We start from the raw sequence: 57,671 nt of genomic DNA, 5'->3' as shown, positions 1-57,671 counted from the left end.
GTTTTATCAATCTGTCGCTAGAGGTTTTACCCCTGCCGCAGACCTATTACCTCATTTAGAAATGGTAAGCGAATCCGGCCGCCAAATCTTTTTACAAATGTCAGAAAGAACGAAAAGCCATATTCTCGCTGCACCAGAAGAAGCTTTTACATTACGAAAAGAAAGCGAAGACCCTGCTGATTGGAATTATGTTTCATCTTGCTGGGAATTTGATGCTACCCCAGAACAATTTCAAGTATGGGTGAAAAAATTTCATGAATTGATGGCTGAATTAAATGAAATTGCCAAAGACGCGGATAAAGATCCAAATAGTAAATCTTATTATATTTCTACTACTGCACTTCAAATCGCTGAGAGAACAATGCAGCAATTTATTAAAAAAGAAGAAAAATCGTAATACGATTTTTTTTACATAAAGTGAAACTTTAATCAGTGGGGGTTTTCTTTATCCCCCACTGATTATTAGTTGAACCAATCGGACTTTTATGGGCAGCCCGACCCCCACCTAACTTCTTTGCTTTCGCTGCATTTTGAGGTGGGAGTCTTACTGCCCATTAAAGTCGGATAAACGGTCAAATTTATTTTACCGAATAAATTTCTTATAAAGGAGTAGATTAAATGGACATATTGAAAAACCGGAATTTCCTCTTATTATTTTTAGGAAGAATTTTTACAAACATAGGAGATAGTTTGTATTATGTAGCGGCGATGTGGCTCGTATACAAATTAAGTGGTAATCCTTTTTATTCTGGATTAGCTGGTTTTCTTACGTTATTACCTTCTGCACTTCAATTTCTTACCGGTCCATTCGTTGATAGATGGTCCATTAAAAACACCCTCGTCATCACACAAGTTTTGCAATGCATTCTTATATTAATCATTCCTATTACACACTACTTCGATCTATTAACAGTCCAACTACTACTCATCATCATGCCCATCGTAGCCTTTATCGAACAATTCGCCTATCCCGCACAATCGAAAGCTTTACCACTTCTACTGCATAAAACACAATTATTAAAAGGAAATTCACTCTTCTCATTTGCATATCAAGGCATTGATTTAATTTGCACGACGCTTTCTGGCATATTAGTAGCACTATTTGGCGCGATCACTTTATATGTAATCGACTCTTTCACATTCGCGATTACTGCCCTTTTGTTCTTTTCATTAAAAATGCCAAAGCAAACCGAAACGGGCACCTCACTTTCAACGAAACAATATTTCTCTGATTTAAAAGAAGGGTTTTCAATCGTCTTCCGTTCATTAATGGGCGTTTTCTTAATTGGTTCCGTTGTTGCCAATTTTTCAATCGGTATGACGATGGCAATACTCCCTTCTTTCGCTGATTCTTTAGGCGGCGTGAAATCATATGGTTTCTTCTTAGCAGCTATATCCGCCGGCAGTTTAATTGGAGCACTATTCAGTTCATGGGTTGGCAAACGTAACGTTGGCCGCGTCTCCATTATTAGCTTTGCAACTGGCGCTATCTGTTGGTTTCTCTCTACAATTGTACCGTTTCAATGGCTATCTATTTTCTTATTCGGCCTAGCTTGGATTCCGATTGGAGCCACGAACATATTATTTGCGACAATTAGTCAAATTGTAATTCCAAATCAATATATTGGACGCATCAACTCTGTCATGCGAAGTATGGGCACAATTGCGATGCCGTTCGGTTCTTTAATTGGCGGATACACCGCAAATGTATTGAGTAGCCAACTCATTTTCGCGCTCGCTAGCATCGGGATTTTCTTCATTTCTCTCGTATGGTTACTTCATCCGAAATTACGGGCTTTGCCGAAAGCTGATGAAATTACAGCGGATACTTTTGGGGTGCAGTTTAAGGAAAAGCGCGGGAAAGGTGCGGCTTTATAATAGGAATGGGAGTACGTGAAATTTATATCGGCGATTTTTCAAATATATCAGCGATTTTTCGATTTTATACAAAAAGAAGAGGCCGTTTCCAAACAGCCTCTTCCATCTATTTAGGAAGTTCCACCCGAACGGTCGTCCCTTCCCCTTTCGTGCTATAAACTGAAACGTTTCCGTTATGCAGTTCCACAATCTTTTGCACGATCGATAATCCTAAACCGCTACCTTCTACATTTCTTGCCCTTGCTGTATCCACCTTGTAAAAGCGATCAAAAATACGATCCATTTCTTCTTGTTCCATACCGATTCCGTTATCGGATATAGAAATAATAACACTAGACTCTAACTCTTCGACAAAAAACTCAATGGTCCCACCATCGTTTGAAAACTTAATGCTATTCGTGAAAATGTTACTCCATACTTGATGAAGAAGGTTTTCATCACCTTTTATGACGATATCCGGCACATCAAATTCAACGGCGATATCTTTTTCACGCCATTTCCATTCGAGCATAAAAATGACGTCTTTAATTTGCTTCTGCAAATTGAATTCTTTTATTTGTAACACTTTCTCTTCTTTATCTAATGAAGCGAGCGTAAGTAACTGTTTACATAAACTAGACATTCGCTTACTTTCACCTTCAATAATTTGTAAGTAATGATTTCTTTCTTCCATGCTCATCTTTTCTGTTTGCAACGTTTTCGAAAAACCTTGTATAGAAGAAAGCGGCGACTGGAATTCATGTGAAACGTTCGAAACAAATTCTTGTCTCATTTCATCTAATTCTTTTATACTTTTCGTCATCTTTTGGAAGCTTGTAGATAACGTTCCTATTTCATCTTTTCGTTTTACGTCTAATTCAATTTTATATTCCCCACTCGCAATTTTTTGCGTAGCCTTCGTAAATTTACGAATCGGACGAACGATGTAACCTGCTGCAATCGCTATAAAGATAATACTTAATAGTACGATAAACCCAAGTAATACCGCTAAGAAAATTCGCATCTCGCCAAATTGGTTCTGAATGTCAGGACGAATAAATAAAGCGTACTGTTTATCACCGTGTTTTACCGGGACACCAACACTATTTATTAATTCATTATCGAAAAAACCAGTAATAAATAGGCGAGTCGGATATGTAGAAACACCATTAAACGTTTCACCTTGCAATACTTTATGAACGGTATCATCACTAATAGACGTCTTACGAAACGCATTGCCGATACGCTTTCCATTCTTTTGATCATCGACAATATAAATTTCATACCCTAACTTCGCAATAGATTGTAAGTACGCCTCTTGATTTTCTTCGCTTTGCTTTTCATATAATGACTTAACTTCTTCCGCATACTTTAAAATCTTTTCGCTGTTATATGGCTTTAACTTCACTTGATAATATACGTTTGTTAATAAAAAGCCGATAATACTACTAAGTAGCATAATACCGACTGTCATAAATACAAATCTAGAATATAGTGATTTCATCTTATTTCAGCTCCAACTTATAACCGAGTCCGCGCACTGTCGTAATTTGAAAATCATCCGTTCGTTTTGAGAAACGATCTCTTAGTCGCTTCACATGAACATCAACTGTCCGTTCATCCCCTTCAAAATCCATTCCCCATACTAGTTCAATTAACTCTTCTCTTGAAAATGTTCTCCCAGGATAACTAGCTAGTTGTGATAATAATTCAAATTCCTTTAACGGAAGTAAAATCGTCTGGCCGTTACACTTCACTTCAACACCTTTACGATCAATTGTCGTTCCATGGAGTGTAATTATGTCAGCGCTCAGCATTTGATAACGGCGTAATAAAGCTTTCATACGGAAAATGACTTCAGCTGGTTCAAATGGTTTTACGATATAATCGTCCGTACCAGAAATGAATCCTTTCTCTTTATCGACTAACTGATCCTTTGCTGTTAATAAAATAACAGGAATATCATGATACTTCCGAATTTCTTCACATAACGTATAGCCATCAACGAACGGCATCATAATGTCCACGATCGCAAGATGAATATTTTCCTTCTCTAGTACTTCTTGCGCTACCTTTCCGTCTTCCGCTTCAAAAACTGTAAACCCCTCTTTTTGTAAATGGTAATGCAATAACTCTCTAATATGCTTATCATCATCAGCTAATAAAATATGTATCATCTTCATTAAACCCTCTCTCGTTCATCCTTCTACATCACTACATTAAGAAACAATTGGTTTTTTTGCAAGAAAAAGAAAAGGATTCCTTAGAAGATACGTTTCTTATCATTGTGGTCAGCTGTTTTATTTTTCTTATAATTTGATGAAGTACTCTGGTGTACGAATAAGTGATCTATTACTTTTTTAGTAAGTGGCATAAATAAATTCAGTATTAGCCCACCTAAACAAACAGTTAATATAGTTCCAACACCAATTGGTCCATGTAAAATCGTTGCCATTATTAAGAATATAAGGTAAATAAATGTTCGTGATATAAAGATATTCGTTCTCGTTAATTCTTGTATGATTAATGTTAATCGGTCAATTGGAATGGGAGCAAAATTTGTTTGTAAATATATTGCAGTTCCTAATCCTGTAATAACTAATCCGATTCCAAAATAAATCATTTTACTGTACCATATTTCAGGTGTAATTAAATTGCGTAATAAAAATAGCCACACATCAATACCAATGCCCGTTATGAATGCTGTTAACAACCCTAGTACCTCTGGTCTTTGTCTTTTTAATATCGAATTACAACATATTAATAATAAAGCTATTATTATTTCCCAGCTTCCCACAGTAAGCCCCACATTTAAAGAAAGTCCTACTAAAAGTGCATCAAAAGGTGAAGTACCAAGATCTGATTGTATTGTGAAAGAAATACCAAGGGTTAATATTAAAATTCCTAATACATAAAAAACATACTTCATTTTAATCAGCCTCTTTATCGTCATTTTTGTTGCATTTACAATAAAAATATTTTATATTAAATGTAACTTCAAATTGTTGCATTTGCAATAAAAAAGAAAGATGAGGAGTTCATTATGAAAGAAATTCTTCGTGAAATTGGCATGATTGCAAGGGCATTAGATTCTATTAGTAATATAGAATTTAAAGAATATGAGCTTACAAAAGGTCAGTATTTGTACCTTGTGCGAATATGTGAAAACCCAGGAATCATTCAAGAAAAGCTATCTGAGATGATAAAAGTAGATCGTACAACCGCAGCCCGTGCCATCAAAAAGCTTGAAATCAATGGATTTATCGAAAAGAAAGAAGATGAATCTAACAAAAAAATCAAAAAACTTTTTCCAACAGAAAAAGGAAAAAACGTCTATCCTTTTATTAAAAGAGAAAATGATTATTCCAATACTGTTGCATTAGAAGGATTTTCGGAAACAGAAGCGGAAACTATTTCTAACCTTCTTCAAAGAGTAAGAAAAAATATAGAAAAAGATTGGGAATTTGTAAAAAAGGGAAATAAGAGAAATTATTGATTATATAAAGGAGCTAACTATTCAAATGACTACACATATAGAAAAGTGCACCCTTAAAGATATACACAAACTTCAAGAAATTAGTTATGAAACATTTAATGAGACTTTTAAACATCAGAATTCACCCGAAAATATGCATCATTATTTGGAAAAGGCATTTAACTTAAAGCAATTAGAAAAAGAATTATCCAATATCTCTTCTCAATTCTTTTTTGTCTACTTCAACGATGCAATTGCTGGGTATCTGAAGATCAATACTGATGATGCTCAGTCTGAAGAAATGGGCGATGAATCACTTGAAGTCGAGAGAATTTATATAAAGAGCTCCTTTCAAAAACATGGTCTTGGCAAATATCTACTAAATAACGCTATGGAAATTGCAATAGCAAATAATAAAAAGAATATTTGGCTAGGCGTATGGGAGAAAAATGAAAATGCTATTGCTTTTTATAAGAAGTTAGGTTTTGTACAAGCTGGCTCTCACTCCTTTTATATGGGAGATGACGAACAAGTTGACCTTATAATGATTAAAACACTCATATAACTTTTTTGAGAGGTGGGCTACTATGTATATTCCAAAATATTTTAAAGTCACAAATGTTGATGAAATTTGGGAGTTTGTTCAAAAAAACTCTTTTGGAACAATCGTCACAACCAAAAAAGAGAAACCAATCGCAACTCATTTACCTTTTGGGTTAACTAAACAAGGTGATGATTATTTTATTACTGGACATATGGCTTATGGGAACCCCCAGTGGAGAACATTTGAAACTTGTGAGGATGTTCTTGTAATGTTTCAGGGACCACACTCTTACATCTCTTCTTCTTGGTATGAAAATGAAGAAGTTCCAACATGGAATTATCAAGCTGTCCATATATATGGTAAAGCAAGTATTTTAGATAAAGAGGAATTAATAGATGAATTAACAACAATGCTGAAAAAATATGAAGAGCATCGTGAAAATCCAGTATTATGGGATAAACTTTCCCCCACTCTCTTAGAAAATGAACTGAAAGGTATAATTGGATTTAAAATTAAGGTGGGAGACATCCAGGCTGCATATAAATTAAGCCAAAATCGAAATGAGACGGATTATATTAACATTATTGAGAAATTGTACGATGAAGAAAATCCAGATGCAAAACAAATGGCGGAACTCATGGGGAGTAGATTAAAAAATCACATATAATCCATTGTTATTCAACTCTCACATTTCAAAATTAAAGAACAGACTGGAACGTTCTATCGGCAGTTTTCTTTAAAATGTAAAAGTTCGAACTGAAAGTGAATGGTGTTTAATAAAAAAGAATCTATTTTGAAAACAGATGATTCAAAATAGATTCTCACGTTTTAGTATTAAGATTATTTTAATGAAAAGTAATTTTTAAGCCTTCGAAATATCAACGAATCCTTCTCCAAATACGTCACGAACATCATGTATAGCAATGAACGCAGCCGGATCTGTAGTTTGAACAATTCGCTTTAGCTTCACTACTTCTTGCTTATTAATAACAACATAAAGAATGTCCTTCGGCGTTTTCGTGTAATAGCCATGACCTGAATACACGGTAACCCCTCTGCCCATTAAAGAAGTTACCTTCCCGGCAATTTCATCCGGTTTATCTGAAATAATCGTAATGGCCTTTTTTGGATTTAACCCTTCAATTACAAATTCCATTACTTTCGTTCCTACATATAACATAATAATTGTCAGCATCAGTTTTTCTGCACCAATGATGAAATAAGATGAAAACGCAACGATTAAATCGAAGAACAGTAGACCATAGCTAATGCTCCATCCTAAATATTTATGCGTCATCCGTGCTAAGATGGTAGTACCTGCTGTCGTTCCACCAACGCGAATGATGAGACCAATCCCGCACCCGATAAATATTCCACCGAAAATGGCATTTACGAGCATTTCATCTGAAGCAATCGTCCATCCTTCTGTTAAATGAAGGAATAGCGAGTTCGTAACTACAGCAATAATCGTATAAATTGTTGTAATCTTATTTAAAAATTTATAACCAACTATTAACAAAATCGCATTTAAAATTAAATTGACTAAACCTGGTGACCACTCAAATAAGTAGTACGTAATAATTGTGATACCTGTTACCCCACCCTCACCGAATTCGTTCGGAATAACAAATAAATTAACACCTAAAGCAAAAAGGAATGCACCAATAATAATAAAAATAATGTCTGTCGTTCTTTTTTTCATATAGTACCTCACTTCTTATGCAAATATTTCTTCAGATATAAACTCTCACCATTATATCGTGGAATATTCAAATCGAACAGTAGTTTATTTTTATTTTCATATAGGATGATACATCAACTTTATCCTATATCTACATGTAATTTAAAAAGGGTAACAACTGTATTTATTATGTACTACAAGTAAAGTTTTGATTTCGTATGCTATTTACGCTGAAAAGTGAATAGGAACACTCATTCGCACATACTTCGAGTACAAAGCTATAGAATAAACTTCGCATCAAATATTTGATCACAGAGATTTATATGTCATTTTATACTTCTGTACGTTGTTGATCATTTCGCTTTATTTCTTCCGCGTAATGAAAAAAACTCCATTAAATTTGCATACTTAGTATGCGAATTCAGGAGTTTTTTCATATACCACCATTCGGATTCACTTCAAATGCATACAACTCATTTTTTTACCCTACTCATTCAAAATTAGCACGAGGTTCCTCTAACCGCTTCTTACCTCTCCAGTTAAATAAGCTTTCCGTCTTCGTTTGTTGCCCTGGTTTTACGAACAACATTGCCCCCATTGCAGTAGCGGCCAAAACGGCAGCTACGATAAACATTGAAGGGTAACCATAACTTACAACTAAGTATCCAGTTAAAGTCGGGGCTAAAATTGTCGCAATATTAGCGATGAAATGCATAATTCCACTATATGTTCCTGAGTAAGCAGGAGCTGTATCGACAATAATTGCCCAAAATAAGGAACTCGGTAAAAAAGCAAACGCATTTCCAAGCGACATAAGCGCTAATACAGCTACGTAATTGTTCATCGCTGGAATGAAGCTAAAACAAATTGCTGTCAGTAATAAAGCAATAATCGGTAACCCGGTACGAGCTAAACGAAGGTTTCCTGTTTTACGTAAAATACGATCAGAAAGCTTCGCCCCTAGCGGCAATGTGATACAAGCTCCAAGCCAAGGAATCATCCCAAGATACCAAAGGGAAGATAATTGAAAATGGAATACATCTTGCAAGTATTTTGGTGTCCAAGTTAATATTAAAAAATTGATATATTGGAAGCAAAAATATGCTATCGTAACCATAACGAATGTCGGAACTTTAAAAAAGGAGTACCATGGCTCTTTTGGAATTTCTTTCTCTACTTTTATTGATTGAAGCACACCTTCCGTACTTCGTATTTCAGCTAATTCTTCTTTTGTCACTCGTGGATGATCCTCAGGCATATTCGTAAAAGTAAAATACCAAATAATCGCCCATACAATCCCTATTGTACCGAGGATAAAAAACATGATTTTCCAACTAGTGAAAGATAGCAACAGAACCGCTACAGGTGCTGTTAATACTGCCCCTAACGGAACGCCAACAAAACCAAGGGACGTTAGAAAGGCTCTTTCTTTTGGAGCTGCCCAGTTTGCTGCTGTCTTATTCGAAACCGCAAAAGATGGCCCTTCTGTTAATCCAAATAAAACGCGGAAAATAGCAAATCCTATTAAAGCAGACCCTCCAAAAACAGCAATCCCTATTTCTCCAGCAAAAGCGGTCGCAATTTCAAAAATAGACCAAGCTGTTGCCGCTACGATCCATACAAATTTCGGTCCTTTTTTATCTGAAAAAATACCTCCTAATAAAGAACCAATCATGTAACCGTAACCAAAATAGCCTAATATAGCGCCCCACTCCTTCGGGTCAAAGCCATATTCTTTTATAATAAAAGACTGCGCATAAGCGATGGCCCCTCGATCAATATAATTCACCATCGTAATAAACGTGAGCATTGTAAAGACATAATAACGAAATTTATTCTTCATCAAAATTCCCACTCCCCTCGCATTCTTTTGTTTGTCTCTCTAATCCTTTAATAGAATGACATGGACTTTTCCAGGGCCATGAACTCCAAAGGCTAATTCCATCTCAATATCACCTGTCCGGCTAGGCCCAGTAATAAAATTAATACAGGCAGGTAATCCGTTCGAAACTTGTTCATGAATTCTAGTTACTCCTTCTGTTAACCGTCTATAAATTGTATGTTCTGAGAGAATCGCTACATAAACTGCTGGCAAAACGCTAACTAAACGTCCGCGTCCACCACCATTCCATAAAACAACGGTTCCAGTCTCAGCGAGTCCCATTTCGGCATATGTAATTCCCATATCCACTTGAGCTGCATAATCCCGTAGTTCTCTTTCCTCTTCTTTACTTTGCCAAATTCGATGAGAAACGAAATTTCCTGTTAAATGCTTTCCTATTTCAAGTTGATGTAATCTATCATCATCCCAATACACCGCAGATTGAACATTAAATTTATATACAACGTACTGAAGTGCACTCTCTATTTCTGAACGGTATATATGACTTACTTCTGTATGTAACCTATGCAAGTTTGCAATAAACTGCTCTATTAAACTTTTGTGATCCATTTCTTTAGGAAAGCGGCTGAGTGGATTGTTTTTCCACCTGGGAGGAGTGACTCCCGAGCGACGTTCTCGGTTTAGTTTCCGTGCGATATTGTTTAAAAAAGATTGTTGTACATCCGTATTCATATTATGAATCCCTCTTTTCTTTTTTCCACCAATCACGGAACGATTGTTTCGCAGGTTTTGGAAAATCTCTACTTTCTGTCCACCCTTTTAATGGGCCAGGACCATTCGCAATATATCCATCTTTTGCAAAGATCGATAAACCTGTATGTGCCATTTTAATAGTTTTCTCATAAACGAACGGATGGCTCGCCATAAACGTGAAACCTTTAAAAGCCAGTTGTTCAAATTTCGTTATAAACCCTTGTTCCACAATATCTTTACGATGCTTAATAAGAAGGTCATGTAATGGAATTTTCACAGGGCAAACATCTGTACACGCTCCGCACAAACTTGATGCAAAAGGTAATTCTTTTAATTCTTCATATCCTTCTAATAAAGGTGCAAGTACTGCCCCAATTGGCCCGCTATAAACACTTCCATAAGCATGCCCCCCAATATTACGATACACAGGACAAACATTTACACAAGCTCCGCATCTTATACACTTTAATACTTCTTCATAAGCAGTTCCTAACATATCAGAACGACCATTATCTAAAATAATTAAATGAAATTCTTCAGGTCCATCCATATCTTCATGTAAACGCGCCCCGTTAATTCCAGTTACATAAGATGTAATCTTTTGGCCTGTAGCACTTCTTGTTAACATTGAAACGACTACATCAAGATCTTTCCATGTCGGAACAAGGCGTTCCATCCCCATAATCGCAATATGAACTTTTGGCAATGTCGTAGTAAGACGAGCATTTCCTTCATTACTTATAAGAACAACGGATCCAGATTCCGCTACCGCAAAGTTACAACCAGAAATACCAATATCAGCTTCTAAAAACTCTTTCCGCAATCGCTCCCTAGCAAATTGTAGTAATTGATTCGTATCAACTGGTATCTCTCTTCCTGCTTCCTTAGAAAAAAGCTGCGCTACTTGTTCCTTCGTTTTATGAATGGCCGGGGCGATTAAATGGGATGGAGTTTCTCCAGCTAGTTGAATAATATACTCCCCAAGATCGGACTCTACTACTTTCACCCCTATCTCTTCTAAGCTTTTATTAAGGTGTATTTCTTCTGAAACCATGGACTTTGACTTAATCACTGATTTCGCTCCTTTTTTTCTTGCGATTTCAGAAACATACGATACGGCATCCTCTGCTTTGAAAGCAAAATGAACATGCCCTCCATTTTTTCGAACATTAGTAGCTAATTGTTCCAAATAACTATCTAAATTTTCAATTGTATGCATCCGAATTTCAGATGCTGCCTCGCGCCATTCTTCTATATTCCCTAATTCCTGTGTAGCTTGTTCCCGTCCCATCCGAAGCCTATCTTGTGTGAACGGAACTGCGCTTCTCATCTGCGGATCGTGCAACGCTTTATCTACTCTTTTCAAAAAAACTTGTTTCCCCGCCACACTCATTTATTCAGCCCCTTCGCCAGTACTTCTGCTACATGTAACACTTGAATGTTTTTATTTTTTCTGCGCAATCTTCCCCCAATATTCATAAGACATCCCATATCTGCTCCAATTAAGAGACTTGCTTCTGTCGCCTCAATATGTTTTATTTTTTCATCAACCATCGTTTCAGAAATCGAACTCATTTTCACTGCAAAAGTACCACCAAACCCGCAGCAATCTTGACAATATGGTAATTCTATTACGTCTAGACCTTCTACTTGCGATAATAACTTCAGTGGTTCCTCTTTAATCCCGAGCGCCCGACTCATATGACAAGATTGATGGAAAACAGCTTTCTCATTCAACTTAGATTTCCAATCATTTTTCCCAAGTACATTCACTAAAAAGTCCGTCAACTCATACGTTCTGTCCGCTAAATAAACCGCTTTTTCATACCATTCACTATCACCTTTAAACATCTCTTTATAATAATGATGAACCATGCTAGCGCAAGAGCCTGAAGGCGTCACAATATATTCACTACGTTCAAATGCTTTGATCATTTGCTTTGCTGCTAGTTTTGCATCTTCTTGATATCCACTATTGTAAGCTGGTTGTCCGCAACAAGTCTGTCCTTCAGGAAAATCTAGCTCCACTCCACATTGCTTCATAATTTCTACGACACTTTTACCTACTTCAGGAAAAAACACATCTGATAAACAAGTAATAAATAACGAGACTTTCATCAAAATCCCCCCCTCAAAACGATTCGATCTATTTTCAAGTTATTACTTTTCTGAATATTATTTTAAATTTTTAGAATTTTCTATTTTTAAAACTTTTTGTTTATGATATCATGTGGGAGATTATATGAAAACTATCTATAAGGTTGTTTTCCCATACAAAAATGGTATAGAAAGGGACTTTGACATGGATATAAGAAAACTTCGTTACTTTATTGTAATCGCTGAAGAAAAACAGCTTACCCGTGCTGCCCACCGACTTCATATGGCACAGCCACCTCTAAGTAGGCAACTATCGCTTCTAGAACAAGAATTATCAGTAAACTTATTTGAAAGAAACGGCCGAAATATGCATTTGACTGAAGAAGGAAAAATTTTATATACGAAAGCAAAAAACATTATTGATCAATTAGAAGAAACTATTACGGAAATTAAAGATACCGGTGAAGGACTAAGGGGGAATCTATCTATTGGAGCATTTCATTCTTGCATTCCGTTTCTCTCTGAAAAAATCCGCTATTTTCAAGATAACTATCCAAATGTGAACTTAAAAATATGGGAAGGTGGCCCTTTTTACTTAATAGAGCAATTAGAAAATCGGTATATCGAACTTGCTATCTTGCGTACACCTTTTAATAAAGATGTTTTTTCTAGCATTTGTTTATCAAAAGAACCTTTCGTATTAGTCATGCCTGCTAAATGGGAACTATATCACTCACAGCTTCCAATTCCTCTAACCGAATTAAGTCATATTCCCCTTTTACTTTTACATAAAGATAAAGAAAACAGCTATCATCAGCTCGTCATCGATGAATGCAAGCACCTCGGTATTCAATTAAACATCGCATGTGAATGTCCTGACTCCGCATTTATTCTTATGCTTATTATGAGTTGGAGCGTCTATCTTGCCCAAAAGTGCTGTATCTCATATTCCGCAAGAATTAATAAAAATAGTTGATTTAATAGATTTTCCTTATGAGTCTGAATCATCAATTATATGGCTGAAAGATCGAAAGCTTTCTAAAAGAGCTCAACGATTTATAGAATGTACATGAATTCATTTTAGAGGTGTAGCGATAAATTTATTCACTTCTCCATCGCTATTATCTCGTTTACAAAAACATCTTTCCTATTATTATCAGTGAGCATGTTATATTAGCCTCTTATGTGAATACGAAAAGGACTCATTGATTCTACTAAACAGAAAAAAACAAAGATGCGAAGTCTATTCTATGACTTCGCATCTTTGTTGATTTAAAATGAATGAAAATCCTCCGTAAGGTCTTTACTATGAACAGCAAACTTTACTGCTTTGTATCTCATTTTGAAAATAGAATAATCCAAATAAATTTACTTATCTTTCTCCATATATTCTTTAATCTTTCGTTCTTCCCACTCTTTTCCGAATATGCCAACTGGAAAAGTTGTCAAAGCGTGTATAACAATTCCGATTCCCCAACCTGCAAGTGGATATAAAAACCATAATTTACTTGAATCAGAACTTATATTTATGAAAAAAAGCATTAAGTTCACTAGTATATAGACCGTTAAATGAATGTAAAACGCTTTTAAATTCTCCACTCTTTTTTTAGCTCGTAAATAATTCTCATTTCGCTCCATATGTAAACACCTCTTTCATTATTGTATTTTTTAAATTCGCTCCGATTTAAACATCATATTCTAGTTAGGAATCCCTTATTCTCAAAAAATACAAAACAAAAAAGTACCTAGCAAATAGTCATGTGTATGACCATTTGCTAGGTACTGCATAATCCATTTATTATTTACAGGCGTCTAATTAAGACCAAATCCAAACATCATCATTATTTTCAACGTTGCTCTTTACCTCATGAACTTTTTCGATATGATCAACTGTGTTCCAATTAATAGAACTTCCGCCCCAGCCTACATACCTCATATCAATTTTCACTTTCTCACCCGTATTAAATACTTGTCCCTTTGTTAAGAAAACATCAATAATAACTTTCTTCCCGTTTAACGATGGATACTCAACTACAACATATTTAGCAGCACCGTCTCCCTCCTCTTCCATCGTTCCTACTTTTGATACTTCTCCAATTACATAATCAGGTGAGCCATCTTCTTTCATGTGCATACCTAACTTGTTTGTTGTATTTTCAATTGCAGTTGCAACCATATATTCTGTAAAATTACGCATCATAGATCCAGTAGCTTTTACTTCATCTCCTACTTTCACATTTGAAAATGAATCTATATATACACTAACAGGTTCTTCGTATTGCTTAGATTTAACAACAATTACACCGTTATCTACTTCTACTACTCGTCCTTCTAATGTTGAGAAATTAGATTCTATAGAAGCTGCACTCGCTTTTGTTACTTCTAGTCCTGGTACATTCGTTCCTGATAATGCTGCGATTCCTAAAGCACCTGCTAAAATTATTTTTTTCATACCCATTACGAAACATCTCCATTCATGATGATTTTATTTTTGATTGGATACGACCAACCTGTAACTATTATAGTTACAGGTTATAGAAAATAGCAACCCCCTTTCTTATGCAATGATGCATACTATAATTTTCAAATGCAATTCAACACTAAGACTGAATTCTTGAATCCCAGCAGGTAAACGGATTGATGATGAAGAAACTAATGACATGCATCATATTTTTCAATGCTACGGTTTGTATAATCGTATTTCATTACATTATGTAGGGGCGGAATTCATATGTTAATAAAACCAAAGAGATTACAGCCAGGTGATATTGTAGCAACAGTAAGTCCTTCATGGGGAGGCGCAGGTGATTCTGAAATAAGATGGCGATATGAGCAAGGAGTAAAGAGATTAGAAGAAGTTTTCGGTCTTACGGTTGTTCCAATGCCGAATAGTTTAAAAGGTAGCGAATTCATTTATAACAACCCACAGGCTCGTGCGGAAGATTTAATGACAGCATTTCAAGATACGCGCGTGAAAGCAATTATTGCGAATATTGGCGGTCAAGATAGCATTCGCCTACTTCCCTATATAGATTTTAATGCAATACGTGAAAATCCGAAAATTTTTATGGGATACTCTGACGTTACCATTTCACATTTATTTTGTCATAAAGCAGGTCTTTCCTCTTTTTACGGTCCAGCAATTTTGACCGACTTTGCTGAAAATGTAGAGATGGATCCATATACGGTTGAAATGGTAAATCGAACTCTCTTTTCCAATGAAATGATTGGCGAAATTCAACCAGCTCCTGAATGGACGAGTGAGCGTTTAGAATGGATAGAGATAAATAAAGATACAAGACGTACGATGCAGCAAAACAATGGATATGAGCTACTCCAAGGCTCTACCACTGTACAAGGACATTTAATTGGTGGTTGTATAGAAGTATTGGAATTTGCAAAAGGAACGGAGCTTTGGCCTGAGAAAAAACATTGGGAAGATAGCATTCTCTTCTTTGAAACTTCTGAAGACCATCCAGAACCAAGTTATATAAAGTATTGGTTACGAAATTATGCAGCGCAAGGTATTCTCCAAAAAGCCAAGGGCATCATTTTTGGTAAACCGAAAGACGAAATGTATTATGAAGAATATAAACATGAAATACTGCAAGTTATGAAAGAACATAACTTAGAAGATTTGCCAATTCTTTATAATTTGAATTTTGGTCATACTGAACCGAAGTTTATTTTACCTTACGGCTCGATGGCAGAAATTGATTGTGAAAATGGATCTTTCTCTATTTTGGAGAGTGGTGTGGAATGAATAAAAACACTCCTACGAGATATAACTGTGAATTGGTACTTTTAATACTTATCTAATGATAAAGGGGGATTTACGTGTATGGAAGTAACATTTACAGTAAGTAAATGGGATGAAAAACCAATTGATGATACTAAAAAAGATTTCCCTATTAATATTGCACATGTCGAATATGATATTGATGGTGAATTAAAAGGAAAAGCTTTTGTTGAATACTTATTATATTATTTAGACTCAAATATAAATGATGGTCACTTAGCTACTGCTAAAATTTCTGGATTTTTACACTTTGAAGGAATTTATAAGGGGCAGCATGGGACATTTACAGCTATAGAGCAAGGAATATTTGATAAAGGAAATTTAGATTCCCCAGGAACAATTATTAAAGCTACCGGTAACTTAGAAAGTCTGAGAGGTTCCTATCATTATCAGTTTGCAGGTCAAACTAGTAAACTAATTTTAGAGTTTGAATTTTAGCGAAATACCCTATACTTTAGTGGAAAAGACATTTCTTGTAATACTAGGAATGTCCTTAAAGTTCGTTCAAAGGTAATTTTTTCGCCTACTTGCAATTTCATTAGTCCCCCCCCTCCTCAAAAACTCTTTTAAAATAAGAAAAACCGAAACTAAAATCATTTCGGTTTTTCAAACTAATGAAGTCTATATTTATTTTAAAGAATGTACAAACAACCCACTACGCAGTTTCGGTTCAAACCACGTTGATTTTGGTGGCATAACTTCTCCAGCGTCTGCGATTGCTAATAAAGATTCCATTGATGTCGGATATAATGAGAACGCTGCTTTATATTCGCCGTTATTTACAAGGCGTTCTAGTTCTTCTAATCCGCGGATTCCTCCGACAAAATCAATGCGTGAATCAGATCGCGGATCATGTATTTCAAGTACTTGGCTTAATAAATGATCTTGCAGAATAGATACATCTAAACCTTTTACAAGGTCGTTCGCATCAAACGTTTCCTCTTTCACTGTGAGCTTATACCACTTCTCGTTTACATACATGCCAAATGTTTTTGGCTCATTTGGTTTATACGGAGAAACAGATGCTTCTTCTACATAAAAGTATTGCGTGATTTGCTTTAAAAACTGTTCTTCTGATAATCCATTTAAATCTTTTACAACTCGGTTATAGTCCCAAATGGATAATTCATCATGAGGGAATAAAACTGATAGGAAGAAATTAAACTCTTCTTCTCCTGTGTAATTCGGATATTGTTCTCTTCGCATAAGTCCTACTTTTGCGGCTGACGCGGAGCGGTGGTGTCCGTCTGCAATGTACAAGTTAGGGATATCTTCAAATAAGTTTACTAAACTTGTAATTACTTCTTCATCAGCTATTTTCCAAGCAACATGCCTAACGCCGTCCTCTGCTGTAAATGTATAGATTGGCGCATGTTCTTCTTTCCAGCTTGCGATGAAACGTTTCACTTCTTCTTTTGTACGATACGTTAAAAAGATAGGACCTGTATTTGCGTCACACACATCTACGTGGCGAATACGATCTAGTTCTTTTTCATGACGCGTTCTTTCATGTTTTTTAATTGTATCGTCTTCATACTCATCAATAGATGTACAAACGACAAGGCCTGACTGCGTTCTTCCTTGCATCGTCAGTTCATAAATGTATAGTGCTGGCTCTTCGTCTTGTATGAACACTTCTTCTCGTATCAATCGATTTAAACTTTCACCCGCTTTTTCATATACGCGATCGTCGTACGGTGAAAGCGCTGGGTCTAAATCAATTTCTGCTTTATCAACGTGCAAGAAAGAATACGGATTCCCTTTTACAACCTCTCTTGCCTCTTCACTATTTAATACGTCATACGGTAAAGCTGCAACTTCCGCTGCTTTTTCTTCTACTGGACGAATGGCCCGAAACGGTCGGATTTTTGCCAAGTTCCTCTCTCCTTTACACAATCATTCGAACGGCTACAACACCTGTAATTTTGCTTATATTTTCCACAATGTTCTCTTTTATTATATCATCAATTCCGTTATCAATATCAATCATCGTGTACGCCCAAGAATGTTTACTACGATTAATCATATCTGCAATATTAATATGATGTTCTGCTAAACATCCTGTAATTTGTCCTACCATGTTCGGTACATTTTGATGCATGATTGTAATACGTTTCTTTCCGATATACGGCAATTCTACGTTTGGATAGTTGACTGAATTACGAATATTTCCTGTCTCTAAATATTCACGTAATTGACGCGCTGCCATGATCGCACAATTTTCTTCTGATTCAGATGTAGATGCACCAAGGTGAGGCGTCGCAGTTACATTTTTCATCTTTATTACATTTTCATTCGGGAAGTCCGTTACGTAATGTGCAATAATGTCTTCTTCTAACGCTTTTTGAAGAACCTTTTCATCTACAAGTTCTCCTCTAGAGAAATTGAATAAACGCATTCCTTTTTTCATTTTCTCTATAGCGTGTTCACCAATAATCCCCTTCGTTTGATTCGTAAGAGGAATATGAAGGGTAATATAATCACACGTTGCAAAAATTTCATCTAAACTAAATGCTCTTTGCACATGTGTAGAAAGGCGCCATGCTGTTTCAACTGAAATGTAAGGATCGTATCCGACAACGTCCATCCCTAAAGCTAACGCATCGTTCGCAACTAAAGCACCGATTGCGCCAAGGCCGATAACCCCTAGACGTTTCCCCGCAATTTCAGATCCAACAAATTGTTTCTTTCCAGATTCAACAAGCTGCGGTACTTCTTCCCCTTCTAAATTTTTCGTCCAGCTTACTCCGTTAATAATGTTACGTGAAGACATAATAAGACTTGCAATAATAAGTTCCTTTACTGCATTAGCATTCGCTCCTGGCGTATTAAATACTACAATCCCTTTTTCTGTACATCGCTCGACAGGAATATTATTTACCCCTGCACCAGCTCTCGCAATCGCCTTTAAGTCTTTTGAAAATTCTTCTTGATGTAAAGAATAACTGCGAAGTAAAATACCGTCTGGGTGATCCATTCTCTCCCCTACTTCATAGCGCTCTCCGCTAAGTACTTGCAAACCTTTTTCTGCAATTTGATTTAACGTTTGAACACGAAACATATCCCCATCTCCCTATCTATTCTCAAGCTCAAATTCCTTCATATAATTTACTAATTGCTGTACGCCTTCTGCTGGCATCGCATTGTAAATACTAGCGCGCATACCACCGACTGATCGATGTCCTTTTAGCGTAACAAAACCACGCTCTTTCGCTTTTTGTAGAAACTCACTGTTCAGCTCTTCTGACGGCGTTGTAAACGGAATGTTCATAAGTGATCGATACGTAGGATCAACCGGTGAAGTAAACAATTTTGATTCATCTAAGAAATTGTAAAGTAGTGAAGATTTCATTTTATTTTGTTCTTCAATCGCAGATACCCCGCCTTGCTCTTTCAGCCACTCTAATACAAGTTTCGTTACGTAAATACTAAAGGACGGCGGTGTATTGTATAAGGAGTTATTTTTACTGTAAGTTTCATAGTTTAACATCGTAGGACAAGAGCGATCTGCTCCCCCAATTAAATCTCTTTTTATAATTGCAATCGTTAAGCCTGCTGGCCCTAAATTCTTTTGCGCTCCCGCATATATAAGACCAAACTTCGAAACATCATATCGTTCTGATAAAATATTTGAGGACATATCCGCAACAAGCGGTACTTTATCTACATGTGGAACTTCCACATATTTCGTTCCTTCAATTGTATTGTTCGTTGTAATATGTACATAATCTAGTTTTTCATCGCCTAGTAAACCATCCAGTTTAGGAATTGTCGTAAACTTCTCATCTTCAGAAGAAGCAATCACTTGTACTTCTCCTACTTTTTCAGCTTCTTGCATCGCCTTTTTAGACCATGAGCCAGTCAATATATATCCTGCTTTTTTATACGTATTCATTACATTCAGCGGTATCATAGAAAATTGTAATGACGCACCGCCTTGTAAAAACAATACTTCATACTCATCAGGAATGTTCATTAATTCACGAAGCAAGCTACCCGCTTCATCTATAATACTTTGAAAATAAGAAGATCGATGACTCATTTCCATAATAGACATGCCTGTCCCGTTATAATTTACAAGCTCCTTTTGCACTTTCTCTAAAACTGGCAAAGGGAGTATTGATGGTCCTGCTGAAAAATTATACACTCTTTCCATCACCCAGATGACCTCCCTATTTCTCATTTTAATATTTTTTAAACTTTCTGAATTATAACCCACAATACAAGACACGGTCAATTTCTTTTCTAGTATTACGGCGCAAGAAGCAATGGAATCGCTTGCATGTGTAAACTTTTTTTATAAACATATAAAAAAGTGTTAAGTACATAATCGTACTTAACACTCTAGTAATAAAGTATAATTGCTAATTGTCCGTAAAGAACCGATCAAAAATTTGATAAATAGCAGAAAGACCAATGAGCCAATAAATAGTGTCCACAAGCGCCGGCATAGAACCAAACCATTTCTCAACTACATTGTAATCTAACGCCACAAATAACCAATTCAAACCGCCAAGAATCACCAAAATTACTGTAAGGTAAGACAAAAATTTCATGATGATTGCCCCCTAGGTGATAAGATGGTGAAAGGCCTTTCACTAGAAATATATGTAGTGAACCTCAAAACTTGCCTATTTTATAAAAATTATTTTCGGTACCAGCCATTAATAACTGCTGCCGTTTCTTGACTATGTATTTGATACGCATGCGTACTATTATTAGATCCAATAAACCAAATTGAAAAGCCTTTAAAATATGGCTTCGGTTCTAATACGTCACGGTAAGCGCGCCATCCGTTTAATTGTACGTCTTTTGAAAACACATTAGAAACATCTGGATTCCACGGATTTTGTAAGCCTAGTTCACGCGCCGGAACGTTAAATCCGCCAAAGTAAACCGGTTTTCCTGTTGCTTTATGTAATTGTTCTAGTTGTTGAACAACATTTTGTCCACGGTTATATACTGTCGTCGCAAATAAACTTTGCTTCACTTCTTCGTATGATGGATTTCTTTTCCCTGAAACTTCAAACCAACTATCGACACTAACAATATCTACCTTCTTTAAATACGGACGATTTATTTTCTCAACAAACTTCGCTTCATATGAAGGATCCCAACTTGCTGTTAACCACCAATTCATTTGATACAAAACATTTCCTTTATACTGCTGGCGAACAAAATCAATTGTATCGCTCCAATATCCTTCTGCATATTCCATATTCACGAAATTAGAAGCAATCTTAAGCCCGTACACATTGTATTTACTTGTAATCGAGTTAAAGATGTCTTGCAAAATAACCGTTTTCCAATTCCAGAAGAAATCATTAATATTACTTGGATTCCATTCCGTTTCCCCAACATTTCCTTGCTGAATATATGGGAACGGCTCCACTATAACTTGAATATTACGCTTTAATAATTCTTGAATTAAAATAATAGCCTGTTGCTTTTGCGCTTGATTAATTACCATATTCGTAGAAGTCACATTCGGAATATCTACCTGAATCGGTACATTTACTGTATTTAAATTTAAGCGCTCTACATCAGCTAACACTTTCGCTACATTTCCAACTTCCCATACCGTTACATTTCCTGATTTGATTTTTCCAGATTGAACAGTATTTACATCTGCCTGTACATTTCCTTGAAAACAAAAAGAAAATAGCATAATAAACACTCCTAAAAAACTTATTAAACTCTTATTTTTCTTCACAACTTTCCCCCTATAATTTTTGGCTTTCCTGATTATTTTATACAACATTTCATATATATTCCACAAAAAATCCAATGAATTTTTATTAATAAAAATGCTATTCACCCTTTATCCATATCTTATTCAGACTAACTTCCTAAAAATAGTAAGGTAAATAAAAAAGGAGCATATTTCCGCTCCCTTTTTTATTTACCTTACTATTGAAGTTATTTAATTTTTTCTGATACCCTAACCAAATCTACTTTTTCGTATAATTAAATTTTTATCTATATTCGCTTTTTGTTTGTATTACTATTACATTTACTTCATTATTCGAGACATAATTATTGCAGTTATCAAGATAATAATAGCGGTTATTAAGCCAGATTCTCCAATCCAAATCTCAGTTTGATATCCTGTACTTGCACGTGCGAAAGGTCCTTGAATAATGGCATTCCAAGTAGTATGGATGATAACCGAAGGCCAAACGCTACCTGTGATAAGTCGTAAATAAGCTGTAATATAACTGAATGGCACAATACAAAAATAGATGCCAAGTACTGAAAAAACGACAGATGGTCCCTCTACATATAAACCAGCCATAACAATTGGAACATGCCACGTTGCCCAAACCAATCCACTAATAAGGATAGGGCGTGAAAACTCTGCATCAACGAGCCTTGTGAGCATATAACCTCGCCAACCCATTTCTTCTCCCAAAACTGGGATTAAGTTAAGCAAACTTCCGAAAATACCGCTCAATACTACTAGATAAATGAAACTGAATGGTGCCATTACATACTGAAGCCCAAGTAAATTGTAGATCGGTTCTAACATACCACCTTCGGGATGCTGAAACCCTGCAATTCCGCTCAACCAGGCGATAGAATAAGTAATTCCACAAATAATCATAGGTATTAGCAGGGCAAGACCAATCCCCTTCCATATCTTTAAGTTACCGAGACTAAAAGATACATCTTTAAATCCTTCTTTTAGTATTATGCGAGTCAAAATAGAAGAAAATGCTGGAGTAAACATATATACCACAATAAGCGGCATACTTTTCGTAATTATTACTACTACATTTAGAATAATAGAAGTAATGATTAAGATACTCAAAAAGAGTTGAAGTCCTATTTTAGCACGTTGGATTTTATCTTTATTATGGAACGATTTTGCGTGTAATATCATTGTAATCCGCCCTTTCCCTTTCATTCACTTGTTTATCGAAGGTACTTCTTGTCATTTCAAAAGACACAACTTAGAATAAAAATATTTTGGTATACAGATCATTCATCTTTAAAATCCCTCCCAAACTTATAATCTCGTCTTACTTGCGACTCATCAATGGAATTATTATTTATAAGTTGTCATAGCCGGTAGTACAAAAGTGTAATGATTATTCTATGACTTGTGTCAATTAACCTTATGACAATATGTAACTAGAAAATATGATATGAGCTAGCTAACAATTGAATTAAGGCAATTGATTCGTGCAAGTACATGAATCAATCTTGCTTTTACAAATAATTCAATTGAGGTGGAAAAAATGAATAAGAAAAGAATCATTGCAATGGTTAGTACAGCTTTATTAGTCACAGGATGTGTGGAAGTAGGAAACGCTCAAACAGTAGCAGTCGAAAATTCAGGTCAATCAATCCAAAAAAATATAGTTAAATCAATACAATCACAGGCTTACCCGCTAAAAACGATAGAGCCATCAAAATCATTTGAGGATTTAAAGCCACTTAAGAAAATGATTGGGAACGCACAATATGTAGGATTAGGAGAGAATACTCATGGAAGCTCTGAAATTTTCACTATGAAGTTTCGCCTTGTGAAATATTTGGTTACTGAGATGGGTTTTACAAATTTCACAATGGAAGAAGATTGGGGAAATGGCTTAAAGCTAAATGAATATATCCAAACAGGAAAAGGAAACCCTAGGGATTTTTTAAACTTGTTATATCCTACTGATGAAATTTTAGCCATGATTGAGTGGATGAAAGATTATAATGCTAATCCATCCAATACAAAAAAGATCCAATTTATCGGGCTCGATTTAAAGGAGTTGGACCAAGGTTGTTTTAATAAAGTAATTGATTATGTAAAACTGCATCGACCAAATTTGCTGGCAGAAGTAGAAGAAAATTATAAAGAATTGTCGGCTTTTCATGGAAGTACAAAGGAATATATGGACCTTGCTCCTGAAATAAAAGAAAAGTTCAAAGCAAACGCTGAGAGAGTAACTCGATTACTAAAAGATGAGAATGGGCAAGCCAACACAGAAATAGTTTCATCCGAGTACATCTGGGCAAAAGCAACGGCAATTGCAATAGAGAAATTTACCACAATGCTAATTCCTAACGACTATCCAAGTATGTTAAAGCTGCATGAGCAATACTTGACCGATCATGTAATGTGGGCACAAGAGACATTAGGTGGTAAAACGATGGTATGGGGACACAATATTCATATAGCTAAAGGAATTATCGATGAGGAATTATACCCTTATGTTGCGGGGCAATTTTTGAAGGAACGTTTAGACAATAATTATGTCACGATTGGTAGTACAACTACGGAGGGAAATTTCACCTTATACAACGACACCGGAGATAAGATTATAACGAATCCGATTCCACAAGATGTAAATAGTTTCAATTATACCCTCGGAAAAGTACCATATAAAATGTTTTTATTGGATAACCGTCACCTTAAAGGACCAGCAGATAAATGGGTTAAAGCAAAACGACCATTACTAAGTATAGGGGCACGACTCTTACCGAACGACTCGGCATACTTTAATAAGTCATTGCTTGAGCAATTTGATATTATTTTTCACATTCGAAAAACAAGTCCATCTCATATTAAATAAAAGTATAAAACAATCCCGTTCTTGCAGATGTAAGAACGGGATTGTTTTATGGGGATTCATATAAGCACCTTTTTTAACTAGAAGTAGGTTACTCCCCCCTTTTTTGCATCATTTAGAAATGTCATATGACATTTTTACACTAGTGAGAATGACAAAAAAAGCAGTACAATTCGGTTATTACATAGATAGGAGCGAGAACTTTATGAAATCAAGATTCATCCAGAATGGTTATTTTTTATTGCTAACTTTCGTTACAGGATTGTTTTATTTTTGTTTTTATCTAATAGCTCTGCTATTTAGCTTCACCCTTTCATTTACGGTAGTTGGGATTCCACTAGTTATACGCGTACTACAGACTACCACACCCTTTGTCCAATTCGAGCGCATACAGACGAAAATTTATACAGATATTTCAACAGACTCTTACGATAGAAGTATAACAATGGATACATCGAACTGGGCTCAAGTGAAATTAGTGCTTACAGATCGTCACACTTGGTCTGCTGTCTATTGGTTAATGCAGAAATTAGTGATTGGCATTTTCAGTCTCATTAGTGCAATCATTTTTTATGTAATGCCACTTATGTTGCTGTTGGCACCACTACTGTATCAATACATCGAAATCAATATTACATTCATACAAATAGATACTTTTGCCAAGTCACTCTTTGTAATGTTTATAGGTATAGTATTTACCGCCATAAGTATTAGAATAGTAGATTGTTTAACAAAGAGAATTGGAGGCTATACACGTAGCATGATTCGGCGACTAAATCGATAGAAGTTTGTCCTCTGTGAGAGGATTGCAGCGTAAAATTAAAAAGTATAACAATGTATGAAGGATTAATTTATAATATAGGAAGTAAAAAGGTAGGCTACTTAGGGGGTAAATAACTTGTTAGATATGGTTAAGTATTGGTTTTGGTACGATTGGATTATGTTAGGAGTCCGTATACTTGTTAGTGTCTCTATCGCCATAACCACATTAGATTTTCAGGATAGTTTAACATTGCCACTTTGGATTATTATTCTTTGGGAAATTATTGCTTTCTCTGTTCCATGGGTAGCCTTACTATTCAATTATAAATATTATTTGTTCACAGACATACTGCTATATGGTGGACTATGTATATATTTAACCTCATTATTTCCGGAAGCTTACAACACATTTCTTATATCGGTGTTTCTAATTGCTGCGAATAGTAAACATTTATCCTATTATTGGACAGCTCCAATAACAGTTTTTATAACAACTGGAATTTTCTATGCAGTTGCGCCAAGTAATAACTATTGGATTATGGTTACCTACTATGGACTTGCTTACGTAATGGGCTTTGCTTTCCATTTATTAATCGTCAATCATAAGCAAAATGAAGCGATTCGTAAACAAAACGCGGTACTTGAGCAATATATGTCTCAGATTGAACGTATTACACTGGCAGAGGAACGGAACAGGCTGTCGAGCGAGCTTCATGATACAGTTGGTCACGCTTATACTTCTATTATTATGGGGATGGAAACGTTGCGTACCGAACTTGCTACTGAAATGGGGATACAGAGGCTAGATTCTCTGCTTGAAATGGGACGGAAAAGCATCGAGGACGTGAGAGGTTACCTACATCATATGGATTCTCCGTGTCAATCGCCTTCCTTAATTCAATCTCTCCAAAATCTTGGAGCCGAATTTCAAGAGCACGCTCAGGTTAATGTAAGTTTTAGGACATTCGGAGAGGAATATCAACTATCTCGGCAAGCGAAGATCGCATTCATTCGTTGCTTACAAGAGTCCCTTACAAATGCAGTACGTCATGGTCAAGGGACTGAAATTATAGTTTCATTGCAATTTGACGAACAATATACGAGGTTAGAAGTTCAAGATAATGGAAAAGGAAATGTAGAATGGCAAGAAGGCTTCGGTATGAATGCGATGAAGGAACGGGCAATGAACTTGCAGGGTCATTTGTCTGTATATACAAAGCCAGAGGAAGGAATGCTTGTTACTTGTACCATACCGCGACAAACTGAAATAAAAGATGGACTTATCCGTTTGTTAATTGTAGATGATCAGCCTTTTGTTCGAGAAAGTTTGAGGACACTACTCGATAGATATGAAGATTTAAATGTAGTCGGTTTGGCCGAGAATGGCAATCAAGCCATCGATTTGTGTGGGCGCCTTCAACCCCATGTTATACTTATGGATTTAGATATGCAGCACATGAATGGAGTCGAAGCAACCAAAAAGATTAAGCAACAATGGCCACATATCCGCGTATTGATTTTCACAACGTTTCAGGATACCGAACAGGCGTTGGAATCACTTCGCAACGGTGCGGATGGTTTTTTACTCAAATCTATTGAAACGTTGGAGCTAGCTAATACGATCCGACTTATTCACAAAGGTGGGACACTGATTGATCAGGGAATGTCTCACAAAATATTTGAGAAGTTTGATGAGCAAAAAGAGACATCACAATCAAAAGCAACCGCTTATGAGCTAACAGCTAGGGAGATAGAAATATTGCAACTAGTAGCAAAAGGACTTCGATACACTACCATAGCATCCAGATTATATTTATCGAGTGGTACGGTCAGAAATTATGCTTCCACAGCTTATACAAAGCTAGGAGTCTGTAACAAAGAAGAAGCTGTTCAAAAGGCTCTAGAAATTGGAATTATTGAATAACAAAATGTTTTGCGGTGTATAAAAATGAGCGAAAAAGAATGCTTTGTGTGGTTTGTTTTGTAACAGAGTAAGTAAAGCTCCTTATCGTATAAGTAAATGTTAAAACACTTACTGTTTTGGAATAATAAAATTATTTAATCTTATTCTCTAAAATACAAAAGCCTACTATCAATTTAACTGATAGTAGGCTTTTAAAATTATTTAAGGACTGGGTTATGTTCTAATTTAACATTTTTTATCAGTGGAAATATTATCACTTCGGCTCTAAATTTAACACTTTTCCCTCTATCCCCTCCGTATTCAATGTAGTCGTATGATACGTTCCGTTTACCCAATCATCTATTTGATCATGATACCAATTACTTCTAAAATGTCCTGATTGTCCTGGCCCTACAATATGATAACCGTTTGACATATCTTTCGTATCAATGACGAATCGCCAAGAAGCTCCGTGATTGACGATACCGTTATCGCCGTAGCTCGCTGCTTGAACGGTAACTTGGCTTCCACCAATTGGAACTGGTTTTTCGCGATTAAATGCAAGTAATGCTAACATACTAGATGATTTGGAGATTGGATGTGTAAAAGCAAGTTGATGGTAATCGCCCCACTTCCACTCCGTAACATCTGGTCCATACTCCTTCTGTAATTTCTTCATTACATTCTCGTACGATGTATGCACAACTTTTGTGAAGCCTCCGTACTTCATAAACCAAGCGCTATGTTCTCCTGCTACTTCTTTTCGAATTAATTCATCAACAACTTGTGCCTTTCCTTCAAATAACTCCATCACATCTTTCGGTATTTCTTTTGAAAATAACGTATTTGAAATCTCTTTCATTAATAGATGGAATATTAACGGTGCCGATTCATCTTTACTATCGTAAAAATTCCACTTCGTTAATTGTTTTACGCCCTCTTTCTCTACTTCATTTAAAGATGCTTTATTTAACTCTTTTAAAAATATAGGAGCAAACTCTTTCCCATATAAATTTTTTTGATCCATCTGTAACTCTTCTAAATCTTTCACTGTATATTTTTCCTTCTCTTGTAAAAACTCTTGAATACGCATTTGCCTATATGGCTGCGCCCACGTATTACTAATATGGTACGGATAATGATCATCAACAATTTTATTATTCGCAGTAGAAATAAACCCTTGTTTTGGATTGATTACTTTTGGAAGTTGATCATATGGGATATACCCTTCCCATTCATATTCATCTGTCCATCCTGGCACTGGCAGACTACCATCACCTTTTTTACGCACTGGTATATTTCCATTTGCTTTATAAGCAATTGTGCCGTCGTTTGATGCAAATACAAAGTTTTGAGTTGGTGTATGAAAATCTTGAAGAGCCGTTTCAAACTCATTCCAGTCTTTCGCCTTATTCATATTTAATACAGCCTTTAACTCAGCGGAAGGCTCCAAAGCAGTCCACTTTAAAGCAAATACTGTTTTCGTTTTCGCTTTCCCTTTATCCGCAAACTCTGAAATGACTGGACCGTGCCTCGTAACCGTAACATTATACGGTATTGTCTTTCCGCCTTTTACTTTAATAGATTCATCAACAACAGTCGCTTTTTCCCACTTATCGTTATACAGAAATTCGTTTTCATTATTAGGATTTCGCTTTTCAATATATAAATCTTGTACATCAGGACCGGTATTCGTAACGCCCCATGCTATTTTGTCATTGTGACCTAATATAACACCTGGTACGCCAGCGAAAATAACGCCACTCACATTCAAATCTTTCATTTCAAGTGTTGATTGATACCAAATAGAAGGCGTCGCAAGAGATAAATGAGGATCATCCGCTAACATCGGCTTACCAGACGCACTCTTCTTACCGCTTATAACCCAGTTATTACTACCATTAAACTCTGGTGGAATGATTGTTTTTGCAAAACTTTGTGCTACGTCTACATTTGTATTTTTTAGTTCAGCTAGCAATCTAGGCGCATCTTTCGGATATGTAGGAAATAACTCATTTGCTTGCTCTTTCGGCAAATTTTTCAGCGCCCAATATCGAAATGCCTGTCCGTGCCAATGTCCCCCTAAATCAAACGCCATATACTTTCCAATCGTTAACGTATCCACAATGGACCATTCAGCAGGTTCATAGCCTAATATAGTAAACTCAACTGGCAATTTCTTTTCCTCTTTTGCCTCGCGTATAAAGGCATTCACCCCATCAGCAAATGACTGCAGAGCATATTTCGCTTCTCCATCATATTGACTAACAGACGCTTCGGCTGCTCGCCGTAAACCGAGCGTTCGAAACAACTTATCTCGATCAATAGCTGCTTCCCCTACAACCTCACTTAACATCCCAGAAGCTTGCCTTCTACTTAAATCCATTTGAAATAACCTATCTTGCGCTTGTACATACCCTTGCGAAAAATATAAATCGTGTGCATTTTCCGCTTTAATATGCGGTACACCTTTACTATCTCGCTTTATCGTAACAGCACGTTGTAAATCCTCTAGCTTTATCGTTCCATCTATCTTTGGCACAGATTTAAGCGTATATATGTTCAAAAAAATCGCTGTACATATAACCAACAAAAGGACGATACTACTAGACCAAATAAAAATTCTCTTACCACGAGTTCGTTTCTTTTTTATAACAACTTCCATATAACCCCCTCCTTCCTCAAACTATTCGCTTCTATTTTGAAAGAACCTTTTAGAAAAGTTGAAAAACCCCTTCATTTTCCTACAAATGAAGGGGGAATTTTTATCGTTTGTTACGCCAGCTTTCATTATGACCAAGATTTGAATCGGTCGCTAATTGTACATCATATAATATTTCACTAAAGAAATACTTATCTACTTTTTTTGGCACAATGCGTCTTTCATCATCAATTTCATCGTATTCATATGAACCACGATTCACTGTACCTGCTTTATAAAATTCAATGTCATACACACATATATCTTCTTCGTCTTCATAGCCAATTGGTGCTCCGCTAAATGACAGTTGTGCCCCTAATCCAGTGCGAGTATCTTCTTTATAAAACGTATAATACACACCGCCATCTTGAACTGATCCGCGAATCCATCCAAGTTTCGTCATCTTACCGAATAACGAGCGACCATTTAATAAAATACCACCAAATCTCTCAACAGTAACCTTATCGTCTTCCTCTACTACAAACACAGGACGTTCAATTTGTAGAAATGGCTGGACAATTTTCGAATGTTCCAGTTGCTCTTTCCACATTTCCTTTTCCGTTTCGGATAATTCTAACGGATGAATGAAACCAATCACGGTTCCAGACGAAAATTCATGATTCTCTCCTATCATTGAATAAAACGTACCATCCTCCGCATAACGGAACATTTTCAGTAACTTCCCTTCTGTATATTCACCCCAAATAAGTGAAGTTACAAATTGCTTCATAATTGGATTCTCTAGAAATACCGACTTCCAGGAGTCATATGACCAATAGCGCTTTCTTGATAGAGCAGCTTCCAAACGTTGTTTCTGCATGGAAAGAGCACTTCGAAGCTCTTTCTTTAAAGTAGATAACTCTTTCTTAGCTAATTCAGCTTTTTCTATATCATCTTTTGCATTCGGCTTTGGAAGCGACTTCATACGTTTCCCTTCTTCTGTCTCTAATTCAATTTTTGACTCTGCAGTTAATATGGCCGTAAAACATCTATTCCCAAAATCAATTTCCTTCTCACCACGTATATTGAAACCAAGATTTGGTACTAGTTGATCTTCCAGCTCTTCTTCCGTTATACCACGCGTTTTTGCAGCGAGACTTAGTGCTTCTTTTGCTGCATTACGCACTTGTTTATGTTTATATTTAAAGGCCATTGTATGAATAGACATAAGTGCAAGCTTAGATGAGGACAAGCCTAAAGCCCGAACAGCATCAGCTGCAATTTTCCCTCGCATATCGAGCACCCATTCATCGATTTGCTTTTTCAGTATGCCGACCATTTTGTCATCACTATATATTCCATATAACGAAAGAATACCGCGTTTCTTCACATCTGCATCTTGAGAAATCCATGTTTGATATATTTCTTGCACACATTCTTTCAAGTCCTGTTCATTTAAAGTACTCCCAATCGCTTCAGCTGCCTCTTTCTTCTCGATAACAGAATCTGAAATGTACTGCTGCAAATAAGCTAATGGAATTGTAGCATCGGCAATTTCATTAAAATGACGAAGACGGATTTGTGGTTCATCCCCAATTAATTGCATAAGTGAATTTCTTTTTTGTTCCGTTACGATACGTCCACAAAGTTCTTCTATACTTTCTGAGTTTCTCTCCGTTTCAAGTAACGGAGCAAACTTCTCAACAAAAGAGGCATTCTTCTTATCTTGCAAAGCTTCCTGTACAAGTTCTGTATATTTTTCAATCTTATACTCTATAAGCAGTTTCATCACATTTTCACGGACAATTTTCTTTTTATTATGAAGTTCCAGCGCTACATCCTCTGCAGCTTCTACATCTCTTGAAAGAAGTTTAACTACAGACTCACGCATTTTTTTAGATGAATCCCCTAAAGTTTTAATTAAAATGGGACGCATTTTAATCATGTTATCCTTTGCTAACTCTTCTAAAATATATGCTTTGGCAACAGCAGAATACTCATCAAACCGTTCAATTATATACGCTTGTTCTTTTACAATGACATGAACAAGCGCTTCCTTCGCCTCATTTCTCTCTTCACTGTAGCATGCAGCTTGTTCAACTGCATAGGCAATCAGCTTTTCCTTACTTAGCCCATACGAAAGAAGTTCTTCTAATACTTGTTTCGGTTCTATCCCTCTGACAGAGCATTCGTAAAGAAGTTCGTATAAATTAACACTATATTCATCTCCGAATTGTAGTGTAAGTACAGCTTCCCTTTTTGCTACATCATCAATATCCCAAAGGAGTGCAACCTCTAACACCGGCATACCCCAATACATACTTCTATATTTCGGATTTTTAAGTATGTGCTTCATATCCTCAAGTGACACTTTCCCTAGTAAATAATCACAATATGTATCACGTATTGTAGACAATTTAATTTGCAAAGCAGCAATAAAAAATTCTTCTCGCATTTTTCCTCTATTTAGCTCATGTCCTTTTTCAGCTAACGTTCGCGCGATAATAAGATAATTCATTTTACTTACATATTGCAAAGTGCGTTGAACAAATTCCGGATTTTCTTCCAACATGAAGCAAAGGAATTCATATTCATACGTCTTACAGAAGTCTTCACTATTCAAATTATGTTGCCTCAGGCGGTGCGCAAAAAACCTTTCCTCAGCAATCCAAAACTGTTTACAAAAACTTTGAATTTCTTCATACGTTTTCTTATTTACACTACCTGTTCTTTTGTAGTTTTGAGGCTGGCCAAGAGCATGACACATATAACGCGTAGCATAATTCATAAACCCCCACACGTTTTTCTTTGCTAATATTTCCACATATCGCCTCGCAACGTTTGAATACTTATGGACATGAAATAACAGTCGCCAAATATAGTCCGGTAAATTTCCACCTAAAAATAATTCCCTATCACTTTCACCTTTTATATATCTTTCAGTTGCTTCAATCTTTTCCTTTTCCCCATTCAAATTCAAAATAAATTCAGCATGTTCTTTTAATCTCTCTTCCAATAAAGAGCTATACGTATGGAACTTCTCATAATCTACTTCAAACATTACGAGAAGTAGTGATAGTTGTTGCTTATTTAGTAAAGTATGTAATTGTCTCTCTATATAGTTCGGATCCTCTTTTGTTAACTCTTTCAGAAAACTATACGCCTCATTCACATAACTAGAGATATTAGTTAAATATTTACATGCAATTACTACAAGTTGATCCAATGGAAGTGCACTTTTTTCTAAATAAACCTTCATATTAGAAAAATCCACATATTTAAACCTTATTATAAGAACATTTAAAAACTGCTCCCCTAACAAATAATAGAATAATCGTAAGAAAGCTGGATCTTGCTTATGCACTTTCCTAAAATCATTTATAAACCGCTCAGCAAAATCGCCTCTTCTTTGATCTCGAATTGTCGTTAATTGAATATCTTTCAAAATCTCTTCTTCTTTTGTTTGTAAATATAGCAGTGATAATTGTTCCTGTTCTTCTGTCATATGAATATATTGAAACAGCTGAGCTGTATTTGTAGTCAAACTTTGTTCCCCCGCATCTTTTATCCATTATAAAAACATCCTTATTTAATGGTAGTATAGCATAAAACCTACCAAAACGAACATACATTCTACATTAAATTAATGTAAATTAAAACACACTACTCAAAACACTTCTCCTTCTCTCTAAACTACCCATTACACACTTCTCTCCACCATATTTGCTACACCAATTCCTCAAAATCCCCTTCACATAAGCAAACGTTCGCTTATTCTGTTCAAATGCAATTTTAAGTGCCTCTAATACTCTCTCTCCTGAAACTTTTCGTATCCACTCTTTCAATTCCTTCACGATATATGGGGATAGACTACTTATATGTTGCTCGTAAAACTTATAAACCTCACTATGTGGAGTGTCCTCTTCCACTTCCACATCTTTTATTTCTTCAACAACTTCTTGTAAACTACTAGTATCCTCTTCTTCTGGCATACCAAAATACTGCAATAACAATGGAATCTTCCATTCTTTTTCCAGACATGTACGTAAAAACATATGTATGAATTCTTTATTTTTTACAGTCTTTAACTCACGTAACACACATTTTTCTACATTCGTATTTAAAATTGGATTATAGTGTAGCCAATTTATGATGTATAACTCTTTCGTTTCCGCATCGTATAAAATCTTTCCGTATTCAACAAACCTATTTAATAACTTCTCAACAGTCTCCATATTGTAGCCTGTTTCAAGTTCTGCCACACGCTTCGGTAATACGTAAATTCCACATTGCTTCGTTTTCGTACCAGTTAACAAATATATGTAAAAATAACGCTCCTCTGGCGTTACATCTAATATGAATTCATCTTGCCAAAAGTTCACTTGCACATTACGGTACACCGCCATATGTTTACCTCCCCCTTGTATTCATAAAAAGGTAGATTTCAATCCTTCAATATACATATAGGAGTGAGGGCTTGGTTTTTGCAGTTGAATTCCAAATTTTTTTAACTACTACAACGACGGTTTTATTTTTTCGCGCTTTTTTGTTCTTGTAGTTGTTTTTGTTTTGTTTTTTCTTAGTGATTTATTACTTGGTAGGTGCTTATAAGGGGCTTGGAAGGGGCTTAATAAGGGCTTATATAAAAAGGAGCTGTTCCAAATTCTCATTTTGGATAGCTCCTTTATCATTCTTTCTATTTTTGACTTGCATCTAACATCTTCACTAAAAAGGCAGCTGCTTCACCACGAGTTGCTGTCCCTTTCGGATTAAACTCATTATTTCCAACACCAGTAACTACTTTTAAGCTATATAATCGTTGAACAGGCTGTTTATATGTGATCAAATGTTTATCCCTAAATGGCAATGCAACTAATTCACCTGTAACACCGTTATACTGTAATGCGTTGTCAATCATGATCGATGCTTCTTCACGTGTAATAGATGCGTTAGGATCAAAAATCCCGCCGCCACGACCGTTAATAATTCCCGCACTTGCACTACGTTTAATACCGCTATGAAGGGATGGATGCGCTTTATTAATATCTACAAATGACTTATTTCCTTCCGGTAGCTTGAGAGCATTTGAGATTAATGTTGCAAACTCAGCTCTCGTAACATTACGATAAGGCGCAAATACACCATTTCCTTCACCGTTCATAATTCCTAGGCTGTTCAGCTTACGAATGTTCCCTTCAAACCATCCACCTGTAATATCATCTTTTGGTTTTTGTACTTCTTTATGTGGCACATTATAGTTTATTTTAATCCAACTTGGGTTATAGAAAATCCACTCATCGTTACCTACTTTATACCAACCATTTTTAACTGCAAACACTTTGTAACGATCTCCGTTTGAAGCTTTACGAACGATATGATGTTCAAGTCCCGAACCACTACGTACGTTTATACCATCACCATTCACTACAAGCTCCATATTAGGTTCAGCTGGATTATATTCATTGGAATCAAATAGCTCATTTCTTTCTTGTAAAGGCGAATCAATTTGTGCGTTAACATTTGCATACCATTGAATACCTTGTACGAATCCAGTCCAATTCCCACGAGAAATTAAAATATCAGGACAGTTTTTCCCGCTCCATTGTTGATGCCTATAAATGTGGTCCGCACTAATACCTTCTTTGTTCATTAAATAACCTGCAAGTCTCTTTGCATTCTCTAACGCTTTATTGTAATCTCCATCTTGGTTAACTGAAATTTCGATACCGATAGATTCTCTATTTCCTGAGCCATCGCCATCTCCTGCATGCCAACCGTTTTCATTTGTTGGTAAGTGCTGATAAATTTGTTTATCGTCTACAGTAAAATGCCAAGAAGCTGTTCGGAACGTACCTTCCGTTGCTTGTTTATACAAATATTTCGCATGATTTTCAGCATTTGCACCACGAGCTGTGTTTGCAGTCTCATGAATTGTAATGTAGCGTGCTTTCATCGGATTTGCAGGACGAATATCAGGATTTCCAGCTGGAACAATCCACTCTACAAACGGGACACCTGCAAGTGTTCCATATTTCTTTGTAGTCATCGATGCACTATACTGAATAGCTCTTCGTTTTTCAACCGGCTTCATTTCACGAGTAGAGCCATCATTTCGACCGTCTACATGTTCAAATGCCTTTTCAATGTTTGAAATAGCTTCATCTTCCGCTACTTGACCTTTTTTCGCTTCTTTCATTTTATGTAACTCTTCTGTTTCATCATGTTTATGTTTATATTCTTCTAGAAGAATTTCCTCGTTCTCTGATACTTCTGCTTCATTAATTTGCATGTGATCTGGAGTTTCTAGATTGAAATTAGAATAACGTAATCCGTTCGTTCCACGCTCCCCTTGTGCAATACTAAGCTGGTCAGTATGAGATTTATTTATCTCTTCTGCTGATATTGATAAAGGTGCACTCCCTAAAATTACTAGACTTGTTGATAGTGCGATTACTCGTTTTTTAATATTCATTGCTGCAATCGATACCTACACTGTTCGTGTAAATATCTCAACCTCCCTTTATTTTCTCATTCGTGAAAGACTATGAATCTACTATGTATAAAAATATGGTTATTCCGCCTTTTTATAAACACTGCATTTTATCCCCAGCAGGCGAATGACTGGCACAGAAATTTATATGAACTGGGATGGCGTTTTGGCAGACGACATGTTAAATGACGAAGGCAACCAATTGGCGATGTATTACTTTAATAATGATGAGGAATGGAAGTATATAAGTGATTACTCAGACGTTTTTATAGACGAAGAAACTCTCTACCACGTAAAAGATACTTGGAAAAACTATTTCAAATTAAAAGAAGTTATTGATAACAGCTATAATTTGTGGAAAGACAACTTACAAAAAAGATAATTAATAAAGTCGATTTCTTATCTCCATAAGGAATCAACTTTATTAATAGTAAATTTAAATATTTTTTCATTTTAGCTTCTATTACAAATTCCCTTTAACGTTTTCGACAATCTCGTTTATCGTATTTCGATCAAACTTATCACTAATTTCGTATGGCTCACGATCTCCTACTAATTGTACGCCTACGATATGGTTGCGATCCTTACCATATTGCACTTCAATAATCGATCCACGCTCTATTTGTTTCCAAACGAGACTTGCTTCATCTTTATTATCTAAAATAATACAGTCCTCAATATTTTCATCAATCCCAATTAACTTATTATCATCCATATATCCAACCTCGTATTGTTGACGTTCTTTCGCTTTTCCGCTTACTACTATACCTTTGCTTCCATACGAGTAATCCGTATAGTCCTTTTTCTCTGATTGTATCGCTTTCGGTTCTTTTGCTTCAGTTTTTTCAGTATTTCCACACCCCACAATCATACTAATTGGCATAACTACAGTTAATACTACTCTAGTAAATTTCTTTATCATTTATAACCAACCTCACATGTTTAACTTTACATTTATCCTCTTACCAAATAATAACATAATAATACCGAGAAAGAGCCAAAGATACAGTGAAACTTTAATCAGTAGTTTTTCATCCTAAAAATCTAGACTTTCAAAATCACTATCTGCACTATCGACAAATTATAGAAAGTAGACATCCTACTCACATAAGATTTAAAATTAGAAAGTATGGAAAACATGATAAAAAATATAGGCTAGTTGTTCGCAATTAAAATGGTTTTTACATGAAGAAAGGAAGTACACAGCTTTGGATTTTAAAACAGTTATGCAAGAGCTTGAAGCCCTAGGCAAGGAACGAACGAAAAAAATATACATATCTAACGGTGCGCACGAGCCAGTTTTCGGCGTAGCTACAGGTGCTATGAAACCAATCGCAAAAAAAATAAAAATAAACCAAGAGTTAGCAGAAGAACTTTATGCCACAGGCAACTACGATGCTATGTATTTTGCAGGCATTATTGCGGACCCGAAAGCTATGAGTGAGTCTGATTTTAATCGATGGATAGACGGAGCGTATTTTTATATGTTGTCTGATTATGTGGTGGCAGTCACTTTATCAGAATCAAATATCGCACAAGATGTTGCTGATAAATGGATTGCAAGTAAGGACGAGCTACAAATGTCTGCAGGCTGGAGTTGCTACTGCTGGCTTTTAGGAAATCGCAAAGACGATGAGTTTTCTGAAAGCAAAATTTCCGATATGCTTGAAATGGTGAAAAAGACAATCCATGATTCGCCAGAACGAACTAAATCCGCTATGAATAATTTTCTAAACACGGTAGCAATTTCATATGTGCCACTACACGAAAAGGCAGTCGAGATTGCAAAAGAAGTTGGTATAGTTGAAGTAAAACGTGATAATAAAAAAAGCAGTTTGCTAAATGCTGCAGAGAGTATTCAGAAAGAACTTGATAGAGGAAGACTTGGTTTCAAGCGTAAATATGTAAGGTGTTAGATGATTAAAAGGGTGTCAATCTAAGTAAGATTGACACCCTTTTTTAATGAGAAAAATGAATGAATTCCCCCTGCACACCTTATCCGTTAAACATTTCTTCATTCAATTTATAAACCCTATCTCTTTTCTCATCACTTTTGACAAAAATAAGCTTTCCTTCTTTAACAAATCCTTCTAATAGTAAGCATACTTCTCCATATGCTTTCGGCTTATTCGTTGTGAATCTTTCATCTGATATTTTTCCAGCTCGTATTAATTGTTCACACAGCTCAAGTGCACTTATTTCTTCAGAATCCATTAATTCCAATATATCTCTTTGCAATGGTGATAAAGGTACTGGTATTTCAGCTACCTCCACCTTTTCTTTCTCGTTTTCTTCTTCAAATAAATCTTCAAATGAAATTTGATTCATTACTTCTTTTCCTTTCTAACGATTGATTTGTATAAAGCGTAGTTATTGTTATGTAGTACGTACCTTAATACATACATGTCAAACTCATGTACATCGTTTCATATAGTATATTTCGATTATACCAAATATACGTTCTGTTTTCTATCGTGGAATGGAAAACAGAACATTTTACTGTATGTACCATTATTAAATAACGCCGAATATTCATTATTCGAATATTACATTTTTAGTTATATCATCAAAGACTCATCCATATTATGTAAATGCATGCATCGTAATGAGTATATTTAATAAAGTTAAATGAAACTGGGGAGACTTGCGCAAATGGGTGAGAAAACAAGCAAAGCTATAAAACCCCCACTGATTAAAGTTTATTTTTCTTGGTGCTCCGCTTCCCATTCACTTAAATACGTTGCATATTCTAATTCATCTGGATCATCATATAACATAGAAATAAACTCTAATTTATTTCCATCACAATCTAGAAAATATACGCTTGCAGCTGGCATCCACCTTTGGACAATTGGCTCTTCATTTCCTTTCCCCTGACTCCCTACTACCTCTATTCCACGTTTTTCTAACCACAATTTAGAATTCTTTAAAAACGCTACATCTACACGAAAGGCGAAGTGTTTCGTCTCAAAATCTTCATTACTATGTACTTCCCATAATCCAAGCATTTGTTCTTTATTTTCTCCTACCCATAAGAAAGCAACCCGCCTTTTCGATAGTTTTTTTGCTAATATTAAACCTAACTTATTTTGATAGAAATCTATCGCCTTTTCTAAATTTCTTACATGTAAATGCGTTTCATATATGCTTTGTATCATTATGATTCCTCTCCCCTACATTCCAATTTTTTGAAAATATTTTGTTTTTATCATACAAATAAATACATTTGAAATCATCCTACTTTTGTATAATTCCCCCTTACTACAAAGGTATATATCTAACATTATCATTTATATCCCAACACCAAATTTCAATCAAAAACACATTTACATTCTAGTAAATACATTCTTAAATTTTTATAATGTAATAAGAGTGACATCTTAACAATAGAGGAGGAACCATTCTGGATAAAACCAAAGTTATGGCTTATTTTAGTATAACGGGTGATATATTCCCTGTTGAAGCAATTACCGACGCCCTAAATATCGAACCTACAAGAACTTATAAAAAAGGTGATATTGTCGCAAGACGTGATAATCCAAATCTTGTATCCACAAAAAAACTATATAGAAAAGAGACGGATTGGAATTTAAGCACTGGCTATCAAGAATCATACGATATAAATAATCAGTTGCATGTTATTCTAAAATCACTTGAAGAGAAAACAGAACCATTAAAACAGCTTAAGAAAAAATATGATTTAGAATTTCTATTTATGGTAGTCATTCAAATTGAGAATAACGAATCACCCGCAATGTATTTACAAAAAGATATACTTGATTTCGCTAGTTCGATTCAAGCAGAAATTCATTTTGATCTATATATTTACTAAAAATAAAAACGCTATTGATGTTAGAATCAATAGCGTTTTTTTATGTGACTAGATGTGTGAATTATTTTGTGAGAACAAAGCAGATTCATTTTTATGTAACCTTTTTCACTTTGATTTCCCCGTCTATCTTCACTTCATAAAAGGTTGGCTCTTCCATACGACGAGATGGTGTCCATACGTGATAAACAGTCTTATTTCACGCTTTCTTCAACGAAAACAGAATATAAATTTTTTCAATTTCATGCGATTCTTCTAAAATCCATGAGGTTTGAGCTAAAAGCTTCTGTAATCCTTCCAATCCAAGATATCTAATTTGCACGCCAATAAACTCTGTAAACCCAAGATATCCTGGATTAACATATGCTCGGTCGAAAATTAACGAACCCGTCACCCTGGCATCCGCTGGGGAATTTTCAAAGAAACGGTCTAAATTCTCAATAATATCCGAATCCGAACCATACTCAAAAAGCCCCCCCTCCGATGAACAGAGCTGAATCCAACCTGAATGATCCAAGCTCATTTTTAATAATGACTCCGATTGGCTCCAGTTATAATGTATTGTGTTAAGTGTTATATCAAGGCCATAAAAGCGTTCTCCCGGTTGCTTCAAAGCATCGATGCACCGCTTTGCGAAATTAGGGCCGTACGTATCAATATCTAAAATGTTAATTCCAATCTTTCGTCCCTTAAGTAATTCTGGGTCCGATTCCTGAATTAAAATCAAAGTATTGATACTGTCTGCAGCAGCTCCACCAGCAATATTAAAAAAACAAAGGCCACGTTCAGGAAACGCCCTAAGCTGAGGCAACAAAAGTTCCGACTGCTGTCTGCAAAGATCCCTCAGCCTAATCCGAAGTCCCATAAAAGAGGTTTGCTTTACCGCCCACTTGTCCCGGAAGCCTAATTTTATCCCCTTACTTAAATCAGGTCCAAGTTTGTACAGTAACGTACGCATACCACTAAGATAAGAATCATCAACATTCGACATTTTCACAAAAATGTTCTGAATAAAACCCGGCATCTTTTTTAATGCTTCAATGCTCCGTGCTGATTTAAGGCAATTCAAATGATACGCCTGTTCATCAATACTTGCATTGAACAACGGGTGCGTAATATCCAAAATCGGTAATTTCATTTCATTCTCAAAAACTACATAGAGAATTCGCTCATTTTGATTTGCTTCCATTTTTGAACTCCACCTCGTTTGCACACTGAATTTTGAATTAACAAAAATCCAAAGATAGTGTAACTGCTCTTCCAGGAAGATTTAACGTTACAATTACGCATTTTCTATACAAAAAATATAACTATTTATAGTATGCTTTATGATATTATTATTTTCTTCCAAATAACAAAATTGATGGCGTACGGATTAACCAGCACTCGGCGTATTTACCTATTTCCCTCTGCAAAATTATAGTTTTAGCTCTATAATCCATGCCCGAACAACTAACTTCATCCTCTCTAGAAAATATCCATTCATTCTATTCAATTCCTAATCTACCTATTCCTTCCTTACTCAGTAACAAAACAAGCCACCCAATTCAAATGAATTGGGTGGCTCTATACTATAAAGAGAATTTGCTATTTGTATTACTTCAATTTCCCCTCAAAGACAATCTTTCTGCCGCACGGTTCCACTACTGTTTTGCCGTCTTTCTTCACTTCATGAAAGATTGGCTCTTCCATGCGGCGAGACGGTGCATAGCCTTCTTGTTCCATACGTGCTAAGCAGTCTGTAATTGTTTCGTTTTCGAGTACTTCAAATTTCTTTTTATTAGGTTGTTTTGTCATGCCCTAACCTACTTTCTATTTTTCTTGATGCGAATTGATTCTTCATGTAGATCATATATAACATTGCGAGAATTCCTATTATAATCATAACCGCAATAAAAAAGCTTGTATACTGTATTTTTTCTATAAATACGCCTCCTAATACAGGTCCCAGTATACTCCCTAAACTAAAGGCGATTCCAGCTAATATATTACCTGCTGGCAATAAGTGTCTCGGTAATAAATCTGTCATAAATCCAAGTCCTAACGAGAAGCACGATCCAATGACCATACCAGCTAACAACATGCAGGCAAAGACGATCCAGTAATATTGATCAAATACGGCTGCTAGCAAGAAAATGCCCGTACTTATGCTGAACGTCCACGTTAAAATACGGTCCCTTCCGTATTTGTCACTTAATATACCGAGCGGAATTTGTGTAATAATGCCCCCAACTGCAAATGCTGGTAATAAGAAGGATACTTCTGAAACAGACCATCCTTTACGAAGCGCATATACTGGTAAGTTACTGTTTAACATTGCTTCCAGTACGCCATATGCAAGTGGTCCCAGCAGTGCAATCCATCCTAATCCAACAACTTGTTTATAACGAGAAAAGGATGATTCACTCTTCACTTCTCTTTCATCTTGCGCCGGGAATGCATTTTTCGTTGGCAGTAATAACAGCCAACCTATTAAACAAAGTACAGTAGATATAATAAATGGCGTTGCAAGACCGTACTGCACAGTGCTTGCTAAATACGGACCGACGGCAAAACCAATTCCGAAGAATACACCGTATATCGATACTTGTCTCCCAATTTTACTCGGGTCTGATGTTGTCGTAATCCATGTTTGTGTTCCGACATGAAGCATATGATCTCCGACTCCAACTAGAAATCTAAGGATAAACCATACCCAAAACGAAAATGTTTGTGTAAAAAAGAATAATGAAATAATAACGAGAAACCCACCAATCACAATAATTGGCTTCATTCCAAATTTTTGCATCGGTTTTTCAAGAAACGGCGAGATTACTAATATCCCAATATATAGTGCCGTCGCATGAATACCGTTAATACTTGAACTAACCCCTTCTTGTTCAAAAATCATTGCAATGGCCGGTAAGAGCATACCTTGTGACAAACCTGAAATTGCTACAATCCCAACCATAATCCAAAAAGTAAAACGCAGTGACATCCCTTTCCCTCTCCTTCTCCTTCTCACGCTTTCCACTTTTCATTATAAACTGTTTCTGCAAATGCGTGTACGAATATTCGCAATTAAAAAGAAGCTAAAAGAATGAATCTTTTAGCTTCCTATCCTTCCCAAACTTGTGCTTTCACATTGTTATGAAATTGCTTGAAGTACGGATTTTTATAAAATGCAGTTCCATATACGTGTTGCTGTGCGCTAACGATTGGTTGTTGCGGATATTGCATTTGTAACGGAACTACAGCTGGTGAAATCTGCATATACAGCGGAGCTATCATCAATTTTGTATATATATGATGATTATATGGTGAATGCGCAATTAAGAGCGGATGATGCATGGATAATCTCCCCTTTTACATACAATGTTATAGCATATGCAATACCTTTCATTTCGGGGATTATTTCTGTTCTAACCAATCCTCTACATGCTTTATAAATACATCTAAACAATCAATAAACGGTGAATGACCGCAATCTTCTAATAATTGCAATTCAGCATTCGGCAAATGTTTCGCTAACTCCTCACCCACTACTTGCGGTACGACATAATCTCTGTCACCTTGTATGACAAGCGTTGGAGTTTTAATACGATGAATTTGCTTATTTCCCTCTACAACCCCGTTATGTTCATCCGAAATATTAAATGTAATGAGCGCATAATTCACATCTACGAAATTACGTTGCGTTAACATATCGTCTAAATACTTTTCATAACGATCTGGTTCAGGTTGATTATGTGTATATATTAATAGATTCCATACTGTTCGGTAATATAATTTATTCATATTTTTTATCGCATCTAGCACTGGAGCAATTTGTACAGGATCTTGTGCAACCTCTTCCTTCGTCTTTACTAAACTTGATACGATTGGCTGCCCGTTTATATCTTTTTTAAAAATTGGATATCCCTTCATGCCCACCGATTCTACTAAAATTAACTTTTCGACAAACGTTGGATGATTCGCTGTAAATTGCATCGCAACACCACCGCCCATTGACCAGCCCATTAATGAAAATTTCTCTAGTTTTAATTGATCAATAAATAGTTTTACATCTTCTGCAAAATCTTGTATGGAATCTATCGCTTTATTATATGTTGATTGACCAAATCCTCTTAAATCAAGAGCGTAAATATGGTATTGATCTTGCAGCTTTTCAATGACTAAATCCCAATGTTGTGACGATGTCATGTTTCCGTGAATGAGTACAAGAATTTCTGCATTTTGCCTTCCAACTTCCTGATACGCAATCGTTTCTCCGTTCGATAGTGAAACAAACTCCATTGTTGCAGGCTTAATCATCACAAGTTCCCCCATTCTTTTTAATAGAAAGAAAATTCTTTACTTAATTAAAGAATAACATGCAGAATGTATGTTCTCAACAAAAAAGCGATACGAAATTTTTACATAAATCAACATGTCTATTACTAGACAATTATAATAAAAAAGTATATAGTTAGCTAGGTAACTAATTTGAAAGGATCAACATACATGGACGAAAAACAACATTTTTTTCACATTGTCAGCCAGACTTCTCGCAAGTTTACGAAGAAATTTAATGAACGCGTATCTCCCACTGGGTTATTTAGTGCGCAATGGGCTGTAATTTTCCGTATTAATCAAACTGGTTCTTGTACGCAAACAGAATTATGTCAGTATTTAAATGTTGAATCACCAACGATGACTCGTACGTTAACACGTATGGAAACGATGGGATGGATTATTCGTACTGAAGGAAAAGATCGCCGTGAGAAGCTCATTTCTTTATCAGAAACAGCGATAAAGATGATTCCAATATGGCAAGAAGAAGTTGATACTTTCGAAGAAAAAACGCTAGAAGGTATTAACGAAGATGATTTACATCAAGCATTTCAAGTGTTACAACAAATTATTAAAAACTTAGATTAAATTGGAGGGATGACGATGCAAAGTGAGAAACTTTGGACGAAGGATTTCCTCGGAACTTGTTTTAGTAGTCTATTTCTCTTCTTAACATTTTATATGCTTATGACTACTTTACCCGTCTATGTAATAGACGGCCTAAAAGGAAAACCTGAGGAAATTGGTTTAGTTGCAACTGTATTTCTTATTTCATCTGTATTATGTCGACCATTTACAGGAAAATGGCTCGATGATTTAGGAAGAAAGAAAATATTATTTATTTCACTTTCTTTATTTTTAGCTGCTACTGTTATGTATTTCGGTGCGCAAAGTTTATTTTTATTACTTGCCCTTCGCTTCTTACATGGTATTGGGTTCGGTATGGCAACAACAGCAACTGGTACGATTGTCACAGATGTTGCGCCAGCTCATAGACGCGGCGAAGCACTTGCCTATTTCGGCGTATTTATGAGTTTGCCGATGGTAATTGGTCCTTTTTTAGGTTTAACAATTATTTCTCATTTTTCATTCACTGTACTATTTATCGTTTGTTCCGTATTTTCATTGCTTGCATTTTTATTAGGACTACTTGTAAATATTCCGCATGAAGCACCTGTAAGCAAACAAAAACGAGAAAAAATGAAATGGAAAGACTTACTTGAACCATCTTCTATTCCAATCGCTCTTACAGGATTTGTTTTAGCCTTTTCTTATAGTGGCATTTTATCCTTTATTCCTATTTATGCAAAAGAGCTCGGTTTAGCTGACATTGCAAGTTACTTCTTTATTTTATATGCACTTGTTGTTGTCATTTCTCGTCCATTTACAGGTAAGATTTTTGATCGCTTCGGTGAAAATGTACTTGTTTATCCAGCTATTATTATTTTCACAATTGGGATGTTCATTTTAAGCCAAGCACAAACTTCATTTTGGTTCCTTGGCGCAGGTATGTTAATCGGTTTAGGTTACGGAACATTAATTCCTAGCTTCCAAACGATTGCGATTTCTGCAGCTCCAAACCATAGACGTGGTTCTGCGACAGCTACGTACTTCTCATTCTTTGATAGTGGTATTGGCTTTGGTTCTTTCATTTTAGGTATCGTCGCAGCGAAATCAAGTTACCATAATATGTATTTCATCGCAGCCATTATCGTTGCGTTCACTTTACTTCTTTATTATGGATTACACGGACGAAAACAAAAGTTCAAGAAACAACATACAGACGGAAAAGTTTCCGCTTAACATAAATAAGGAAAGTAAACTTCCCCGTTTACTTTCCTTATTTTGTATTTCTTTCAATTGAAGCGTATACTTATAATAGAAAAAACAAGGAGGGACCGATATGAAACTTAAAAAATCTCCCCTACTCTTACTCATAATCACATTTATATTTGTAATTACAGGGCTCGGTTTTACATACTTCAAACATAATAAAACGACTCCATCGAAAAATAACGTGACGAAGAAAAATTGGATAGATGACCCGTACTTACGTTGGTCGTATACACATATGAAAGAATTCACTTTAATTAATGAGGTGAAAAATAACCCGGATCACGTTTTTCACTTCTCTACCGCATTGCAAAACTTAGACGATTTTGCTGGGGAGCGTAGATTTGGAAATACAACTCCTCTAAAAAAACTTTTAGATGATAACAAAACGGATGCTTTCGTCGTTGTACATAATGGACAACTTGTATATGAACGATATTTCAATGGATATAACGAGAGCGAACCTCATGGTATGGCGTCATTAGCAAAAGTATTTACCGGGGCAATTATACAATCTCTCGCTGAAGAAAACCGTATTGACTTAGAAAAAACAGCTGACACATATATAAAAGAATTAAAAAATACACCGTTTGGTAAAGCCTCGCTTCAGCAATTATTGGATATGCAAGTTTCTGTAGAATATCCTACTCACGGATATGAACATCCAGCATTAGAAAATCAAGATGCACAACTATATTTAGCAAGCAATATTTTACCTCGAGGTAAAAATTACGACGGCCCGATGAAAATTTATGATATGTTACGAGAAGCAGAAGAAACTGCACCGCCTGGTTCCGATTTTTCTTACGATAACGGATCAGCAGAAACACTCGCTTGGGTGATTCGAACGATCACTGGTAAATCATTAGCTGAAAATGTTAGTGAGCGTATTTGGTCTCAAATTGGTATGGAAGAAAACGCGTATTACGTAACAGATGAAACAAAAGTTGAACAAGCTAGTGCTGGTTTAAATGCAACTGCTAGAGATATGGCTAGATTCGGGCAATTACTATTAAACAACGGGGAATATAACGGAAAACAAATTCTCCCTTCTTCTATTACTGAAGATATAAAAAATGTCCAAGAAGGTGAACTTGCAGTTGGCCCTGGCGCTTCCATTTCTTATCATAATCAATGGTGGATTCCGCACAATGAACAAGGTGCTTTCGAAGTGTTAGGTAGTTACGGACAAACACTTTACATCGATCCGAAAGCGAATATGGTAATTGTCCACTTCTCTTCTAATGCTACGCCAAGTAATGAAATCCATTCCGTTTACTCCAATATGTATATTGACATTGCACATCATTTAGAGAAGCTTCCACAGTAGTGGAAGCAGGAGTTTAAACCTTACATGTATGACTATTTGATTGAACACACGATCTGTTGTGTTGAAACGTCAATATATCTAAAAAAAAGGAGCTCTCTTGATCAAGAGAGCTCCTTTTTTTATTTCTTCTTCTTTTCTGTCGGTTGACTTTGTTTAGCGAAATTAGATGAATCATCGAAATTTGGTTGCTTTTTACCAGCATTATTACTTCTACCTTTTCCCATATGTAATGCACCTCCCCTCATCCTTACTATTCCCAATAAAAAAATCCAAATGCTGATGCACAATAAATTAATAATGATAACTGATAACATTAAAAAATATGGTTACAAGATTTGCGAATTGATTATGATATATTTAAGAAACCCCGATCTACTTTCACCTAAGTAAAAAAGCACCCTATAAACCGGGCGCTTTTCTCCAACCTAATGACTAATAGTAGCAGTTGGATATAATGTTGTTCCTCCAATTGAAACCTTTATTTCATTTGTTAATGGAACATTTTGTTCATTAATAATGGTTCTCCACCATTCCCATGCAAGACCTGTACATTCTCTTGCTACGATTTTTATATTTTTTGAATTTGGTGGAAGAGGGATTACCGTAGAGTAATGAGCTGTTTTGTCTTTGCCACTACCTTCCCATGTTTTATGTGTTAATACTTCTTTCCCATTTTGATCAAATGTGAATTCATCCCAAGATACATCAAATTGAGCAACATATGCACCGTAATGATCAAGTGTCATTTTTGCACTTGAATATTCTGTCGTTGTCGTCTCGATATAATCTGTATTGTTATGAACAGCAGCAGTTGCATTATCTTTTAAGAAAGTGCTTGTATATGAAATTGGGTATGCTGGATTTTTAAAACTTAATTCAGCATTATCTTTAATAATATTTCGAATTTCATTGAAATCTTTTGTAACAACCTTGTTATGCTCTTTCGCATCTCCGCCTAATACGACCGCAGTAAAGGTACTTTCTTCAAAAATATCTTTGTACTGTCCACTCGTTTCGACACTGTTATTCTTAAGTAAAGCTTTAAAAGCAGCTTGTACATCTTTACTCTTAGATGTTGTTTCTAATTTTACATAAACCGTTCTGCCATAAGCTACATTTGAGACCATAACAGGTGGTGCTGAATTACTTACTCCTTTACGAGTTAGCTCATCAAAAGTAACACTATTATCAAATAGATCGGATGGATTGTTAGGTAGTTCAGCACTTACGGTATAGAATATTTGCTTATATGCCGCCACCATCACTTTTTTCTCTCCATTTGCAACCGCATTAAAATCAATGTTTAAACTGTTATCAAGATATTTCGCATTAACATTAAGAGCACTTGCGATTTGTGATTTACTATACACCATAGATTCTGTATACTGCATTCTTGCAGGTAACGTATGTGTTGCGGAATACTTTTCATTCCAAGTAGATACTAAATCATCTACTGCTCCAGCTACATTACCATATGTCGGATTTTGGACAGTGATTGTATTTTCTTTTCTCATACCAGGTAAGTCTATACTAATATTCAAAGGCTTTCTCTTAGCCACTAATAAACTCGGTTGATTGTCTGCAAAAGCTTTATTGGCAAGTTGTACAGCTCCTGGATACGTGCGATTTGCTACAGAATCAATAATCGAAATATCGACTGGTGACGTTGTAAGTGATTTTTTCTCACGTTCCACTACTACAAATTTACCATTTGAATTGATACTTTCTTTCGGAACAAAGCTCTCTACTTTATCACCATTTACAGCTAAAACCTCTTGATTATTATATGTAAGGTTTGCTATACCAGTATCAATGCTACTAGCATTTTTAGCTATATCAGTTGCACGACCGGCTTGTGTTTCTGCGAAAGAAATAGATGAATAATTAAGAGTGCATAGACTAACGAATAAACATGCAAGGAGCTTTCTTCTTTTGGTATTTTTCTTAATATTCAGAAAAATCACCCCGTTCTTTTTTTAGTAAGACATGATAGCTAACGAATAAACTTACATAAACGCTTTTAAAAGTTCTTGGACTAAAGGTATTACTCCACCTAAAAATTTTAAAACGGCCATTGCGATTTCCATATTACTTCCTCCTCTTTGCTGTATTAAGATGTTTTGTATATTTATGCTTTCATTATAATAAGCTTTTACATTTGCATCAATTCATTTTTATATGCAATATTTCATATTGAGGAAAAGCAACTTTTTCTGCCAGGGTGATGATGGTACTACTCTTCTTGACAATATTTCAATCTTCATAAAACATCAGAATTTTCTAAATATAAAAGGTTATGAACGAAACAACCTCGAATAATTGTAATACATATACATAAGGAGGTTGATCTATTTTGTTTCGTTCTTTTACTAATGGCTGCGTCGCCTTAGTGCAACGTTTCTTGCCAGAACCGTTTATTTTATCATGTTTATTAACCGTATTTGTTATTTTCTTCGGCATGTTTGCAACGCATCAAACACCTGTGGAAATGATTAATCACTGGGGGAATGGCATTTGGGGACTTCTCGCCTTTTCTATGCAAATGGCACTTGTACTCGTGACAGGATCTGCTTTAGCAAACGCTCCTCTCATTAAAAAATGGTTAACGAAAGCTGCAAGACTACCGAAAACGAATGGACAAGGTATTATTGCCATTTCAATCGTAAGTTTACTAGGGGCGTACATAAACTGGGGCTTTGGTATTGTTGTATCTGTTTTATATGCAAAGGAAGTAGCAAGGCAACTTGAAGGATTAGATTATAGGTTAGCCATTGCCTCTTCCTACTCTGGATTTCTCATTTGGCATGCGGGGCTTTCTGCTTCTATCCCTCTTACGTTAGCAACTGGAGGCGAAACGTTAATGAAAACGACAGCTGGAAGTATTAAAGAAGCGATTCCAATAACAGAAACGTTATTCTCACCATACGCACTTGTACCAGTTATTATTTTTCTCGTTACGATGCCTCTCATTAATAAAGCGATGCATCCAGATGAAAAACATACGATAACGGTAGATCCTAGCGTATTCCATGAAGAAGCTGCCGCTCAAGAAGTAGGGAAAAATACGTTCGCTGAGAAAATGGAAAATAGTATCATTATTACACTTTGCGTTGGATTGTTAGGTCTCATTTATATTTTCAATTACTTTTATACGAAAGGCTTTAACCTTACACTTGATATCGTTATTTTTATGTTATTAATTGCTGGACTTATTTTCCACCGTACTCCGATTCAATATATTCGTGCTTTTTCAGATTCTACAAAAAGTGCTTCTGGTATTTTACTTCAGTTTCCATTTTATGCAGGAATTATGGGCATGATGATTGGAGCAAATAGTGAAGGACTTTCACTTGGAGGAGCTATTTCAAATTTCTTTATTAGCATTTCAAACGAAACGACTTTCCCACTCTTTACTTTTTTAAGTGCTGGCATCGTTAATATTTTCGTTCCATCTGGTGGCGGTCAATGGGCTGTGCAAGCACCCATTATGATTCCAGCTGGTGCTGAACTTGGTGTACCTGCTGCAAAAACAGCAATGGCCATTGCATGGGGCGATGCTTGGACGAATTTAATTCAACCTTTCTGGGCATTACCCGCATTGGCAATAGCTGGTTTAGGCGCTCGTGATATTATGGGATTTTGCGTCGTGAACTTACTATATGCAGGATTTATCATAAGTCTATGTTTCTTATTTATTTAAACGAAAAGCTAGTTTTATACTAGCTTTTTTATATAATAAATCTCTTATTTCCCACGCAATTTATAATCGTTTCCCACTCTACCTCCGTAAGATGTAATGACTCAAATGCAAAAAAATCTTCGCAAATTTTTCCGATCAGGTGTGGATGTTCCCTCAAAAAATTCCACTGTAACACTTTAGGAAGAAAATATGTTTCATATTCTTTACTTCCCATTACTACCTCATCAACTTCTCTTTCACAAATTCCTCTTATTAAATAATCATTTCTTAATTGTTTTTGAATTTGTTCAAACGTTTCGCTACATTTTTTCAATTGAAGTAAACATGTAATATACGTTCGCAAAAGTTCGGTGTCATCCCCGCAACACTTTATAATACGTTCCATTTCATTCATAGTGTACGAGCCTTTTCTTCTATTTGTAATAACCACTTTTCCCGCTTCTCTCGTTTACTCGTTTTTACAGATTGAAATACTGACCGTTTTATATCGTGAATGCCGCAAAAACGTAAAACACCTCTCTTCATTATAATCCAATCTGCTGATCTATATAGTAATGCGACGTACCATAACGGTGAGTCTAACGTATTAATTACCCATGCCTTCTTACCTTTCAATAAGCCTTTCGGCAGGGTCCCTTCATATTTATAAGCAAATCCAGCTACGAAAATGCGATCAATAAATCCTTTTAAAATAGCAGGCATCCCCCACCACCATATTGGATATATAAAGAGTAGCGTATCCGCTTCTTCCACCAACGTTCTATACCGAGCTGTTTCTTCTTCATTTACTAAATCACGTCTTTTCTTCTCTTCATTAAAGACAAGGACGGGATCAAATTGTTCTTTATATAAATCAAGTACTGTAACCGAATGATTAGTTTCTTGCAATCCTTTTTGCACATGCTCTAAAATCGCCGCGTTAAAGCTTGAAGGACTAGGATGAGCGTATACAATTAGTACATTCACTACAAAACAACTCCCTCTATAAGTTAAAGTTTCCCCTTCTTTAACATCTTCTCTACAATTTGCACGTTTTTTGAACTTTGTAACAAGCGATGTAGTACCGTTAGTAACTCTTCCTTTTCTAAACCTTTCAGTTTCTCTTTCACCTTACTCTCACCAGCATCTTGAATATCATAAACAACTGCCGCCATATGCTTGCAAAGATTCTCATACGGACACTCGCAGCTACTTTCTGTAAAATCTTCAAGATCAATAATCACTTCATAGTTTCCTGCATTTCCAGTAACGAAAGCAAATATTTTCTTGTCTTGTATTTCAACATCTTCTACATGTCCATCTTCATAATATTCATAACCTTTATCCATAATGTACTTAGGAATCCACTTCGTTATATCATGTAATAAGTAAGCGTACATCATAGCACCTCTTCCTTTAATTCCCTTTTGACTTCTAGAGCCACTGCATGTTATTCTAATAACTGTCAAATAGCAAGTCTATGTGACAAAAACGACTGACACCTATTCGGCGAAGGTGTCTCTTTTCATTTGCAGCCGATATGAATTGCCTCTTTCAGGCACATTCAATTTTTGACACTACACACTCAACACCATTCCCTGTATCAGGCTGCTTAAGCAGTCTTTTACTCTACATACTTCAAAAAAAGAGAGCTTAGCTCCCTTTTCTCGCCTTATAAAATACCCCTTTTTCAGCATAGAGATATTCATCAGCTAATGTAATTTTCCCATCCAGTTTCAGTTCATCTAATAGTCTTGATAAATAAAATTGATGTAACATCTTTTTCGTGAATTTTCCTTCATGATGCGAAACGATATGTTCTTGAATATCTAACAATGATATCGGCTTATCTTGCTCTATCATATATTCATAAACTGTACTACGCAGTTTGACGTATTTTTCGAGTGTCACAGTAATGCGCAACCCCTTTCTTCTTAATATAAATTTTCGTAATCGGTTTTTTTGCAATAAAAAAACCTCTCCGATAAGAAGAAGTTACGTATATATCTTCGTCTTATCTCCCAGAACAAATATGTTCTGCTGGAATTAGCACCTGCATCGCGGTTGCTGGGTTTCATCGGGCCAGTCCCTCCACCTCTCTGGATAAGAAAATATTCACTTAATTCTTACTATACGTAATTTCATTTTAATTGTCAAACAAATATAACGAATTATATTTTCTTCTTTACTGTTCATACTATACATATATGAGTATGCAAGGAGGATTATGAAATGCATCAAAATGCTCGCGGATATGTACAAGATTCGTTTCAATCGTTACAAGAAGCAAAACATTGTTTAGAAGAAGCACTACAGACTGTTGAAAAAGATTTTAATCGCGCTCGTATTGAGCAATCTCTTTATGCGATCGAACAAGCTATTCAACGCTGTGATTACACCGTTCACATTTTAGAACAAGAGTGAAAAAACTTCCCATCATAAGGTGGGAAGTTTTTTCAAATGGCATACTTCATAATTATTGCCGTTATAATTAAAAAATATACAGAAAAATGCTCCTTACAATATGTAAGAAGCATGAAAGAGGCAAACGAATATGTAAGTCGCGACCCTACCTTATATGAGTATGCTTTTCTATACCATGTTATGCTTATCCAATATGCCATATTTCTTTTTAAATCTTGTAAGAATCGTAATCCAAGACGTACTAAATAGTAGTAAGAACACAACATTTGAAATTGCATGGCTCAAATCGAAATAAAAACTTGCGATATAATACGAAATGACTGTTTCCCACGTTGCCTCTCGTATAAAACCGAGAAGCCCCCAGAAATTCATAATCCAGCCAAATAAAAATCCAACAAACAATCCGTATAGAAGTCTTCCCCATAACTTTTTCATTAAAAATGTATTCCGCAATAATCCAGCTATAAAACCAATCATACCCCATGAAAACATTTGCCACGGCGTCCACGGACCTTGTCCTAAAAAAATGTTAGATACGATAGCCGCTGTTGCACCAATCATAAAACCAGTTTCACTTCCAAACACAATTGCAGAAACAATAATGACAAAAGAAGTCGGTTGTACACTTGGTAAAACAGAAAATGGTACACGGCTCACTGCTGCAATTGCTGCTAACACAGCAACGAGAACAATTTCACGTGAAACAAACGCCTTCCTTTCAAAACGGATATAAAAAGGTAACATAATAACAACTAATAAAAACAAACTACTTAACATGTAATAACCGTCCATGATAAGTGTAGTAAAAAGTAATGTACCTATCATCACTGCAAAAATACATATTATGAATGCAACATATCGTTTGGACACGCTTCGTACACATCCTCCCACGTTAATGCATATGGCAATTCTTTTCGAATAAATCGATTGATAGAGGTTGTATAAAAGAAGTTGCCACTAAAAAATTCTTTCGGTGCATCATTCATAATGACTGCTCCATCAAATAACATCATGCATTGATCCACGTATTTCGCTGCAAACTCAATATCATGCGTTGCCATTACAATTGTTGTACCTTCTTTTTGCAGTTTCCTAAATAACTCTCCTACTCTTTCTTTCTTCCACGGATCTAGTCCTTTTGTCGGTTCATCCAGTAATAATAAAGTCGGCTTTGACAATAACGTCGTACATAATGCAAGTAATTGTTGCTCTCCCCCGCTACAATCATGCGGATGGCGTTCTTTAAGTGCATATAGCCAAAACTTTTTAAGCTGTTGTTCTGCTATTTCTTTTCCTTGTTCTCCGTATAATTCACGCGCTCGTTCATACACCTCGTCCCACACTGTATCAAATGTAAAATGATAATACGGATGCTGCGATACATACCCGATACTTTTAAATCGTTCTTTCGAATCAATTTTATGTATCACTTTCCCATTCCACTTTACTTTCCCTCTTCTCGCTTTTTGTAATCCCGCTAAAATCGTTAGCAGTGTAGACTTCCCTGTACCATTTTTTCCAACGAGAGCTACCCATTTTCCTTTTTCAATCGATACTGTTAAATCTCGTAAAATGAGCGGACTATTCTTTTCATATTGAAACGAAATATGCTCTGCACTTAAAATGACTTCTTGCTTTTCCCTTTGTACTATTGGCTCATTTACATATGATATCGCTGAAAAATCATTCATTTTCATTTGTGCTTCTCGCACTGTAAATGGTATATCTTTCGCATTCCACTCTAAAAACAATCTTGGGATTTGTGGAATAAATGGACGAAATCCTTCTACTTCCCACATATTTGCTACAACTGTTTTCGGACTACCGTCATACACGATTTGGCCGTTACTCATACAAATAACGCGCGTAGCAAGTGGTATTACCTCATCTAAACGATGTTCACTTAAAACGATCGTAATGCCAAGTTCTTCATTAATACGCTTTAACAACCCTAAAAACTCTTTCGCAGCAATCGGATCTAACTGCGCAGTTGGTTCATCTAATAATAGTAACTTCGGCTGCATAACTAATACTGCAGCTAAATTGACAAGTTGCTTCTGCCCGCCAGATAACGTATGAACAGATTGGTGCAATAAATCTTGGAATCCTAAGAAGCTAATAAGCTCGGCTATTCGTTTTTGAATAATATGAGATGGTAATCCGATATTTTCTAAAGAAAATGCTAATTCTTGAATGACCGTATCCATTACGAGCTGATTTTCTGGATTTTGAAATACCATGCCAATTTCTTGGGCAGATAACAAGTCCGGTACATTTTCTAATAAAGTACCATCATAATATGTATCCCCAGTACGCTTACCAATTGGAAGTAATTCTTTTTTTAAATGTTTTAATAAAGTCGTCTTCCCGGATCCTGATCCTCCAGCAAGTGCAATAAACTCTCCTTTTTGAACAGAAAGAGAAATATGCTGTAACGCTTTTTCGTTTTCATCAGCATATACAAATGATAAATTGTTTATTTCTGCATGCGCCACCATATCCATTCCCGTCCTTCCATTATAATTGGTAAACTAATAAACATCGTGAATACGACAAACATCATCCCATCGTATTGCTGAAATAGAACCGATTCGACTTTCGGATAAATGATTAACTTCCCTCCGCCATATGTACTACATATAATAGCAGCTATAAATAGAATACTTAAATAACTGAGCGTATACCAATCGCGTCTTTCCATTCTATACCGAATATAAGTCGTACGTTTCGTTACACCAAATCCACGAGCTTGCATAGAATCTGCCGTTTGTAATGCATCTTCTAATGAACAAATTAATAATACTTGCAATAATTGCATACCATTTTTCATGCGTTCAACAATAGAACCTGCATCTACTTGTACACCTTTCGTTTTTTGGACGAGTGTTATTTTCTGTAATCGCCTCATAAACAAAGGAACAAATCTCACTGTAATCATCGTTAACAATGCTACTTTCGGTGAAATTCGAGAAAACAAATATAAAAATTTATGACTTGAAATAATATCATTATACGAAGCAAAGGTAAACATAATCGCAACTAATAATAACCCCATTACTACTCCATACATAATCGCCTCAAGCTTAATACGGCTATCACCTAACCAAAATAATGTAGTTCGACCTCTATGCGTTAATAACGAATTAAATAAAATGACCATAATAAAGAAAACGATTGTGCCCGGTAACATCTTTCTTATCTTGTCGCTATTCCCTTGCATCACATTGATTATAACGATTAATAGAATTGCTCCAATTAAAAAAAGAGGATGAAGACACATCATACATAGTATCATCACCCCGATATAATAGAAAAAATTCACAAAAGGATGTAAAGAAGAAAAACTGATTTTCATAGTCCTTTACCGAATGCCTTTCTTATTTTAATACAAACACCCACTCGATTGTATCGCCTGGTTTTACTGTAACTACACCTGCACTATGGTTTGGAAACGAACCGTTCACACGATATTTCCATCCACTAGTAGCGGTAATATCTTTTTCATATAAATCATTAATCCCTTTTACATAAATACCGTCTTTAGAGCCCATCGCATCAACATCTAAACCTGTACGCTGCAATACTTTATACACAGTATCGCCTTCTTGTACATCCACCTTTTTTGCCCCTAATAAATATCCTTCATTACCTTTTACTGAGATGGTGACTTGTTTTGCTTGTGGTTTAGGTGGTTCTGGTTTTATATCTACTTTTGGTGGTACTGGCTTTGGAACAGTCTGAGTCGGTATCGTTTTCTCCTCTTTATTCGGATCAACTTTTTGCTCCTGTTTCGGTGTTTCTTTCGGCTGATTTACAACCTTCGCTTCTTCTTTTACTTCTGGTGCTTTCGGTTGTT

Annotated in this window: 54 protein-coding genes, 2 pseudogenes and 1 riboswitch (1 of these 57 running past the window's edge); of the genes and pseudogenes, 19 read left to right on the top strand and 37 right to left on the bottom strand. The window is 35.8% G+C overall.

Annotated features, from left to right (window positions below):
• Both MR083_RS08155 and MR083_RS08150 read left to right on the top strand, forming a co-directional pair.
• On the top strand, positions 1–397 hold the 3' portion of the coding sequence (locus MR083_RS08155) for an ArsR/SmtB family transcription factor (protein ID WP_000803745.1). The gene continues 227 nt to the left of window position 1, outside the view; 397 of the gene's 624 nt are visible here — the last part of the coding sequence; its start codon lies beyond the left edge, outside the window; its stop codon occupies positions 395–397.
• 221 nt (positions 398–618) lie between these two features.
• The gene (locus MR083_RS08150; protein WP_242268918.1) at positions 619–1,878 is read left to right on the top strand and encodes an MFS transporter; all 1,260 of its coding nucleotides are present in this window, start codon (positions 619–621) and stop codon (positions 1,876–1,878) included.
• A 106-nt stretch (positions 1,879–1,984) separates the two neighbouring features.
• On the opposite strand, the gene MR083_RS08145 is transcribed toward MR083_RS08150, so the two are convergent.
• The 3 genes from MR083_RS08145 to MR083_RS08135 form a co-directional block, all read right to left on the bottom strand.
• Positions 1,985–3,361: a sensor histidine kinase gene (locus MR083_RS08145; RefSeq protein WP_242268916.1), complete on the bottom strand. Its 1,377-nt coding sequence runs from the start codon at positions 3,359–3,361 to the stop codon at positions 1,985–1,987.
• Between the two features lies 1 nt (position 3,362).
• The gene (locus MR083_RS08140; RefSeq protein WP_000781974.1) at positions 3,363–4,040 is read right to left on the bottom strand and encodes a response regulator transcription factor; all 678 of its coding nucleotides are present in this window, start codon (positions 4,038–4,040) and stop codon (positions 3,363–3,365) included.
• An 80-nt stretch (positions 4,041–4,120) separates the two neighbouring features.
• Positions 4,121–4,786, bottom strand: a complete 666-nt coding sequence (locus MR083_RS08135) for a YczE/YyaS/YitT family protein (RefSeq protein ID WP_242268913.1) — start codon at positions 4,784–4,786, stop codon at positions 4,121–4,123.
• Positions 4,787–4,900: 114 nt separating this feature from the next.
• On the opposite strand from MR083_RS08135, the gene MR083_RS08130 reads away from it, so the two are divergent.
• The 3 genes from MR083_RS08130 to paiB are packed head-to-tail and all read left to right on the top strand — an operon-like array spanning position 4,901 to position 6,543.
• Entirely contained in the window at positions 4,901–5,353 is a 453-nt protein-coding gene (locus MR083_RS08130) for a MarR family winged helix-turn-helix transcriptional regulator (RefSeq protein ID WP_000658986.1), read from the top strand.
• A 25-nt stretch (positions 5,354–5,378) separates the two neighbouring features.
• The gene (paiA, locus tag MR083_RS08125; protein WP_000207059.1) at positions 5,379–5,897 is read left to right on the top strand and encodes a spermidine/spermine N(1)-acetyltransferase; all 519 of its coding nucleotides are present in this window, start codon (positions 5,379–5,381) and stop codon (positions 5,895–5,897) included.
• A 22-nt stretch (positions 5,898–5,919) separates the two neighbouring features.
• Positions 5,920–6,543 (top strand): protease synthase/sporulation negative transcriptional regulator PaiB, encoded by a 624-nt coding sequence (gene paiB, locus MR083_RS08120; protein ID WP_242268911.1) that lies wholly within the window; start codon positions 5,920–5,922, stop codon positions 6,541–6,543.
• A 195-nt stretch (positions 6,544–6,738) separates the two neighbouring features.
• Here the strand turns inward: paiB and MR083_RS08115 are convergent, their stop codons facing one another.
• The 5 genes from MR083_RS08115 to MR083_RS08095 all read right to left on the bottom strand — a co-directional run bounded on the left by MR083_RS08115 (position 6,739) and on the right by MR083_RS08095 (position 12,271).
• Positions 6,739–7,578 carry a YitT family protein gene (locus MR083_RS08115; protein ID WP_000747495.1) on the bottom strand — a complete coding sequence of 280 codons (840 nt, stop codon included), beginning with the start codon at positions 7,576–7,578 and terminating at the stop codon, positions 6,739–6,741.
• Positions 7,579–8,047: 469 nt separating this feature from the next.
• A complete protein-coding gene (locus MR083_RS08110) occupies positions 8,048–9,400 on the bottom strand; it encodes an MFS transporter (protein ID WP_014893597.1) in 1,353 nt (450 codons plus the stop codon).
• 39 nt (positions 9,401–9,439) lie between these two features.
• Positions 9,440–10,132, bottom strand: a complete 693-nt coding sequence (locus MR083_RS08105) for a LutC/YkgG family protein (protein ID WP_242268908.1) — start codon at positions 10,130–10,132, stop codon at positions 9,440–9,442.
• Between the two features lies 1 nt (position 10,133).
• Positions 10,134–11,546 (bottom strand): LutB/LldF family L-lactate oxidation iron-sulfur protein, encoded by a 1,413-nt coding sequence (locus MR083_RS08100; protein WP_242268906.1) that lies wholly within the window; start codon positions 11,544–11,546, stop codon positions 10,134–10,136.
• Positions 11,543–12,271, bottom strand: coding sequence for a (Fe-S)-binding protein (locus MR083_RS08095; RefSeq protein ID WP_000868782.1), 729 nt, complete (start codon positions 12,269–12,271; stop codon positions 11,543–11,545). Before MR083_RS08095 ends, MR083_RS08100 begins: the two co-directional genes overlap by 4 nt.
• Before the next feature lie 184 nt (positions 12,272–12,455).
• Here MR083_RS08095 and MR083_RS08090 point away from each other — a divergent pair.
• Positions 12,456–13,323, top strand: a pseudogene (locus MR083_RS08090) (LysR family transcriptional regulator).
• Between the two features lie 295 nt (positions 13,324–13,618).
• Here MR083_RS08090 and MR083_RS08085 read toward each other — a convergent pair.
• Both MR083_RS08085 and MR083_RS08080 read right to left on the bottom strand, forming a co-directional pair.
• Positions 13,619–13,888 carry a 2TM domain-containing protein gene (locus MR083_RS08085; RefSeq protein WP_100634075.1) on the bottom strand — a complete coding sequence of 90 codons (270 nt, stop codon included), beginning with the start codon at positions 13,886–13,888 and terminating at the stop codon, positions 13,619–13,621.
• A 178-nt stretch (positions 13,889–14,066) separates the two neighbouring features.
• A complete protein-coding gene (locus tag MR083_RS08080) occupies positions 14,067–14,708 on the bottom strand; it encodes a hypothetical protein (RefSeq protein ID WP_242268903.1) in 642 nt (213 codons plus the stop codon).
• 273 nt (positions 14,709–14,981) lie between these two features.
• Here MR083_RS08080 and MR083_RS08075 point away from each other — a divergent pair, with 273 nt between their 5' ends.
• Positions 14,982–16,013 (top strand): S66 family peptidase, encoded by a 1,032-nt coding sequence (locus MR083_RS08075; protein WP_242268902.1) that lies wholly within the window; start codon positions 14,982–14,984, stop codon positions 16,011–16,013.
• A gap of 78 nt (positions 16,014–16,091) precedes the next feature.
• On the top strand, positions 16,092–16,487 hold the full coding sequence (locus MR083_RS08070; protein WP_000454096.1) for a DUF3224 domain-containing protein: 396 nt from the start codon (positions 16,092–16,094) through the stop codon (positions 16,485–16,487).
• A gap of 189 nt (positions 16,488–16,676) precedes the next feature.
• Here MR083_RS08070 and MR083_RS08065 read toward each other — a convergent pair whose 3' ends face one another.
• The 6 genes from MR083_RS08065 to MR083_RS08040 form a co-directional block, all read right to left on the bottom strand.
• A complete protein-coding gene (locus MR083_RS08065; RefSeq protein WP_001063039.1) occupies positions 16,677–17,924 on the bottom strand; it encodes a DUF1015 domain-containing protein in 1,248 nt (415 codons plus the stop codon).
• 13 nt (positions 17,925–17,937) lie between these two features.
• Positions 17,938–19,110 (bottom strand): 3-phosphoglycerate dehydrogenase family protein, encoded by a 1,173-nt coding sequence (locus MR083_RS08060; protein WP_000490257.1) that lies wholly within the window; start codon positions 19,108–19,110, stop codon positions 17,938–17,940.
• A 12-nt stretch (positions 19,111–19,122) separates the two neighbouring features.
• Positions 19,123–20,205 (bottom strand): 3-phosphoserine/phosphohydroxythreonine transaminase, encoded by a 1,083-nt coding sequence (gene serC / locus MR083_RS08055; RefSeq protein WP_242268934.1) that lies wholly within the window; start codon positions 20,203–20,205, stop codon positions 19,123–19,125.
• 208 nt (positions 20,206–20,413) lie between these two features.
• The gene (locus MR083_RS08050; RefSeq protein ID WP_000670803.1) at positions 20,414–20,605 is read right to left on the bottom strand and encodes a DUF378 domain-containing protein; all 192 of its coding nucleotides are present in this window, start codon (positions 20,603–20,605) and stop codon (positions 20,414–20,416) included.
• An 89-nt stretch (positions 20,606–20,694) separates the two neighbouring features.
• A complete protein-coding gene (locus MR083_RS08045) occupies positions 20,695–21,762 on the bottom strand; it encodes a glycoside hydrolase family 113 (RefSeq protein ID WP_242268900.1) in 1,068 nt (355 codons plus the stop codon).
• 300 nt (positions 21,763–22,062) lie between these two features.
• Positions 22,063–22,932, bottom strand: coding sequence for a CPBP family intramembrane glutamic endopeptidase (locus tag MR083_RS08040; RefSeq protein ID WP_000600464.1), 870 nt, complete (start codon positions 22,930–22,932; stop codon positions 22,063–22,065).
• A gap of 358 nt (positions 22,933–23,290) precedes the next feature.
• Between MR083_RS08040 and MR083_RS08035 the strand changes: the two genes are divergently transcribed.
• From MR083_RS08035 to MR083_RS08025, 3 genes are all read left to right on the top strand, one after another.
• A complete protein-coding gene (locus MR083_RS08035; protein ID WP_001036185.1) occupies positions 23,291–24,616 on the top strand; it encodes an erythromycin esterase family protein in 1,326 nt (441 codons plus the stop codon).
• A 202-nt stretch (positions 24,617–24,818) separates the two neighbouring features.
• The gene (locus MR083_RS08030) at positions 24,819–25,397 is read left to right on the top strand and encodes a sensor domain-containing protein (protein WP_242268898.1); all 579 of its coding nucleotides are present in this window, start codon (positions 24,819–24,821) and stop codon (positions 25,395–25,397) included.
• Between the two features lie 114 nt (positions 25,398–25,511).
• Complete coding sequence (locus tag MR083_RS08025) at positions 25,512–27,299, top strand: helix-turn-helix transcriptional regulator (RefSeq protein WP_242268896.1); 1,788 nt, start codon at positions 25,512–25,514, stop codon at positions 27,297–27,299.
• Positions 27,300–27,552: 253 nt separating this feature from the next.
• Here the strand turns inward: MR083_RS08025 and MR083_RS08020 are convergent, their stop codons facing one another.
• The 4 genes from MR083_RS08020 to MR083_RS08005 form a co-directional block, all read right to left on the bottom strand.
• Positions 27,553–29,943: a penicillin acylase family protein gene (locus MR083_RS08020; protein ID WP_242268894.1), complete on the bottom strand. Its 2,391-nt coding sequence runs from the start codon at positions 29,941–29,943 to the stop codon at positions 27,553–27,555.
• 100 nt (positions 29,944–30,043) lie between these two features.
• Positions 30,044–33,463 carry a DUF4132 domain-containing protein gene (locus MR083_RS08015; protein ID WP_242268892.1) on the bottom strand — a complete coding sequence of 1,140 codons (3,420 nt, stop codon included), beginning with the start codon at positions 33,461–33,463 and terminating at the stop codon, positions 30,044–30,046.
• A 109-nt stretch (positions 33,464–33,572) separates the two neighbouring features.
• A complete protein-coding gene (locus MR083_RS08010) occupies positions 33,573–34,325 on the bottom strand; it encodes a DnaD domain-containing protein (protein ID WP_242268890.1) in 753 nt (250 codons plus the stop codon).
• A gap of 290 nt (positions 34,326–34,615) precedes the next feature.
• On the bottom strand, positions 34,616–36,391 hold the full coding sequence (locus tag MR083_RS08005) for an S-layer homology domain-containing protein (RefSeq protein WP_242268888.1): 1,776 nt from the start codon (positions 36,389–36,391) through the stop codon (positions 34,616–34,618).
• Positions 36,392–36,530: 139 nt separating this feature from the next.
• Between MR083_RS08005 and MR083_RS08000 the strand changes: the two are divergent.
• Positions 36,531–36,791: pseudogene (locus MR083_RS08000) on the top strand (DUF7832 domain-containing protein); the annotation flags it as partial.
• Positions 36,792–36,872: 81 nt separating this feature from the next.
• On the opposite strand, the gene MR083_RS07995 reads toward MR083_RS08000, so the two are convergent.
• Positions 36,873–37,331: a hypothetical protein gene (locus MR083_RS07995; protein WP_000591659.1), complete on the bottom strand. Its 459-nt coding sequence runs from the start codon at positions 37,329–37,331 to the stop codon at positions 36,873–36,875.
• Positions 37,332–37,617: 286 nt separating this feature from the next.
• Between MR083_RS07995 and MR083_RS07990 the strand changes: the two genes are divergently transcribed.
• Complete coding sequence (locus MR083_RS07990; RefSeq protein WP_242268886.1) at positions 37,618–38,325, top strand: DNA alkylation repair protein; 708 nt, start codon at positions 37,618–37,620, stop codon at positions 38,323–38,325.
• Between the two features lie 79 nt (positions 38,326–38,404).
• On the opposite strand, the gene MR083_RS07985 is transcribed toward MR083_RS07990, so the two are convergent.
• Both MR083_RS07985 and MR083_RS07980 read right to left on the bottom strand, forming a co-directional pair.
• A complete protein-coding gene (locus MR083_RS07985; RefSeq protein WP_001071915.1) occupies positions 38,405–38,737 on the bottom strand; it encodes a DUF3895 domain-containing protein in 333 nt (110 codons plus the stop codon).
• 371 nt (positions 38,738–39,108) lie between these two features.
• The gene (locus MR083_RS07980) at positions 39,109–39,567 is read right to left on the bottom strand and encodes a VOC family protein (protein WP_014893591.1); all 459 of its coding nucleotides are present in this window, start codon (positions 39,565–39,567) and stop codon (positions 39,109–39,111) included.
• Between the two features lie 263 nt (positions 39,568–39,830).
• On the opposite strand from MR083_RS07980, the gene MR083_RS07975 reads away from it, so the two are divergent.
• Positions 39,831–40,241, top strand: coding sequence for a DUF4279 domain-containing protein (locus MR083_RS07975; RefSeq protein ID WP_000323208.1), 411 nt, complete (start codon positions 39,831–39,833; stop codon positions 40,239–40,241).
• Positions 40,242–40,437: 196 nt separating this feature from the next.
• Here MR083_RS07975 and MR083_RS07970 read toward each other — a convergent pair whose 3' ends face one another.
• The 5 genes from MR083_RS07970 to phaZ all read right to left on the bottom strand — a co-directional run bounded on the left by MR083_RS07970 (position 40,438) and on the right by phaZ (position 44,546).
• Positions 40,438–41,427, bottom strand: a complete 990-nt coding sequence (locus tag MR083_RS07970; RefSeq protein ID WP_000387972.1) for a hypothetical protein — start codon at positions 41,425–41,427, stop codon at positions 40,438–40,440.
• 407 nt (positions 41,428–41,834) lie between these two features.
• Positions 41,835–42,035 (bottom strand): NETI motif-containing protein, encoded by a 201-nt coding sequence (locus tag MR083_RS07965; protein WP_000166303.1) that lies wholly within the window; start codon positions 42,033–42,035, stop codon positions 41,835–41,837.
• Positions 42,019–43,215, bottom strand: coding sequence for an MFS transporter (locus tag MR083_RS07960; protein WP_000058542.1), 1,197 nt, complete (start codon positions 43,213–43,215; stop codon positions 42,019–42,021). The genes MR083_RS07965 and MR083_RS07960 overlap by 17 nt, the downstream gene beginning before the upstream one ends.
• 119 nt (positions 43,216–43,334) lie before the next feature.
• Positions 43,335–43,568 (bottom strand): hypothetical protein, encoded by a 234-nt coding sequence (locus tag MR083_RS07955; protein WP_000546488.1) that lies wholly within the window; start codon positions 43,566–43,568, stop codon positions 43,335–43,337.
• 60 nt (positions 43,569–43,628) lie between these two features.
• Positions 43,629–44,546, bottom strand: a complete 918-nt coding sequence (gene phaZ, locus MR083_RS07950) for an intracellular short-chain-length polyhydroxyalkanoate depolymerase (RefSeq protein ID WP_139303029.1) — start codon at positions 44,544–44,546, stop codon at positions 43,629–43,631.
• Between the two features lie 174 nt (positions 44,547–44,720).
• Here phaZ and MR083_RS07945 point away from each other — a divergent pair, with 174 nt between their 5' ends.
• The 3 genes from MR083_RS07945 to MR083_RS07935 all read left to right on the top strand — a co-directional run bounded on the left by MR083_RS07945 (position 44,721) and on the right by MR083_RS07935 (position 47,712).
• Positions 44,721–45,137 (top strand): MarR family winged helix-turn-helix transcriptional regulator, encoded by a 417-nt coding sequence (locus MR083_RS07945; RefSeq protein ID WP_000343675.1) that lies wholly within the window; start codon positions 44,721–44,723, stop codon positions 45,135–45,137.
• A gap of 15 nt (positions 45,138–45,152) precedes the next feature.
• Positions 45,153–46,352, top strand: a complete 1,200-nt coding sequence (locus MR083_RS07940; RefSeq protein WP_242268884.1) for an MFS transporter — start codon at positions 45,153–45,155, stop codon at positions 46,350–46,352.
• Between the two features lie 100 nt (positions 46,353–46,452).
• On the top strand, positions 46,453–47,712 hold the full coding sequence (locus MR083_RS07935) for a serine hydrolase domain-containing protein (RefSeq protein ID WP_242268882.1): 1,260 nt from the start codon (positions 46,453–46,455) through the stop codon (positions 47,710–47,712).
• A gap of 425 nt (positions 47,713–48,137) precedes the next feature.
• Here the strand turns inward: MR083_RS07935 and alo are convergent, their stop codons facing one another.
• Positions 48,138–49,676: an anthrolysin O/cereolysin O family cholesterol-dependent cytolysin Alo gene (gene alo / locus MR083_RS07930; protein WP_242268880.1), complete on the bottom strand. Its 1,539-nt coding sequence runs from the start codon at positions 49,674–49,676 to the stop codon at positions 48,138–48,140.
• 389 nt (positions 49,677–50,065) lie between these two features.
• Here alo and MR083_RS07925 point away from each other — a divergent pair, with 389 nt between their 5' ends.
• Positions 50,066–51,412 (top strand): short-chain fatty acid transporter, encoded by a 1,347-nt coding sequence (locus MR083_RS07925; RefSeq protein WP_000490036.1) that lies wholly within the window; start codon positions 50,066–50,068, stop codon positions 51,410–51,412.
• A gap of 28 nt (positions 51,413–51,440) precedes the next feature.
• On the opposite strand, the gene MR083_RS07920 is transcribed toward MR083_RS07925, so the two are convergent.
• The 4 genes from MR083_RS07920 to MR083_RS07905 all read right to left on the bottom strand — a co-directional run bounded on the left by MR083_RS07920 (position 51,441) and on the right by MR083_RS07905 (position 53,302).
• Positions 51,441–51,806 (bottom strand): hypothetical protein, encoded by a 366-nt coding sequence (locus MR083_RS07920; RefSeq protein ID WP_001004512.1) that lies wholly within the window; start codon positions 51,804–51,806, stop codon positions 51,441–51,443.
• Positions 51,803–52,378 carry an NAD(P)H-dependent oxidoreductase gene (locus MR083_RS07915; protein WP_001101659.1) on the bottom strand — a complete coding sequence of 192 codons (576 nt, stop codon included), beginning with the start codon at positions 52,376–52,378 and terminating at the stop codon, positions 51,803–51,805. The genes MR083_RS07920 and MR083_RS07915 overlap by 4 nt, the downstream gene beginning before the upstream one ends.
• Before the next feature lie 23 nt (positions 52,379–52,401).
• A complete protein-coding gene (locus MR083_RS07910; RefSeq protein WP_041184771.1) occupies positions 52,402–52,791 on the bottom strand; it encodes an SWIM zinc finger family protein in 390 nt (129 codons plus the stop codon).
• 253 nt (positions 52,792–53,044) lie between these two features.
• Complete coding sequence (locus MR083_RS07905) at positions 53,045–53,302, bottom strand: hypothetical protein (RefSeq protein WP_000171475.1); 258 nt, start codon at positions 53,300–53,302, stop codon at positions 53,045–53,047.
• Positions 53,303–53,402: 100 nt separating this feature from the next.
• Positions 53,403–53,501, bottom strand: a riboswitch (SAM riboswitch).
• A gap of 122 nt (positions 53,502–53,623) precedes the next feature.
• Here MR083_RS07905 and MR083_RS07900 point away from each other — a divergent pair.
• Positions 53,624–53,815 carry a hypothetical protein gene (locus MR083_RS07900; RefSeq protein ID WP_000554030.1) on the top strand — a complete coding sequence of 64 codons (192 nt, stop codon included), beginning with the start codon at positions 53,624–53,626 and terminating at the stop codon, positions 53,813–53,815.
• A gap of 168 nt (positions 53,816–53,983) precedes the next feature.
• On the opposite strand, the gene MR083_RS07895 is transcribed toward MR083_RS07900, so the two are convergent.
• From MR083_RS07895 to MR083_RS07880, 4 genes are all read right to left on the bottom strand, one after another.
• Positions 53,984–54,685, bottom strand: a complete 702-nt coding sequence (locus MR083_RS07895) for an ECF transporter S component (protein WP_000044910.1) — start codon at positions 54,683–54,685, stop codon at positions 53,984–53,986.
• Complete coding sequence (locus tag MR083_RS07890) at positions 54,658–56,319, bottom strand: ABC transporter ATP-binding protein (RefSeq protein WP_242268877.1); 1,662 nt, start codon at positions 56,317–56,319, stop codon at positions 54,658–54,660. The genes MR083_RS07895 and MR083_RS07890 overlap by 28 nt, the downstream gene beginning before the upstream one ends.
• Positions 56,292–57,170, bottom strand: a complete 879-nt coding sequence (locus tag MR083_RS07885) for an energy-coupling factor transporter transmembrane component T (RefSeq protein WP_011040515.1) — start codon at positions 57,168–57,170, stop codon at positions 56,292–56,294. The genes MR083_RS07890 and MR083_RS07885 overlap by 28 nt, the downstream gene beginning before the upstream one ends.
• A gap of 22 nt (positions 57,171–57,192) precedes the next feature.
• Positions 57,193–57,671 (bottom strand): DUF4430 domain-containing protein (locus MR083_RS07880; RefSeq protein ID WP_242268875.1); only part of this gene is annotated, 479 nt, incomplete at its 5' end.

Source organism: Bacillus cereus group sp. BfR-BA-01408, assembly GCF_022663305.1.
Lineage (GTDB): Bacteria > Bacillota > Bacilli > Bacillales > Bacillaceae_G > Bacillus_A > Bacillus_A pacificus.
This window is presented reverse-complemented; position numbering and strand designations above follow the sequence as displayed.

What these genes read in the sequence shown, in the direction of transcription:
- paiA (WP_000207059.1), top strand. Translation starts at nt 5,379, where the DNA reads ATGACTACACATATAGAAAAGTGCACCCTTAAAGATATACACAAACTT.
- MR083_RS07965 (WP_000166303.1), bottom strand. Translation starts at nt 42,035, where the DNA reads ATGACAAAACAACCTAATAAAAAGAAATTTGAAGTACTCGAAAACGAA.
- MR083_RS08030 (WP_242268898.1), top strand. Translation starts at nt 24,819, where the DNA reads ATGAAATCAAGATTCATCCAGAATGGTTATTTTTTATTGCTAACTTTC.
- MR083_RS08005 (WP_242268888.1), bottom strand. Translation starts at nt 36,391, where the DNA reads ATGAATATTAAAAAACGAGTAATCGCACTATCAACAAGTCTAGTAATT.
- MR083_RS07940 (WP_242268884.1), top strand. Translation starts at nt 45,153, where the DNA reads ATGCAAAGTGAGAAACTTTGGACGAAGGATTTCCTCGGAACTTGTTTT.
- MR083_RS08115 (WP_000747495.1), bottom strand. Translation starts at nt 7,578, where the DNA reads ATGAAAAAAAGAACGACAGACATTATTTTTATTATTATTGGTGCATTC.
- MR083_RS08140 (WP_000781974.1), bottom strand. Translation starts at nt 4,040, where the DNA reads ATGAAGATGATACATATTTTATTAGCTGATGATGATAAGCATATTAGA.
- MR083_RS07985 (WP_001071915.1), bottom strand. Translation starts at nt 38,737, where the DNA reads ATGAATCAAATTTCATTTGAAGATTTATTTGAAGAAGAAAACGAGAAA.
- MR083_RS07945 (WP_000343675.1), top strand. Translation starts at nt 44,721, where the DNA reads ATGGACGAAAAACAACATTTTTTTCACATTGTCAGCCAGACTTCTCGC.
- MR083_RS08150 (WP_242268918.1), top strand. Translation starts at nt 619, where the DNA reads ATGGACATATTGAAAAACCGGAATTTCCTCTTATTATTTTTAGGAAGA.
- paiB (WP_242268911.1), top strand. Translation starts at nt 5,920, where the DNA reads ATGTATATTCCAAAATATTTTAAAGTCACAAATGTTGATGAAATTTGG.
- MR083_RS08095 (WP_000868782.1), bottom strand. Translation starts at nt 12,271, where the DNA reads ATGAAAGTCTCGTTATTTATTACTTGTTTATCAGATGTGTTTTTTCCT.
- MR083_RS08135 (WP_242268913.1), bottom strand. Translation starts at nt 4,786, where the DNA reads ATGAAGTATGTTTTTTATGTATTAGGAATTTTAATATTAACCCTTGGT.
- phaZ (WP_139303029.1), bottom strand. Translation starts at nt 44,546, where the DNA reads ATGGGGGAACTTGTGATGATTAAGCCTGCAACAATGGAGTTTGTTTCA.
- MR083_RS08070 (WP_000454096.1), top strand. Translation starts at nt 16,092, where the DNA reads ATGGAAGTAACATTTACAGTAAGTAAATGGGATGAAAAACCAATTGAT.
- MR083_RS08035 (WP_001036185.1), top strand. Translation starts at nt 23,291, where the DNA reads ATGAATAAGAAAAGAATCATTGCAATGGTTAGTACAGCTTTATTAGTC.
- serC (WP_242268934.1), bottom strand. Translation starts at nt 20,205, where the DNA reads ATGGAAAGAGTGTATAATTTTTCAGCAGGACCATCAATACTCCCTTTG.
- MR083_RS07975 (WP_000323208.1), top strand. Translation starts at nt 39,831, where the DNA reads ATGGCTTATTTTAGTATAACGGGTGATATATTCCCTGTTGAAGCAATT.
- MR083_RS07885 (WP_011040515.1), bottom strand. Translation starts at nt 57,170, where the DNA reads ATGAAAATCAGTTTTTCTTCTTTACATCCTTTTGTGAATTTTTTCTAT.
- MR083_RS08080 (WP_242268903.1), bottom strand. Translation starts at nt 14,708, where the DNA reads ATGGGTATGAAAAAAATAATTTTAGCAGGTGCTTTAGGAATCGCAGCA.
- MR083_RS08105 (WP_242268908.1), bottom strand. Translation starts at nt 10,132, where the DNA reads ATGAATACGGATGTACAACAATCTTTTTTAAACAATATCGCACGGAAA.
- MR083_RS07955 (WP_000546488.1), bottom strand. Translation starts at nt 43,568, where the DNA reads ATGCATCATCCGCTCTTAATTGCGCATTCACCATATAATCATCATATA.
- MR083_RS08060 (WP_000490257.1), bottom strand. Translation starts at nt 19,110, where the DNA reads ATGTTTCGTGTTCAAACGTTAAATCAAATTGCAGAAAAAGGTTTGCAA.
- MR083_RS08145 (WP_242268916.1), bottom strand. Translation starts at nt 3,361, where the DNA reads ATGAAATCACTATATTCTAGATTTGTATTTATGACAGTCGGTATTATG.
- MR083_RS08040 (WP_000600464.1), bottom strand. Translation starts at nt 22,932, where the DNA reads ATGATATTACACGCAAAATCGTTCCATAATAAAGATAAAATCCAACGT.
- MR083_RS08010 (WP_242268890.1), bottom strand. Translation starts at nt 34,325, where the DNA reads ATGGCGGTGTACCGTAATGTGCAAGTGAACTTTTGGCAAGATGAATTC.
- MR083_RS07900 (WP_000554030.1), top strand. Translation starts at nt 53,624, where the DNA reads ATGCATCAAAATGCTCGCGGATATGTACAAGATTCGTTTCAATCGTTA.
- MR083_RS07980 (WP_014893591.1), bottom strand. Translation starts at nt 39,567, where the DNA reads ATGATACAAAGCATATATGAAACGCATTTACATGTAAGAAATTTAGAA.
- MR083_RS08020 (WP_242268894.1), bottom strand. Translation starts at nt 29,943, where the DNA reads ATGGAAGTTGTTATAAAAAAGAAACGAACTCGTGGTAAGAGAATTTTT.
- MR083_RS08100 (WP_242268906.1), bottom strand. Translation starts at nt 11,546, where the DNA reads ATGAGTGTGGCGGGGAAACAAGTTTTTTTGAAAAGAGTAGATAAAGCG.
- MR083_RS08075 (WP_242268902.1), top strand. Translation starts at nt 14,982, where the DNA reads ATGTTAATAAAACCAAAGAGATTACAGCCAGGTGATATTGTAGCAACA.
- MR083_RS07920 (WP_001004512.1), bottom strand. Translation starts at nt 51,806, where the DNA reads ATGAATGAAATGGAACGTATTATAAAGTGTTGCGGGGATGACACCGAA.
- MR083_RS08130 (WP_000658986.1), top strand. Translation starts at nt 4,901, where the DNA reads ATGAAAGAAATTCTTCGTGAAATTGGCATGATTGCAAGGGCATTAGAT.
- MR083_RS07970 (WP_000387972.1), bottom strand. Translation starts at nt 41,427, where the DNA reads ATGGAAGCAAATCAAAATGAGCGAATTCTCTATGTAGTTTTTGAGAAT.
- MR083_RS08050 (WP_000670803.1), bottom strand. Translation starts at nt 20,605, where the DNA reads ATGAAATTTTTGTCTTACCTTACAGTAATTTTGGTGATTCTTGGCGGT.
- MR083_RS07890 (WP_242268877.1), bottom strand. Translation starts at nt 56,319, where the DNA reads ATGGATATGGTGGCGCATGCAGAAATAAACAATTTATCATTTGTATAT.
- MR083_RS08110 (WP_014893597.1), bottom strand. Translation starts at nt 9,400, where the DNA reads ATGAAGAATAAATTTCGTTATTATGTCTTTACAATGCTCACGTTTATT.
- MR083_RS08085 (WP_100634075.1), bottom strand. Translation starts at nt 13,888, where the DNA reads ATGGAGCGAAATGAGAATTATTTACGAGCTAAAAAAAGAGTGGAGAAT.
- MR083_RS07910 (WP_041184771.1), bottom strand. Translation starts at nt 52,791, where the DNA reads ATGTACGCTTACTTATTACATGATATAACGAAGTGGATTCCTAAGTAC.
- MR083_RS07995 (WP_000591659.1), bottom strand. Translation starts at nt 37,331, where the DNA reads ATGATAAAGAAATTTACTAGAGTAGTATTAACTGTAGTTATGCCAATT.
- MR083_RS07960 (WP_000058542.1), bottom strand. Translation starts at nt 43,215, where the DNA reads ATGTCACTGCGTTTTACTTTTTGGATTATGGTTGGGATTGTAGCAATT.
- MR083_RS07935 (WP_242268882.1), top strand. Translation starts at nt 46,453, where the DNA reads ATGAAACTTAAAAAATCTCCCCTACTCTTACTCATAATCACATTTATA.